Source organism: Mycobacterium sp. (genome assembly GCF_032159565.1).
GTDB lineage: Bacteria > Actinomycetota > Actinomycetes > Mycobacteriales > Mycobacteriaceae > Mycobacterium.
In genome coordinates, this window is sequence record NZ_JAVHWR010000211.1 from 1 (window position 1) to 54,462 (window position 54,462).

Genomic DNA, 54,462 nt, shown 5'->3' on the forward strand with positions numbered 1-54,462 from the left:
GTGCGGCTGGTGTGCGTACTCAGCCAGTAGCGCCGACCACCGAGCGAATGACGTCCCACCCGCCGACAACGCCACCGGCTGGCCGCTGTGGTGCTGCGCCCACGCAATGTTGAGGTCTTCCAACAAGATCCGCCACGAAACGCCGTCGACTGCCAAGTGGTGAATGACCAACGCCAACTGGTTCGTTTCGGTCGCCCATACCGCCGACAGCATCGCCCCTGCCGCAGGGTTCAATCGCGACCGCGCCTCCACCAACGCCGCATCGGACAACTCGTCGACCGCGCGCAGGCACTCGTCGGCAGTCACGGAACCCGGGTCGGGCACCCACAGTGACCAGCCGCCGGGACCGTCGTCGTCGACGCGCAGCCGCAAGGTGGCGTGTCGATCCAGCAAGGCCCGCAGGATGATCGCCACATCGGCCTCGGTAACTCCCGCGGGAGCCTGAACAACCACGGTTTGGTTGAACTGGTCAACCGCGCCGCTCATGCTTCGCAGCCATTCCATGATCGGGGTGGCCAGCACCCGTCCGAGCCCCTCGTCGATCGCGCCGGCCGCACCGTCGGCCACTGTGGCCACCCGGGCCAACCGGGCCACGGTCTGCTCGACGAAAACGTCGCGCGGCCGGCACCGCACGCCTGCGGCACGAGCCCGCGCCACCACCTGCATTGACAAGATGCTGTCGCCGCCGAGCTCGAAAAATGACTCGTCGACGCCGACCCGATCCAGCCCCAGCACCTGGCTGTAGATGCCGGCGAGAATCTTCTCCACTTCGCCGGCCGGGGCACGGTAGCGATCGGCGTCCTGAAATTCCGGCGCGGGCAGGGCGCGTTTGTCGAGTTTGCCGTTGACTGTCAGCGGCAGCGACTGCAGTACCACCACAGCGACCGGAACCATGTACGCCGGTAGCTTCTCCGCCATCGCCGCTCGTATTTCGGCCGGAACGGCACGCCCGGTGACATACCCCACCAGGCGTTTGTCGCCAGGGCGGTCCTCGCGGACGATGACCGCCGCCTGATCGACTCCATCGCAGCCGGCCAGCGCCGCCTGCACCTCGCCAAGCTCGATGCGATACCCACGGATCTTGACTTGATCATCGGAGCGACCCAGATAGATCAGTTGTCCGTCGGCGCCCCACCGCACCAGATCTCCGGTGCGGTACATCCGTGCGCCTGGCGGCCCGAAAGGGCAGGCCACAAACCGCGACGCCGTAAGACCGAACCGGCCGACATACCCGTATCCCGCCCCTGAACCGGCTACATACAATTCACCGACGACCCCGGGTGACACCGGGCGCAGCCACGCATCCAGCACGAAAAATGCCAGATGCGCCAACGGCACCCCGACTGGGCTGGCTGCGGACTCGGCATCACTTTCGTCGATCTCTCGGAACGAAGCGTGCACGGTCGTCTCGGTGGTGCCATACATATTGATCAAGCGCGGCGACCGTGGATGGTTCCTCAGCCATTTCGCCAGCCGCGAGGGTTCCAATGCTTCGCCGGCGAAAATCACGGTCTCGAGCTTCAGCTGCTGTGCGAGCTCGGACTGCAGCGCGTCGACGGATTGCAACGCATAAAACGCGGACGGAGTTTGGCTGAGCACCGTCACTTGTTCGACGATCAGCAGTTCGTGGAATTCTTCGGGTGAACGCGCCATCGATTCGGGCACGACCACCAGCCGCCCACCGTATAGCAGCGCACCCCAGATTTCGCAGACCGAGACGTCGAAGGCCAGCGAGTGCCACTGTGACCAAACCTGCTGTGCTATGGCTAATCTGGCGTCGAGCGAGCGCATCAGCTCGGTGACGTTGTGATGAGTGATTGCCACGCCTTTGGGCACTCCGGTGGTACCCGAGGTGTAGATGAGGTAGGCGACATCGTCTGGTGCAGGCCCCGGCATACTCGTGCTCGGGTGGTCGCCGATGCGCGCGTCGGCGATATCGATGACCGGCAAGTCGCAACCGTTCAACCGGTCGGCCAAACCCGACGTGGTCACGGCGGCCATCGGCGCGGCGTCCCCGATCATGAACTCCATGCGCGACGCGGGCACTGCCGGGTCGATCGGCAGATAAGCTGCCCCGGTCTTGAGCACCGCCAAGATCGCCACGATCGCGTCGGCCGACCGCGAGAACAACAGCGCGACCCGCTGGCCGGGGCCCGCCCCCTGACGAACCAACATGTGCGCCAGGCGGTTAGCGGCCTCATCGAGCTCGCGGTACGTCATCGAGCGGCCGTCGAAGGTCAGCGCCAGCGCTTCGGGGGCGAGCGCAACCTGCTCGGCGAACAACGCGGGAATCGACTTCGACACTCTCGTCGGCCGAGTCAGAACAGCGCGGTTGCCCCACTCATCCAGCTGGGCGTGCTCGCCGCCATCCAGCAGGTCGATCGACAGCAACCGCCGCGCCGCGCCTGCGGTCACGACCTCGGCTCCACGTCGGCGGTCATGACATCCAGCACCCGCTGCAGCCGTGCGATGAGCGCTTCGATTCTGGCCGCGTCGAAGACATCGGTGTCGTATTCGACACGCAGGCTCAGCTCGGTGCCGGGCGTGGCCTGTACCGCGAGGGTGTAGTGGTTGTACTCGCGATTGCTGAACTGAGTCATCGCCAAGCCGTCGTCTCCCAAAGGCGCGCCGGTGTCGACCGGGTAGTTCTCGTAAACGAAGAGGGTGTCGAACAACTGCTCGTGGCCGGCGGCGCGGTGGATGTCGCGCAGCGCCAGGTGCTGGTGTTCGAGGGTGTGATTGTGGGCGCTCTGCAACTGGTCCAGCAGATCGGCGATGGTGGTTGTCGGCGTGATGTTCGCTCGCACCGGAACGGTGTTGATCAGAAGACCCACCATCGATTCCGCGCCGGGGACGTCCGTTGGCCGACCCGAGACCGTCGTGCCGAAAGCGACATCGTGCTGGGCGGTCAACCATGTCAACATCAGCGCCCAGGCACCCTGCAGCACGGTGCTGACCGTGGTCTGACATGAGCGCGCCAGCTCGCTCAGCGCCTCCGTGGTCTCTTGCTGCACCCGGAACGATTCAGCGCTTCGCTTTCCCACCTCTAACCTGTCCGGTGGGCCCACCAAAGTGGGTGCGGCGAACCCGGCAAAGGCCTGGCGCCACGCCGCACTCGCGGCATCGCGGTCTCGATCGGCCAGCCACGTGACGAACCTGCGATACGGCACGGCCGCAGGCAGCCGGTGCCCATAGTAGCCGGCGAAGATCTCCTGCAGCAGGATCGGCAGCGACCAGCCATCGACCACGATGTGGTGGAACGTGAATACGCACCGGTGCCGGTCATCCGCGGTGCGGATCAACGCCACCCGGAAAGCCGGCTGATTGTCGAGGTCGCACACCGCGGCACGTTCGGCGGCAGACAGTTGCGCCATTTGCTCCTCGACCTCGGCGACCTTTGCTCCCTGCAACTCGACATACCGCCACCCGACCACCGGATCGGCCGAAATGACCTGCACCGGCTCGTCGAACTCTGAACAGAATCGAGCCGCCAGGTTCGGATGGCGGTTGACCACGGTCTGCACCGCCTGGCGCAGCCGGAGCCGATCGAGGGCGCCGCTCAACTCGATATCCAGTTGCACCGCATACAGGTTGCTGAGATCGCCCGCGTCCCGTGCGGTGCTCGAGTGGAAGAGCAGACCCTGCTGAAGAGGTGTCAACGGAAGTACATCGACGATCTGTTGACCGCGTGAGAGCTCGTCGATCTGCTGCTGACTCAGTCGCGCGGGCGCAATATCCGACGGAGTCAACCCGCCGCCGCCTTTTCGGACGTGCGAGCAGATACCGGCCAACGCCTCGAACCACAACCGACTCAGCAGGTCGACCTGTTCCTCGTTCATCGCCGAGCGCGCCCACATCCAGTTGGCTTGCAGCCGCAAGCCCAGATCCGTCTCGACGGTTCCCGCGTTGAGTTCCACGGTGTGGGGCAACTGCAGAGGTATGGCCGCCGCGGTGGCGCCCCTTGATAACAAGCCCTCTTGGCTGATTCGCCACAGGTCATCAGAGAGCTCGGAAGCGGCACCCAAACGCCCCAGGTAGTTGAATCCGATTTGTGGGTCGAGTTTTCCGAGGTCCACGTCGGAGTTCAGATAGCGCAGGACGCCGTAGGTCAGGCCGTCGGGCAGCGCCCGCAACTGCTCCTTGGCGTCCTTGATCATCGCGCCCAGCGCCGTGTCGCCGGCAACCACCTGCTGCCACGAGACGCCACCCATTTGTAGCGCCACCGGGTATTTCGCAGTGAACCAGCCCACGGTGCGCGAGAGGTCGACATTACCGGCGAAATCCTCTGCGCGCCCGTGGCTTTCCACATCAACGCCAATCGGCGCAGCCCCCGTGCCCAAGAATTCGGCGAACGCCAATCCGAACGCAATCAACAGGATGTCCTGCGGTCCGGTGTGGAACGCCGTGGGAACCTCACCGAGCAGCATGTGCGTCGTGTCGGTATCGAGCTCCAGCGACAGATGCCCGGCGTTCGCGAATGTGTCTACCACAGGTTGCACCGCCGGCAATACCGGCGGGGTCGCAGCCACCTGCCGCCACTTATCGGCCTGAGCCACCACATCCGGATCGTGTGCATGCTCCGCAAGCAGAGTTGCCCACCGACCGAACGACGTACCGCTCGCCTGTAACGCCACCGGCTGCCCGTTGTGATGCTGTGCCCAAGCGATGTTCAAGTCTTCCAACAGGATTCGCCACGAGACACCGTCAACAGCCAGGTGGTGAACGATCAGCAGCAGCTGATGCGTATCGGTCGCCCATACCGCGCTTACCATGGCGCCTGCGGCCGGGTTCAACCGTGAACGAGCTTCCACCATCGCCGCATCAGTGAGCACTTCCACTGCGCGCAGGCAGTCTCTGACTTGTACCGCACCTGATTCGGGCACGGACAACGACCATCGGTCGCTGCTCTTGTCGTCGACGCGCGCGCGCAACATGGCATGCCGGTTCAGCAAGGCCTGCAAGACGACCACCACATCGGGCTCGGTCACCGCCACCGGAGCCTGAATCACCACCGTGTGGTTGAACTCGTCGACCGCGCCTTCCATGCCTTGCAGCCATCGCATGATCGGCGTGGCCACTACCGAACCGACACCCTCGTCGACGACGCCGACCGTCCCATCAGACACGCCGACAACTTCGGCCAGGCGAGCCACGGTCTGCTCGACGAAGATGTCGCGGGGTTTGCACAGCACCCCCGCTGCCCGCGCCCGCGCCACCACCTGCATCGACATGATGCTGTCGCCGCCGAGTTCAAAGAAGGAGTCATCGACACCGACGCGGTCGAGGCCGAGGACTTGCGCGAAGATGCCGGCCAGGATTTCCTCGACCGCATCACCGGGAGCCCGATAGCCATCGACGTCCTGGTATTCCGGTGCCGGCAGGGCACGGGTGTCGAGTTTTCCGTTGACAGTCAACGGCAACGCCTCGAGCGCCACCACAGCGGCCGGGACCATGTAGGCCGGAAGTTTCTGGCCCAAGGCTGATCGGATGACAGCCGGCTCAGCAGATCCGGTGACGTACCCCACCAGCCGTTTGTCGCCGGGACGGTCCTCGCGGGCGATCACCACCGCCTGATTCACCCCGTCGATCGCATTGAGCGCTGCTTGGATCTCCCCCAACTCGATGCGATACCCGCGGATCTTGACCTGATCGTCGGCCCGTCCGAAGTAGCGCAGCTGTCCATCGGCACCCCACGACGCAAGGTCGCCCGTGCGATACATCCGGGCCCCGGGCCCACCGAACGGGCACGCCACAAACCGCGTCGACGTCAATCCCGACCGGCCCACATATCCACACGCCAGCCCCGCGCCGGCCACATACAACTCACCGATCACCCCGGCGGGCACCTGGCGCAAAGACCCATCGAGAACAAAGAAGGCGAGATGGGCCAGCGGGACCCCGATCGGGCTGGCCGCGCTGTCGAGATCGGCCTCGACGATCTCGCGGAATGAGGCATGCACCGTGGTCTCGGTGATGCCATACATGTTGATCATGCGCGGTGATCCCGGATGACGATCGAACCACGCGCGAAGACGTTGCGGCTCGAGTGCTTCCCCGCCGAACACGACCGTCTGAAGCGTCAGCCGGCCAGCAGACTCCGGCGACAGCGCATCAGCGCTCTGCAACGCATAGAACGCCGACGGGGTCTGACTCAACACGCTGACCTGTTCAGCGATCAGCAAGGCACGCAGTTCTTCTGGCGAGCGGACCACCGCATCAGGCACGACCACCACACGCGCACCGTGCAGCAGCGCACCCCAGATCTCCCACACCGAGAAATCGAACGCCAACGAATGACACTGCGACCACACCTGCCCCGCCGAGAATTCCAGGTCCGCGTCGAGTGTCTCCAGCAGCCGCGTCACATTCCGGTGAGTGACCGCCACACCCTTGGGGGTTCCCGTGGTGCCCGATGTATAGATCAGATAAGCGACATCATCGGTCGCCGACGCCACCAACCCCGTGGACGGCTGAGCATCGATCGCAGGATCAGCCACATCAACGACCGGCACACCGCACCCCGCGAACCGTCCCGCCAACTCCTTGGTGCTCACCGCAGCAACCGGCGCAGCATCGGCGAGCAGGAACTCCATCCGTGCGGCCGGATGCGCCGGATCCATGGGCACATACGCTGCACCCGTCTTGAGCACAGCCAAGATGGCCACGATCGCCTCAGCAGAACGAGGCACCAACACCGCCACCCGGTGACCCGGACCGGCACCCCGGCCGACCAACAAGTGCGCCAACCGATTCGAGGCCTCATCGAGCTGGCGATACGTCAGCGAGCGACCCTCGAACGTCACTGCCGCAGCTTCCGGGGTGCGTGCCGCCTGGCCGGCGAACAAATCGGTAATCGACGACAAGGAGCCTAGCGGCGCAGCCAGCGCCGCCCGGTTACCCCACCCATCTAGACGGGCGTGCTCGTCCACATCCAGCACATCAATCGACGACAACTGTCGACCCGGATCAGCGATCATCGCTACCAGTACCCGGCGCAACCGCTCGACCAACAGCCCAACATCGGCCGTATCGAACACATCGGTGTCGAACTCGACACGAAGTCTGAGATCGGTGCCCGGCAAGACCTGCACCGCAAGGGGATAGTGGTTGTACTCGCGATTGCGGAACTCGGCGATCGCCAAGCCGTCGTCTCCCAACGGCGCCCCGATGTCGACAGGATAGTTCTCGTACACGAAGAGCGTGTCGAACAACTGGTCCTGACCGGTGACGCGGTGGATCTCGCTCAGGGCCAGGTGCTGATGCTCCATTGTGTCGTTGTGCGCGCTTTGCAGTTGCTCGAGCAGATCGGCGACGGTGGCCGTCGGCGTGACACTCGCGCGCACCGGCACCGTGTTGATCAGCAAGCCCACCATTGACTCCGAGCCGGCCACCTCCGTCGGCCGGCCCGAAACCGTGGCGCCGAAGGCGACATCATGCTGGCCGGTCAACCCGGACAGCAGTTGCGACCAAGCGGCCTGCAATACGGTGCTTACCGTGGTGTGGCGGGAGCGCGCCAGCTGATCGAGGGCCCGCGTCGTCTCCTCTTGCACCGCAAAGGTTTCGACGCCTCGGCGGCCGACCTCTAAGCGGCCCGCCGGGCCCACCAAAGTCGGCGTATCAAACCCCGCCAGCACTTCACGCCAAGCTGCGATCGCGGCCTCGCGGTCTCGATCGGCCAGCCAGGTGACGAACCTGCGGTATGGCACCGCCGCGGGCAGTCGGTGCCCGTAATAGCCGGCAAAAATTTCTTGCAGCATGATGGGAAGCGACCAACCATCCGCCACGATGTGGTGGATGGTCAACAGGATTCGGTGCGTATCGTCCGCGGTGCGGATCAGCGCCGCTCGGAACGCCGGCTGATCGGCCAAATCGCATACCGCAGCGCGCTCCGCCGCGCAAAACTGTTGTAACTGCTCATCGGTGGCACCGTCGTCGGCGTCCAATTCGACGTAGCGCCACCCGATTACCGGATCGACCGGGATGACCTGCACCGGTTCATCGAATTGCTCGCAAAAGCGAGCCGCCAGGTTCGGGTGCCGGTTGACAACCGCAAGCACCGCCTCACGCAGCCGGCGCCCGTCGATGGCACCGATCACGGTGAGATCCAGCTGCATGGCGTAAAGGCCGTCGCCTGAGTCTTGCGTTGTGCTGGTGTGGAACAGCAGACCCCGCTGCAGTGGAGTCAGCGGCAGCACATCGGCGACCCGATACCGCTGCTGCAGCTCATCGATCTGCTGCTGACTCACCCGTGCGGGCACCACATCGGACGGCGTCAATCCGCCCCCACCGGCTCGCACATGCGCGCAGATACCCGCCAAGGCGTCGAACCACAGCCCGCTCACCCGGTCGACCTGTTGCTCGTCGAGCGCCGAGGTCGCCCATGTCCACGTCGCGTGCAATTGCGGTCCGGTGTCGCCATCCAAGATGCCGGTATTCAGTTCCACAGTGTGCGGCAACGGCATTGGTCCCGCGCTGGCCTCCGCCGTAAGGGCTATGCCAGCTTGGTCTAGACGCCATAGATGATCGGACGAGGGGCCAGCTGCGCCGACGCGGCCGAGGTAGTTGAAGACGATGACGGAGCTGGACCCAGGCAGTTCGACATCGGAGTTCAGGTAGCGCAGCAGCCCGTATGTCACGCCATCGGGCAGCGCCCGCAGCTGTTCTTTCGCGTCCTTGATCACTACGCCAAGCGCCGCATCGCCGGCGACCACCTGCGACCAGGGCAATTCCGCTACGCTAAGCGCCACAGGGTATTTGGCAGTGAACCAGCCGACTGTGCGCGACAAATCGACATCAGCGGCCAACTCCTCGGCGCGCCCATGGCCCTCCACGTCGATACCAATCGGCGCGCCCCCAGTGTCCAAGAACTCGGCCCACGCCAATGCGAACCCGATCAACAAGATGTCCTGCAGCCCAATGTGGAACGCCGCGGGCACCTCGCCGAGCAACTCCTGGATGAGGTCGCCTTCCAGTGCCACCGACAGCTGCCCAGCTGTGGAATAGGTGTCGAGTTCAGGGCGCGGGGCGGCCAACACCGCCGGAGCCGCCGCTGCTTGCCGCCAGATATCGGCAAGGGCGACAACCTCCGGATGACGTGCGTGCTCTGCCAGCAACTTTGACCACCGGGCGAACGACGTGCCTCCCGCCGGCAGCACAATCTGCTGCCCGCTGAGATACTGCGCCCACGCGATATTGATGTCTTCCAACAGAATTCGCCACGACACCCCGTCGACCGCCAGGTGGTGGACGACCATCGCCAACTGGTTTGTCTCGGTCGCCCACACCGCCGAGACCATCACGCCCGCCGCCGGGTTCAACCGCGACCGCGCCGCGACCAACTCGACATCGGATATCGCGTCGACCGTCTGCAGGAACTTGCCCGCATCGACTGAGCCGGGCTCGGGCACCTGCAGCGCCCAGCCTCCGGCGCCGTCGTCATCAGCGCGCAACCGCAGCATTGCATGCCGATCCAGTAGCGTCTGCAACAGCAATGCCACATCGGCCTGTGTCACGTCTGCGGGCGCTTGTAGCAGCATGGTCTGGTTGAACTGATCGACGGGACCGCTGCTTTGGCGCAGCCAGGCCATGATCGGAGAGGCCATAACCGGCCCGACTCCCTCCTCGATCACGTCGACGACAGCGTCGGCCACTGCGGCCACCCGGGCTACCCCGGCCACCGTGTGCTCCACGAAAATGTCGCGCGGCCTGCACACCACTCCGGCCGCCCGCGCCCGCGCCGCCACCTGCATCGACAAGATGCTGTCGCCGCCCAGCTCGAAGAACGAGTCGTCTACTCCCACCCGTTCCACTCCGAGCACCTCGGCGTAGATCCCGGCCAGAAGTTCCTCGACTGCGGTCGCCGGAGCGCGGTAGCCGTCGGCACCCTGATACTGCGGTGCGGGCAGAGCCCGTTTGTCGAGTTTGCCGTTGACCGTCAACGGCAACGCCTCGAGCACCACCACGGCACTCGGAACCATGTACTCGGGCAGCCGCGCCGCCATTGCGCTGCGCGCTGCGGCTGGATCGACCACCCCGGCCATCGACTCGGTGATGTAACCGACCAGGCGCTTGTCTCCGGGGCGATCCTCACGCGCAATCACTGCCGCTTGATCCACTCCCTCGATGCCGGCGAGCACTGCCTGCACCTCACCCAACTCGATGCGATACCCGCGGATCTTGACCTGCTCGTCAGCACGACCCATATAGGTCAGCTCGCCGTCCGCGCTCCACCACGCCAGGTCGCCGGTGCGATACATCCGCGCCCCTGGGCGGCCGAACGCACACGCGACAAACCGCGAGGACGTCAGCCCTGAGCGGCCCATGTAGCCATAGCCCACGCCGGCACCGGCCACATACAACTCGCCGACCACTCCAGCAGGTACCGGATGCAGCCATTCATCCAGCACGAAGAAAGCGAGATGTGGCAGTGGCACGCCGATCGGGCTGGCAGCGCTGTGGATATCGGCCTCGACGATCTCCCGAAACGACGCGTGCACTGTGGTCTCTGTGGTGCCATACATATTGATCATCCGAGGCAACCCCGGATGTACGTCCAGCCAGGTTCGAAGCCGTTGCGGCTCAAGAGCTTCGCCCGCGAACACGACCATCTGCAGCTTCAGTTGATGAGCCAGCTCGGGCTGCAGCGCATCAACGGATTGCAGCGCATAGAACGCCGAAGGTGTCTGGCTCAACACGGTGACTTGTTCACTGACCAGCAGAGAATGGAATTCTTCTGGCGAACGCGCCACCGATTCAGGCACCACCACCAGCCGGCCGCCGCGAAGCAGCGCTCCCCACATCTCCCAAACCGAGACGTCGAAGGCCAGCGAATGCCACTGCGACCACGTCTGGCCCGCCAACTCCATATCGGCGTCCACAGACTCGAGCAGCTGAATGACGTTGTCGTGGGTGATGGCCACACCTTTGGGCGCACCGGTAGTGCCCGAGGTGTAGATCAGATACGCGATGTCGTCTGCCGCGGGCGCCGGCAGGCCTATGGGCGGGTAGCTCTCGGCGCCGGGATCGTCGATGTCGATGACCGTAATCTCGTGGCCATCGAGACGCGACCGCAGCCCCGCGATGCAGAGCGCCGCAATCGGTGCGGCGTCGGCGAGCATGAATTCGATGCGCGCGTCCGGGTGCGCCGGGTCAATAGGTACATAGGCCGCCCCAGCCTTGAGCACTGCCAGAATTGACACGATCGCTTCGATTGACCGGTTGGTAAGCAACGCGACCCGCTGCCCTGGCCCCGCTCCCTTGGCGACCAACAGATTTCCCAACCTGTTCGCGGCGTCATCAAGTTCGCGATAGGTCCATGAACGGTCCCCGCAAGTAATCGCCACCGACTCCGGTGCGCGAGCCACCTGCGCGGCGAACAGCACCGGAATCGACGCAGGCATCGTGGGCTGGGTCAGTACCGTCCGGTTCCCCCAGCCGTACAAGCCGGCGTATTCGTTTCGATCCAAGAGATCGATCGATGACAATGCCCGACGAGGATCTGCGGTCATCGCCGCCAACACGCGCCGCAGACGTTCCGCGATTTCGGAAGCACTGAGGTGTGATAGCGAATGCCCGGCCCCGACTGTGTTGATGAAGAGTTGGTCACCGACGCCGGAGAAGATCAGCCCGAAGCCGCCCACCACGCCGGAGTTGGTCATCGTCGCCGTTGCTGTGACACCACCGAAGTCCAATGAGAATTCAGCCGGGACGAAATCAATTGTCACCCTGTTGGCGGGCTGCACCCCCTCGCGGGAGCGGATTGAGCGCTCAAGGGCTTGAACAGGAAACCTCTGATGCTGCAGCGCTTCTCGGATCCGTGTGTCGACGTCCCGGCAAAACCCGGTGACGGTGGATGCGGGCGACACCGTCAGAACCAGCGGCACGACTCCGGCCACCATCGCCGGAAGCGTTTTGGACTCCGGTCGTACTCGCCTGCCAACAGGGAAGTCCAGCGCGACCTCTGCGCCCTCGGCGCTCCATGCGCGGACCAACAGCGCGCACGCCGCCGTGATGACGGATACCCGAGGCACGTCCCACGCATGGCACAGATCTTCAACACGGCGCAACACCGCGGGATCCAGTCGAACTGGCGTAGAGAACTGATAGGTGTCATGTTCGGTGTCTGAATCGGGCAACGGCTGATGCGAAGCGCCCTCGGACGGAAGGTTATTCGCCCAGAAAGTCCGGTCTTCAAGATATTCGCTCGACGCTTCGTATTCCGATTCGCAGTCGACCAAGTCCTGCAACGAGCCGAAGAAGGCAGGCGGAACCGGTTCACCAGCAACGATAGCGGAGTAGACGGATGCAATGCGGTTGCCGACCAACGCAATGCCCGATGCGTCGGCCACTATGTGGTGCACGCAAGCAAATAAGTAGGATTCATCGAGACTGGTCTCGAACAAAGCGAACTTGAAGAGCGGCCCACCGAACGGCAGCGCTGTGCGCTGGATCGAGCCCGCGATGGCGTGCACTTCTTGTAGAGGATCCTGCGAGTTCGTCAGATCATAAAAGTCGAGATTTACATCCGGGTAGTCGACTGCGCTCTGGAAAACATGACCTTCCGACTCGAGGCAGGCGACCCTCAGTGGTTCAGCCTCCCGCACTACTCGGTTAATCGTCCATTTGAGGGCGTCTCGTTCAACCGGGCCCGGGACCCTTACAAGCAGACCAATTTGCCATTCAGTGGTCGAGTGACCCGTTTCGTTCGCAAGCCATATATCCAGTTGCGCGCGCGTGAGCGGAAGTGCACGGTCGCCGAATTCCACCATCTACCCCAAAACTCCCCGACTCCAGGCTGGCTATTTGCCGAGCGCGCCGTCCGCTTCTAGCCTCTCACGCAGCGACTTCGGCCGAATATCAGCCCAGTTCTCTTCGATGTAATCCAGGCATGTTGGGCGGTCGCCTTCTCCGTAAACCACTCGCCAACCCGGCGGAACATCCGCGAAGCTCGGCCACAAGCTGTGTTGCTCCTCGTCGTTGACCAAAACGAAAAACGTGCCGTTATCGTCGTCGAACGGATTGATGCTCACGGTGCTCCAAACTACTGGTCGAAATTGTTGAACCGTTCCAAACATACTGGAGCCGACAGAGTCAGTCCGGGGTTTCGGCAAACTGCTTGTGTGCGCCTGAGTGGTCGAGCGTAGTGCAATATCGATATGCAACGCAAACTATAGCGGTAGTGGCTTATGCACTCTGACCAGCAGTGATGCGTCAAGACCCGCGTTGTCTCGCCCATGAACTGGCAAGACTCGATTCCGAGTGGTGAAATCTTCGTTAATTAGCGAGCCAACAGAGATGGTCCATTAGTGCTTCGTAGTCGCAGGTGCTTATTAGCTTGCCGTAACGCGTATTATTCAGCATTTCAGCAGCCTAATGGCCAATCGCGACGCCGCCTTGAAGTTGCCATGCTATCTCGCTCCCTGAATATCTTCATTAGGGCGACACGGTGCGACTGGTGCACCATCACTCGAACGAAGTTCCGCGCCCGTAACGCGGTGTTGTTGTTGCCCTCGAGCCGTTTCATTGCATGCGCGTGAACAGCGTCTTTGCAGATCATGCTTGCCCGTCTTATTGACTCTGAACGACGTCAGAACTTCCAGACCGCGCCTACTGGTTGCTTGCAACAAATATAGGACCAGCAGCGCAGCTGCATCTCAAAGTGGCAGGCGGTGTCAGAATACCGGTACGACTGCAGCCAGAGTCACCCCGCTATTAAATCAGACGCCGACAACACGTCGCGCAACGGCGCGGACTCCCGCATCCCTACTGGAAAACTTGCCCTGCCGACAACATTCGTTGGCTTCGAGCCAACTAAGGATAGTTAGTACCGGAAAGCAATAAATACTCGACGTGAGCGGATCACGTCACGACCGCCAAGAAGTCGCCACTGAGAAACTGGCGCGGCCGAGATGCATATTGCATGTCGCGAGTCCCATCGCGGATTGCTTAAGCATGGTGAGCAACCAGCTATGAGGAACGATGACCGCTTTTCTGCGCCCTAAGCAGCCAATATAAGAAGGCTCAGCAAATTCCTTCAAAATTACCAAGTCTGCAATTCTGGGCATCACTGGAGTGAATCCGGCGTCTGACTCTGGGTGATCCGGCCGGTGCACCATTCAGACTTGGCGTCGAGATCCGCTCGACGTCAACCGAATTCACTTGGGCGATGTACGCGGCTCTGCTGCGAGGAACTCCTCCAGGTATGTCGGCGGCTGCAGATTAAGCAAGCGCTGGCGGTTCGCCGCGAGATCGGCATAGTCAAGTGCGGCGATCTCCGTGGCCGAATAGGGTAACTGCGAGTCGGGCGATCCCTTCCGGACGACTCCAACGCCGAAGTCGCACTTCAGCACCGCCACTCGGAGATCATCCCGCGTGCTGCGCAGATAGACGATCGCCTTCCAGACATCGCCGCTCCAAAGAAGTTGCCACCATCGGTGCCGCGCAACGTAGTCTGCCGCCGAAAAGCCGATAGAGGCAGTGGCCGGGTTGCAGTCGTGCAAGACGATCACTCCGTCGTCGCGTAGGTAGCGAAGCGTGTTCTCGATGTCGCGCAGGACCTGGTCGTAGGTGTGGAGTCCGTCGATGAGAGCGACATCGATGCCGCACTCTTCGAGAAATGCCGCCTCACTCGCGAAGAAGTCGTCGCTGGTCGCCTCGAAGTAGTGTGTTGCGCGGGCCTTCGCCTCGGCCGACTGGCGCGTGCGCGCCGAGAGGCGAAACGCCGGATCAACGGCAATCTTCTCGTCGGCTGCGATCTTGCGGAACGCGGCGCCGCGCTTGACGCCGATCTCCAGATAGACCGGTTTTGTCCGCCCTTCAAGCGCCTGCTTTACGGCCTTGATCCGGTTCACGCGACAATCCTCCCCACGGTAGGGGCCTCTTGGAATGAGTACACCCGCACGTTTCTCCCGAAATTACAGAATAGGTCATTGGCGCCGGCGCCGACCGCGTCGTGAAATCCGAGCACTCCCTATTTCGTTCGCATTGCGAATGAATGCCGGGAAGCCTGGCCACCCAGCTCACCTGTGCTGCAACATAACCCAAACTTCCGCGCTCTCGGCTCGGAACGCACTCAGTTCGCGTACGAATCGCCGATTCGCCTCTATCGAAGATCCAAACGTTACGATCAACGCAACCGTAATCGAGGCAACGGGGTGCGGTTCGCCCATTTGCTCCGCAGATAAATCGGAGGCATCTGCTCTTGTCGACATCCGTGCTTGTCACTGGTGGAGCGGGATTCATCGGGTGCGCGCTCGCACACCGGCTGGTCAAAGCCGATTACGAGGTCGCTGTGATGGACGTCCTGCATCCGCAAGTGCACGGGGGACGTCAGCCGATCAATCTGCCGTCATCCGTGCGGTTCTTCACCGGCGATGTCACCCATGCCCCTGACTGGGACGCTGTGCTTCGGTTGTTCCGCCCTTCGCAGATCGTCCATCTGGCGGCCGAAACCGGAACAGGCCAATCGCTCTCCCAAGCGACGCGCCACGGCTCGGTGAACGTCGTCGGCACGACTCAACTTCTCGACGCGATGAGCCGCTCGTCGCTCGTGCCCGATCAGCTCGTCCTCGCGTCGTCTCGGGCCGTCTACGGCGAAGGCGCGTGGCAATGTGGGACACACACTTTCTATCCACCGCCCCGCAGCCATGCGCAGCTGCTGGCAGGTGTCTGGGATCCTCAGGGGCCCGAGAACGAATCCGCGCTACCGCTTCCGAGCCGCGCAGGCCGCACGGAGCCCCGCCCCACCAATATCTACGCCGCGACCAAACTCGCGCAGGAGAACATGTTCTCGGCCTGGGCGGCCGCTCACGACACCAGCCTGAGCATCTTGCGCCTGCAGAATGTCTATGGACCAGGCCAATCCCTGATCAACTCATATACAGGGATCGTCACTCTCTTTGCACGGTTGGCGCGTGAGCGAGCTCAGTTGGAGGTCTACGAAGACGGCCGAATCGTACGGGATTTCGTCTTCATCGACGATGTCGTCGACGCGGTGTTCGCCGCCGTCCGCACGCCCGCTAGTGAGCCGCGCTGCCTCGACATCGGGTCGGGTGCGGCGACCACGATTCATGAATTGGCTCGCACCCTCGCCGCGGCGTGCAATGCCCCGGAACCGATCGTCGTGCCCAAATTCCGCGACGGCGATGTACGCGCTGCGAGTTGCGATATCGATCCGGCGACCGACAAACTCGACTGGCTTCCGAAGTGGAAGTTACAGGACGGTTTGCATGAACTTCTTGAGTGGATCGACGAGCAGCCCCAAAGTCCTGATAGTTAAGCGATCAGCCGACGCGCTGCACACGAGCTTTGGCTTCCAGCAGATCAGCGGCGGCCGCAACGCTCTCGGCGGGCGCGGTCATCAGGTGAGCGAATTCGCGAGCCCGAGCGACGTAGTGCTGGGACAGTATCGTGCGGAGATCCTCCACCAACGTTTCCTGAGATGTACTCGAGAACCGCCGGGTGGTACCCACCTTCAGCCGTTTGACGGCGGCTCCCCATACCGTCTGGTTGACATCCATCGACAGGATCAACGACGGGACCCCGGCGCGCAGCCCGATGGCCGTGGTGCCCGCACCGCCGTGATGGACGACCGCGCGGCAGCGCGGGAAGACGGCTGCGAAATTGACCGCGCTCACGACCTTGACGTGATCCATCTGCGAGACGTCGCCGAAATCACTCCAGCCGGCGCAGATCAGTGCACGCTCCCCCAACTGCGCACACGTTGCGCTGATCATGGCAAGCGTGTCAGCCGGTGCCTCGACCGGCATGCTGCCGAACCCGAAGAAAATCGGCGGTTCTCCCGCGGCAATCCACGAGGCGACCTCCTCGTCGAAAGGCGTTGACAGCTCCATCGTCAGCGCACCGACGAAAGGCCGTTGGCCTTTCGTTCGCGCCCATTCAGCGGCCAGCCCGGGAAAACACGCGTCGTCGTAGGCCTGAATCTCCAGCGATCCACGTTCGGCAATGCGCTTCGAGGCCGGCGCTGTCGACTTCGGCAAGCCCAATTCGCGACGCTGCGCGTCCTCGAGCTTTCTGTCCATCCACCAACCCACCCAGTCGTATGCCGACATCGCGGCTCGGCCAAGAAGCCCGGGCGGAAACGGCAGCACGTGACTGTTGGCGCGCACCGGAAGGTAATGCAGCGTGGCCAACGGGAGATCGAAAGATTCGGCAACATTGGCCGCCGGCTGTTCGAAGCTGAGACCCGTGAACAACAGGTCGGCGCCATCGGCGAGTGACGTCAGCGTCGAGTTGATCTCCTGCCGGCACTGGCTGAGCGGCTGCCACAGTTCCGGCCACAACCTGCGAAGCTCCTGAATCCGCCAGACGTTCTTGAAGACAGTCGTCCAAAATTCGCGGTACGCGTCCAACCAAGCTTTTGTCTCCAGCCCATAGGCGACAGCCGCAAGCCCAGCGGCCTCGACGAAGCCGATCAGATCGGGCGGGACGGCCATCTGCACGTCGTGCCCCCGACGCTGCAATTCACAGCCGATGGCGACCGACGGCTCGATATCACCGCGCGTTCCGTAGCTGGCCAGCACAAACTTCATTGCCGAGTACCTTCGCTCTCTCAATGCGGTTGCCGTCGTGGGCGCCCGCCATTATCCCCGGGTTATCCAGAGCCGACTAAGCGTTCGGCCATTAGCTTCGGCTTTGCCGTTCGTTATGGCATGCGCGGTACTTCTCCACGCGAGCTGAGTAAGTGAAGCGGGTGGTAATTTCGTGATTCGCGAACCAGGCGAAGCGTTTACCGTCATCCACTTAGGAGCTCGATTTTGGCTATCGGCGAGCTAAGCGCACGCGAAGCGGAACGCGTTGTCTGGGACGTCATTGTAGTGGGTACCGGAATGGGCGGCGGAACGCTGGGCTACTCGCTCGCCCGTTCAGGCCGTAGGGTGCTGTTCGTCGAGAAGGGGCGCTCGACCTTACCCGGCGCGCCTGGCACGATTCGCTCGGTGCTGCCAGAAGTGGCCGAACCGATTGCGGCCCGTTCGACTGAGCACTACTACGACGTCCTGGCTAGGGCCGGCCGCTCAACTGATGAGATCGAAGACATCAGTGGGCGCTTCTCACGACGGTTCGTGCCGTTCATCGGCAGCGGTACCGGGGGATCATCGGCCATCTACGGCATGGTCTGCGAGCGGTTCTTCGTTCGCGATTTCACTCCGCGGCAGGATTTCCGCAACCCCGGTGAGTCCACCGTCCCGGAGGCCTGGCCGATCACGTACGACCAGATGCATCCGTGGTACACGGAGGCCGAGAAACTGCTCTGTGTCCACGGCCAGCCTGATCCACTGCGAAGCGAGGCGGTTCACGTCAATCTGCCTCCGGCACCCGCCTTTTCGGCGGACAACCAGCCGCTGGTCGACTACCTGACAGGGCGCGGCCTGCACCCCTATCACTTACCCATGGCCTGCGAATATCTCGATGGTTGCGCCTCCTGTCACAGCTATCTGTGTGAGCGGTCGTGCAAGGGCGACGCGGGCCGCAATTGTGTGCTGCCCGCCGTCACCGAGCACGGGGCCCAGCTTTTGCCGGAATGTCGTGCGGTGCGCCTAGAGGCGGACCGCACTGGGGTCCGGCGGGTTATTTGCGAGGACCGTTCAGGCGCGCTGGCCCTAACGGCCAAGGTGGTCGTGCTGGCGGCCGGCGCGCTGGTCACACCGATCTTGCTGCTCAACTCTCGCTCGGGCGACTGGCCAAACGGATTGGCCAACGGCTCGGACCTGGTGGGACGCAACTTGATGCGTCATCTGATCGACCTGATCGAAATCTGGCCGGACTCCGACGGCAACGCCACGACCCCGAACAAGGAGATCGGACTCAACGATTTCTACTTCTGGGACGGGCAGAAGTATGGCACGGTGCAGTCGTTCGGCTCGATGCCGCCGATGGAGATGCTGACGAATCAACCCGGCTTGCGGCCGAAGGCGCTGCGCCTGGCCAGCCCGTTGGCGCGCCGCGTCTACGAGCGGTTCTTCAATGGCGGGCTGGTGCTGGCGCCGCTGATGGAAGATCTGCCCTATCTGGACAACCGCGTTCTGCCGGGCGATCCGGTCGGGCCGGATGGCCGTCAGCGACTGCAGATTCGATACCGTCTTCACGCCAGCGAGATCGAGCGCCGCGCAGTGTTCCTGCGGCAATTGAAAGAAGTGTTCAAGCCGTTTCGCAAGGTCACACTTCGAGGTGCCGAGGACAACGCGGCAATCGCCCATGTTTGTGGTACGTGCCGCTTCGGCGTCGATCCGAGATCCAGTGTGCTCGACCAACACAATCGGGCGCACGAAGTGGACAACCTCTACGTGGTGGACAGCTCGTTCTTTCCCTCCAGCACCGGTTTGAACCCAAGTCTGACGGTTGCCGCCAACGCATTACGGGTTGCCGATCACATCGGCAACGCACATTTCGCGAGCTGAAATCGATGTTCAGGCCGGCTTACGGAGCGGCAGACCGGCGGCGCGATAGATCGAATCGATGACTGTCATGTTCGCAACCGCGTCTTGCGGCGTCGTCTTCACCGGCTCGCCACGAAGTATCGCCGCGGCGAACGCGTCGAGCTGATAGGCGTACGAGGCGCGCCGCGGAAAGTGCTCTAAACGTTTACCTTCGGCGGATCTAATGGACAGTCGGCGAAAAGGTGCCCCGGGATTGAGCACACGCAGACGCGCTTCCCCGCGATCGCCGACCACCTTGGCGCTCAACTCGAACAATTTCGACGACCACATCGAACAGTGAATGCGCCCGGTGTGTCCGGCCGCGAAGCGCAACTCGGCGACCATAGCCCGGTCGACATCAGGATTACGCAATTTCGCCTGTGCCCATACAACTTCCGGCGTCGACCCACCGAAGGTACGAACCATGTGGACTGCGTAACATCCAACATCCATCGTCGCGCCGCCGGCAAGGGCATAGTCGTAGCGGATGTCGGAGAACTTCGGTAGCGGGAAGCAGAAGGCCGACTCCACCCGCTCCAACGTGCCCAGCTCCCCCGACGCGATGATCTGCTCAATCCGCAGGGCCAGCGGATGGTAGCGGTAGTGGAATGCCTCCATCACTATCCGGTCCGACTTCGCTGACAGGTCGGCGATCTCGCCGGCCTCGGTGGCGTTTGCGGTGAACGGCTTCTCGCACAACACATGCTTTTTCTCGGCAAGCGCTGCGCGAGTCCATCTGCCGTGCAGGCCGTTTGGCAGCGGGTTGTAGACCGCGTCCACATTCGGATCGGCGATCAGCGCCTCATAGCTGTCGTGCACGCGGGCAATGCAGTGTTTGGCGGCGAAACCCTGCGCGCGAGAGACATCGCGCGCCGCCACTGCGACCACCTCTACTTCGGCACTCTCCCTAGCCGGGTTGACGAGTGCCAAGGGTGCGATGCGCGCTGCCCCCAGGATGCCGACTCGAATAGGGCCTCCCCGCTGCTCGCTCAAGACAGGAGTCCGGTCAGCCGGCACGACGTGAGCGGGCGAAGTTTTCCACGTGGTCCGCAGCGGCCACAATGCTCTCTGCGGGCTTTGTCATCCGTGGGGCGAATTCACGCGCCCGGGTGACATAGTCGGGGGCGAGAATGGTGCGCAAGTCCGCCACGAGCGATTCCTGCGTCGTGCTCGAAAAAGGCCGGCTGGTACCAACTTTCAGCCTTCTGACCTGATCTCCCCAGAGGATCTGGTCCAGCCATGTCGAAAGGATCAACGTAGGAACGCCTGCGCGCAAGCCTGCCGCGGTGGTTCCCGTGCCACCGTGGTGCACCACCGCGCGGCAAGTCGGGAAGATCGCCGCGAAATTGACAGTGTCTACCACCTTGACATTGTTCAGGTGCTCAATCTGACCAAAATCTGTTCCAGCCGCGCACACCAAGGCACGCTCACCCAACTCTGCGCACACCGCACCGATCGTGGCGAGCGTATCGGCCGGCGTCTTCACTGGCATGCTGCCGAACCCGAAGAAGATCGGCGGTGTGCCTGCCGCGATCCACGACGCTGCCTCTTCGTCGGCGTCGGTTGGCATTTCCATTGTCAGCGCGCCGACCATGGGACGCCGGCCATCCCATTTCGCCATCTCATCGGCTAACCCCGGGAAGCAGACTTCGTCGTAGGCCTGGATTTCCAGCGGCTTGCGCTCGGCGATTCGCCGCGCCGGCGGAATTACTGCGTCCGGCAGACCGAGTTCCCTGCGCTGCGCCTCGTCCAGCCTCTTCTCCAGGCGCGAAACCAGCTGCCTGAAAATCTTCTCTGCGAGGCGAACCAGCGGCGATCGTATCGGTGCATACCGGTCGCTCGCTTGCAACGGGGACGTGTGGAGAGTCGCCAAAGGAATGTCGAAGTACTCGCCGATGTTGAAGATGGGCTGCTCGAACCCGGCGTCGGTGAACAGGAGATCGGCCTCGTGCGCAAGCGACTTCACCGTCGTGTTGGCCTCTCTCCAGAATTGACCGAACATTCGCCAATCTTCGCGCCCCAACTTGACCAGATCCCTGACCTTCCAGAAGTAGCGGAATATATGCGTCAGGAAGTCGCGGTGCAACGCGTGCCAAACCTGTGCATCCGGTCCGTATGGCACCGCCGCTAATCCCACCGATTCCGCGAAATCCACCAAGTTAGGCGAGACGGCCATACGCACGTCGTGCCCGCGCCGGAGTAACTCAGCACCCACCGCTACACAGGGTTCGATGTCGCCGCGACTCCCGTAAAACGCCAGCACAAATTTCATCGCGAAAATACTAACCTCTGATTACTTGTCGGCATCCGCCGAAGTGGCACTGTAGCCCCGTTCCCGTGTCTAATTCGCGGCTGAAGGGCCATCAGACTGGCCTATGAATGAGACGACTGATGGTACATAAGCAACGCCAGCCCTCCCTCTGTGGCAGCAAGGACAACAAAACCGACGAGCGGTTGCAGCTGCGAATAGCGCTGGCATGTCAGCGATCGGTGGCAGCAACTGTCAGCCGCGTGAATATTATCCGCGGCAAACCTTTGCAATTCGACTGCAGGGTTGCCGAACTCATTCCATAATGTGCGATGGCCCGGCCGTAGCTACCTGAAGGAAAGATGGAATGACCTCTCTCGACTCCGTCAAGGAACGTGGGCGCGGCGCCCTTGTCCGATCGATGCGAGCTTGCGTGGACCAGGACCACGTCCCGTGGATGGCCAAGGCTCTATACGTGAGCGGATGTCAGCTGCTGCTGCCGAGGCTCGGTATCGAGGAGGACGAGACTCCGGTCGAGTCGCGATACGGGACGAAGTTCGTTGCCGGGCCCGGGGGCGCCTGGCTCAACTCGATCTTGCGCTACCGCGGCGTATTCGAGCCAGTGCTTTCCGAGTTCATCTTGGAACATGTGCGCGAGGGGGATGTATGTGTCGACGCCGGCGCCAACTGTGGCTACTACTCCCTGTTGCTCGCTCAGCGGGTGGGTGCGTCAGGAAAAGTCATTGCGATCGAGGCGGCACCGGACAATGCACAGCGGTTGCGCGCCAATCTTGAACTCAACGGCGCCACCGACAACGTCGAGGTTGTCGTCGCGGCATGCGCGGGGCAGAAGGGCGAGCTCACCTTGTACCTCCATCCGCACAATGACGCGTTGTGCCGGCTGAACCCACCTGCCAAGGGAGAGCGGGACCGCAGGCAATTCGGGTCGACATGGATTCCCGTGCAGGTCCCCGCAGACACGTTGAGCTCGATCGTAGGCAGCGAGGCAGGAAACGTCTCGTTCATCAAGCTCCACATCGAGGGCGCAGAGGCGGAGGTAGCGCCGGAAATCCCCGACAAGTTCACACATCCGCAACTTGTCGTGGCCTTGCTGGCGAAAGAGCCGAATATCGAAGCCACGCTGAAGACGTTCGAGGACAGGGGTTTTCATATCTACAACCCACACGAGGACTACCGCTGGCTCTTTGAACGCAGCAAACCGACGATCAGCGCGGCGGCATACAGCGATTTCGGTAATCGCGGCACGATCTGGGTGATTGTCAGCCGCCAGCCGCTCACCCTGTCGTAGCGACGATTCTTCGATGAAATTCGTGCTGGCGTTCTATGGGAGCCGCGGCGATGTCGAGCCCGGGGTCGCTGTCGGCCGCGAGTTGCTGCGCCGCGGCCACGACGTACGCGTGGCGGTCCCGCCCGACCTGCTGGACTTCGCGGAGTCGGCGGGGCTTACGGCCCAGGCTTACGGTCTCGATACTCGGGCATGGATGGAGGTGCACCGCGACTTCTCGACGCGCTTGTTCCACAACTTCTGGAAGATCAACGAGTTGCGCAAGTTGTGGGAGGAGGTGTGGGCGCCGGTTTCCCGATGCTGGGAGGAGATCGGCACGACACTGATGTCGCTGTCGAACGACGCCGACCTGATATTCACCGGCCTGGTTTTCGAGCAGCCCGCTGCAAATGTCGCGGAATATTACGAGATTCCTTTGGCCACTTATCATTACACTCCAGCGCGAGTCAACGGCCACCTCGTGCCGTTCATACCCGCGCCGCTGATCCGTCTCGGAATATCGATGGACCACTGGCTGGGCTGGCGCAGGACGAAGAAGGTCGAGGACGCCCAGCGCCGTGAGTTGCGACTCCCCGAGGCAACCGGCCCGGCGTCGCGACGGATCACAGATCGCGGATCGCTGGAAATCCAGGCCTATGACGCGATTTGCTTTCCCGGGCTGGCCGCCGATTGGGCGAGATGGAAGAACCAACGGCCCTTCGTCGGCGCTTTGACGATGGAATTGCCGACTGACGCCGATGAGGAGGTCGCCTCCTGGGTTGCCGCCGGGTCGCCGCCGATCTTCTTCGGATTCGGCAGCATCGCAGTCGGATCGCCGGCCGACACATTGGCCATGATCACCGGGGCGTGCTCGCAACTGGGCGAGCGGGCGGTGGTCTGCGCCGGCTGGAGTGATTTCACCGATCTCCCCCATGCCGAGCACGTCAAGATAGTGAGCGCGGTGAATTATGCGGCGATCTTTCCGTCCTGTCGCGCGGTCGTGCACCACGGCGGCACAGGGAGCACGGCAGCGGGTCTGCGCGCCGGAGTGCCCACGCTGATCCTCAGGACGCTGCTCGATGACGTCGTCTGGGGAGCGGCGATTAAACGATTGAAGGTCGGTACCGCCCGGCGTTTTTCAGCCACCACCGAGCAGTCGCTGGTCGAGGATCTGCGCACCATTCTGGCCCGGGACTACGTCGACCGGGCCCGCCAAGTCGGCAGCAGGATGACCAAATCGGCCGACAGCGTTGTGGCAACGGCTGATCTCGTCGAGGAGTTCGCTCGCTTGCAGCACGTGGGCTAACTGACGGCGGGCCGTCGACAGAAACAGTTCGAATCAATCCTGCCGGCGTGCTGGGAGAACGGCGGCCCTCTCCTGCGCTCCAACCGTCGTACCACCAGCGGCCCCGCACACGTGGTCGCAGATAGTTGCGATGTCAAATTTTGCATACCCAAAGGTTGCGGTACCAACTATCCGACGCGACTATATGACCGTGCTATCGCCTGCTCTCAGAGACAGCAACCTTTCTTCCGGTCGCGCATTGACGTGCTCGTTGATTTTTGCGCAAACACCAATGACGCAAGCAGCTGCTGTAATTGCTATGAATTGGCCGCCCAAAAATTGACGAGAGACGCGAACGAAACGTAAGTCGAATTATGGCAAACATTTAAGGCGAACGGGAGGTAAGGTGAGCAAATCGCGGGACTTGTTTGCTGTACCGCCATGACGCTGAGGGAACATTATGGCTGACCTCGACTCCGTCAACGAGAATGAACACCGCGTTTTGGCCACTGCAGCATCGGTGCCGAGCGCTCAGGACGGGTGGTCTTATGCCGCCTGAGATTCCCTTTATCCGCCCGCGTTTTCCTTCAGGTAGGGAGCTTGCCGGCGAGTTCGACGAGATCGTCAACAACAATTGGTTCACGAACTTCGGCCCCAAGGAGCGAAATTTCGCCAGAGCCGCCGGTGAATACCTCGGGCCTGACATCCAAGTGGCCACGTTCGGAAATGCCACCCAGGCGCTCATTGCCGCAATTCACGCCGCCGTCGGTCCAGGAGGTCGTGACCGTTATCTGTTGATGCCGTCATTCACCTTCGTCGCCGTGGCGCACGCCGCGCTGTGGGCCGGCTATCGGCCCTGGTTCATCGACATCGACGCCGACACGTGGCAACCCAGTATCCGATCGGCGGGCGCCGTGCTGGAGCGCGCCCGCGATCAAATTGCCGGTATGTTGCACGCCAACGTATTTGGCGTGGGCAACCCCCAGATCGGTGCTTGGGAAGACCTCGCCGCCAAGTGGGACCTTCCATTGGTGATCGACTCAGCGGCCGGCTTCGGTTCGGCCTACGTGGACGGTCAGCGCCTCGGCGGACGCGGCGCCTGCGAGATCTTCTCCTTCCATGCGACCAAGCCGTTCGCCATCGGCGAGGGTGGTGCACTGGCCTCGCGTGACGCACGGTTGGTCGAGCAGGCGCGAAGATTCTCGGACTTCGGTTTTGTCGGGCGCGGGTGCACGCACCTCGGCCTCAACGGAAAGATGCAGGAACTCTGCGCCGCCATCGGCCTTCGCCAGCTCGTCGGGCTGGATCAGCGCCTGGCAAGCCGCCGCACCGTCTTCGACAACTATCGCGCCGAGCTCACGGGCATCGGTCTGCAGTTCCAGCCCAACGCTGACGCGTCTTCGATGTGCTTCGCCAGCGCGTGCTGCGAGTCCGCCGACCAGAAGGCCGCAGTGCTCGCCAGCCTGCGCCTGAACGCGATCCGGGCCCACGACTACTACAACCCGCCGCAACACCGGCAGCCCTTCTTTCTCGCCAACCCCGAGCTCGTGAGGTCGGCCGACCTCACCGATACTGACGAAATCTGCTCGCGAATCGTTTCCCTGCCGGTGCACGACCACATGGCGCCGGAGAACGTCGCACGTGTTATTGCCGCTGTGCAGGGCAACGCACGAGACGAGAAACCGCAGACCGTCGTCGCATCCTGGTCAAGGTCGCTTCGACGCCGATCCTTGATGCCGAAGCTCAGGTCCTGAGCGATCTGACCAAATCGTGCTCATCTTCGCCAGAGTGCACCAGTGCCGTCGATGTCAACGATCTCTGCCGATATCCCTTGTTTCTCACGGTAATCTGCGACAGCTTCCCGACATGCAGGGATCGCATAGTCGTCGATGATGCAGAACCCCCCGGGTGACAGTCGCGGGTAAAGCGCCTCGAGCGCTTGGATCGTTGATTCGTAGAGGTCACCGTCCAGCCGCAACACCGCGATGCTGCCGATCGGCGCATCGTGCAGGGTGTCCTTGAACCAACCCGGAAGGAAGCGGACCTGCTCGTCAAGCAACCCGTAGCGCTCGAAATTCGCTCGGACTTCCGTTTCCGGCACTCCGAGAATGCCCGAAAACAGATCCAGCCTCAGGCCTTTGTCGGCCTCGTAGTTTTCAGTGTCCGGGCGAGGCAGGCCCGCGAACGAATCGGCGAGCCACACGGAGCGAGTCTCATCGCCGTAAGCCGCCAAGACCGCACGCATCAGGATGCAAGCCCCTCCGCGCCACACCCCGCATTCGACCAGATCGCCGGGGACATCGTCCTCCAGGACCGTCTCGACGCAACGCTGCAGACTGGTCAGCCTCTGCATTCCGATCATCGTCTCTGCAGCCGCCGGCCAGTCCAAGCCCAGATCGCGCTTGCTCTGGCCGAACGGGCTCGCGCGATTGAGCATCGGCATAACAGCGTTGACGGTTTTAAGAAGGAGTCGGCGCCTCATTGGCCACTGCGCGGGCGTTCGCTCGTGCATTCCATATCTGGTCAAGTTGCGTCGGATGAGGTCGAGGTAGAGAGATCGCACATCGCGATCGGTCACCGTCAAAACTGCCCCTATCTCAGATGCCAATGCTACCGGCAATGATTCTAGACTTTCCAATACGCCGTGTCCCCCAGCTCAGCAAAATCACCCGGCACTCTCCCAACCGACCTCGAATCCAGAAGTCGGCAGGTAGCGCCCTGCACCGCTAGAATCCAAGACCGCGGTTATACGCGGGCAGATAATATTGCAAACAGGGCGAGTGTCGATCAGTTTCCTGACAGGTCGGCCGCTAAGAAACCGAACCGCCGATACTGCCTAGCGATCGATCATTCTGACACACCCCGCTGCGGGGACGGGCCTTGGCCCTGGCGCTTCCCTGACGACAACTTTCTCGTCCACCGATTGCATCCCGAAACCAAATGGCTAGATACAGAAGCGGGTTGAGCGCAACAGGCATGTACGTTCTCGATTTTTTAGCTCGCCCCGCCGGAGTGACATAAGCTGACGCTTTCGCTTCGTCACACACGACCGTCAGCCGCGCGCCATGCTGCCGGCCCGCTTGATGCTTCCGTCGGAGCATTGCGATCGGAGAGCGAAAACAATGCCGTTCGTTGGGCTTGAAGCGACGACCTGCACATCCCACAGAATGACGGGCGCACTGGACTAACCCGATGAGCGGGAATATTGGTCCGCAATGTACGCGGCTAACAATTTAAGATTGCGGTAGGGTTGCCCGCCATGGCGCCTGTCAACGATGGAGAGCAGACAATACCGCCACTGCCTCGCTGGACACAGGACGTTGAACAAGCGACCCGCGTGCATGAGGAATCGCAACTGAAAAGCGGGAAGGTTTCGAGTCGGCCGCCGCGCTGGTTCGTCGCCGCGGTTACGGCGATCGGCGGAATACAATTGCTGTCCTTGATGGACGGCACCATCGCAGTGATCGCGCTCCCGAAGATCCAAAATGAACTCGGCTTGTCGGACGCCGGGCGGAGTTGGGTGATCACGGCCTACGTGCTGACCTTCGGCGGTCTGATGCTGCTCGGCGGTCGATTGGGAGACACCATCGGGCGGAAGCGCATCTTCCTGATCGGCGTCACGCTTTTCATCATCGCCTCCGCGCTGTGCGGCATCGCCTGGGACGGTGTGGCCCTCGTGGCCGCCCGGCTTCTCCAAGGGGTAGCCGCCGCGATCATTGCACCGACCAGCATCGCGCTGATGGCGACGACGTTCCCGAAAGGCCCGTTGCGCAACGCCGCGATGGCGGTTTTCGGCGCCATGACCGGCATCGGATCGGTGATGGGTCTCGTGTTGGGTGGAGCGCTCACCGAAGTGTCTTGGCGCCTGGCATTTTTCGTGAATCTGCCACTCGGCCTGCTCGTGCTCTATCTGGCGAGCATCGGCCTGCGCGAATCCCAGCGGGAGCGGATGAAGCTCGACGCTGCAGGAGCTGTGCTGGCGACATTCATCTGTACCACTGCGGTTTTCGGCTTCACGATGGCACCGGAGAAGGGCTGGTCGTCGGCCGTGGCGATCGGTTCCGGCGTGGCGGTCCTGGCAGCGTGTGTCGCATTCGTGCTCGTGGAGCGCCGGACCGAGAATCCCATCGTGCCGTTCAGTCTGTTCTGTGACCGCAACCGACTGGCGGTTTTCGCTGCGATCTTCCTGTGCGGTGGAGTGCTCTTCGCCCTGATCGTGTTACTCGCGATCTATGTCCAGGACATCATGGGCTACAGCGCGCTGCGTGCGGGCATTGCCTTCATTCCATTCGCCATCGCGGTAGCCATCGGGACGGCCGCGTCGTCGCAACTGGTGAGGTGGTTCTCACCACGCGTGGTGATGATCGGCGGAGGCAGCCTGGTACTTGCGGCAATGTTGTACGGCTCGACCCTGACCCGTGGCGTGCTGTACTTCCCGAACTTGGTGCTGCCGCTCATCGTCGCCGCCATCGGTATCGGCATCGCCAACGTTCCGTTGTCCCTGTGCGTCATCGCCAGCGTGGGTCCCGACCGGATCGGACCGACTTCTGCGATCGCGCTGATGCTGCAGAACCTCGGCGGCCCGATTGTTCTGGCGGTCATCCAGGTCGCGATCACTTGGCGCACGCTGTCCCTTGGCGGCACCACCGGCCCAGCGAAGAATATGACCGCCACACAGTTGAACGCGCTGGATCAAGGCATCACCTACGGCCTGCTGTGGTTGGCGGGCGTCATCGTCCTGGTGGGCGGAGTGGTGTTGTTCATCGGTTACACCTCGCAACAGGTGGCGCACGCACAGCAAGTCAAGAACGCCATGGACGCCGACCAACTCTAGCCAGGAGTCAACGGCCGCAACGCTTTATGCTTTGGCGAAGCAGTACATGCGATAGGAGAACTCCCCGCTCTTCAGGTCGCGGTAAACCTTCGAACCCTGTACGAATTGACAGGTTGCGCGCATCAACTTCGAATTGTGGCGATCAAGCACCTCTTGCCAACGCTGAGAATTTCGATCCATCCCGCGCACGATGTTCGCGCTGATGTCCCTGTGCGAAAGCATCTGCAAAGGCGCATCTGCCAGCGCCGCCTCCCAGTCCGGGATGTGCGGAGCGAACCGGCCATCGGCGTAGAGCAAGTGTCCGCCGGGACGGAGGACGCGCGCCACTTCGGCGAGGAAACGGCGGAAGTCGGGATAGTGAATCGAGGATTCGACGTTGATCACCGCGTCGAACGACTGGTCGGGAAAAGGAAGATTCTGGGCGTCGCCCTCGACGAACTCCAAGGCCGACAGCTGGTGGCGTTGGCGACAGAACTCGATTCCGGTTGCGTTCAGGTCCAGTCCCGTGTACCCCGCCGGGCGCAACGTGCGCGAGAGGTAGGCGGCGCCGCCGCCATGGCCACACCCGACCTCGAGCACTCGCAAGCCGGTCAGATCACCCGACTGGGTCGCTGTGCAGTGATAAAGCTGGATGGGGAAACGGTCAAGTTCGTCGGAGGCATCCAGACGAATCGCCATTGGCGGATCCTCCTCGTAGCCGTAATTGAGGAACACCACGTCGTCGGCGCCGAATCGGCGAGTAATAGTGCGATAACTACGTTTCTGGGTCTTGTAGCCGAGGTTCCAAATGATCGGGTGGTAATTCAGGCGGTCTATAAGTCCCACGAGCTTCGCCTTTCGCCGAGAGTGCGCAATTGCGTCAGTTTAAGCCAACTTCTGCAGCGTCAGGACGACCTTTTGGCAAATTGGTTCGGCAAACGACCCTCAAGAGCGCACCGCCGACACTGGGGACGCAAATCGCTGATCAGACGGCGGTTTCAGACGTTCGCGTCAGTTCTGACATCACCGGTCACCGGGCGAGTTGACGTCCGCGCAAATCTCGGCAGGTGCAGTCTCCGCCATAGTCGGATGTCGGCCGCATGGCCGCCGAGTTTGCGTGCCGAGTCGGCTACTCTCATGTGGTGAATTGGCTCGACGTTACGAGGCCCGCGTTCTTAACGTCAGGGGCGAATCGATCCGACTTATTGGAGGCTGACCAATGGCAGTTCGGCTGCGTTCTGCACGTACATCCTCCAGCAGCGGCTCGTCGAATGGCGATGCGCAGCCCGATAATCGGCTCGCGATGCTCGACCACGCGTTTTTCAGGGGACAACGCGCCATCGAGCAAAAGCAAGTCGTGCAGGTTGTATGGGTATATGAGCACGCGGTCGATTTCGAGGGGCTCAAACGATTCAACCACAATCTCGGTCATGGGTTACTAGGACGGCGCATTGAGTGTTCGCCGCTCCCGTTCGCTCGCCACCGGTGGGTCTCGTACCGCGAGCCTGCGGACATCGATGTCGCTACGTGCGCACGTCCACGCGCTGACGTCAGTGATTGGGCCGATGAACGCTCACAGCTGCCGACTGATCCGGAATCGAGTTCGGGCTGGCATCTCGGCGTCCTTCCCCTCAGTGACGGCTCGACAGCGGTGAGCCTTGTCATCTCCCACTGCCTTCTCGACGGTCTTGGGGTCATCGCCGTGCTCATCGATGCGGTTATGGGAAACACACGCAACCTCGGTCTCCCGCCGCCGAGCTCACGCTCGCGCCTGCGCGCGGCGGCTCAGGACGTCCGCCTGACAGCGTTAGATGTGCCCGAGGCCACCCGCGCGCTTGTTGCGCTGGCCAAACTGGCCGGTCGTCACCGACACGAGCTCAGGGCGGCGGCCAAAACGGCACGTCGCCACCGTAACCAGATCGCCGAACAACCAGTACCGCGGCCCGTCGCGCTATCCGACGGTGATGGCGATGAGAGCGTCATCGTGCCGACTATCACCATGCACATCGACATCGACGAATGGAACAGCCGTGCGAAAGTCCTTGGCGGAACGAGTAACGCATTGATGGCCGCGTTGGCGGTGAAGCTTGGAGAGCATCTCGGACGCCGCCGTGCGAGTGACGGCGCGGTTACCCTGCAACTTCCGATGAGTGACCGTACGGAGGGTGATAATCGCGCGAACGCGATGTCGTTCGCACGCGTCACCGTTGACCCGGAACGCGTCACGGATTACCTGGGCGACGTTCGCGCCGCCATCAAGAAGGCGCTGATCGATATGCGGGAAATGCCAGACGGATCGACTGATCTTCTTTGGCTCACCCAGTTCGCACCGAGGCGGGCGTTGAATCGACTGTCGAGTGTAATGGTGGTCGGCGATCCGGATCTTCCCGTGTTCTGTTCGAATCTGGGCGATCTCGGGTCGGTAGTGTGCCGACTCGATGGCACCGACGCCGAGTACGCCACCGCCCGAGCGATCGGACAAAACGAAACGCGACGATCGCTAGAACAGGCTGGGGGCATGACGAGAATGCAGTGCTGGCGCCTCCGCGACAGAGTCTTCATCACCGTCGTCGCCTACCAACCAGGCGCCGAGAACACAAAGCCCGCGTTGCGCGAGGTCGCCGCGCGCACATTAGCCGACTTCGATCTCACGGGTGAGATCGAATAACGCGCCCCCTAGCCGTCGGCATCATCGACCGATGCCGCGCGATTTGATGCCACACGCCGAGAGCAGATCGACATCGAGAAGATTTCTGGTGTCCACAATGGTCTGTCCGGCCATCAAGTCGGCTACCCGCGCCCAGTCGAGTGCTCGGAAGGTCGGCCACTCGGTAAGTACGACAACGACATCCGTGCCGTGCACGGCCTGGTAGGCATCCGGCACGACGGTGATGCCGTCGGTGACTCCGGGTATATCCCGAGGCACAGCGGGATCGAATGCCATCAATTCACTTCCCTGACGGACGAGCTGATCAGCAACGCGAAGTGCCGGCGAATGCCGGAGATCGTTTGTGCCGGCCTTGAACGTCAGGCCCAGTAGCCCGATTCGCTTGCCGTCCAGAGACCCGCCGGCGGCTTCCCGGATTCGTTCGACTACGCGTAAATGCTGCTTGTCGTTGCTGTCGATGATGGCTTGCAGAAGCGGAAGCTCGAGTCCCACCTGTCTAGAGATATGCAGAACGCCCGCGGTGTCTTTCGGCAGGCACGAGCCGCCCCAACCGGGTCCCGGCCGGAGATACGAATCGCCAATCCGAGGGTCGTATCCCATCCCCTTGGTCACCGCGGCGACGTCAGCGCCGAGCTGTTCGCACAATTCGGCGATTTCGTTGACGAATGACAACTTAGCCGCGAGGAACCCATTCGCCGCATACTTGACCAGTTCCGCGCTGGCGGTGTCCATGAAAATGGTCGGAGCGGATAATGATTCGTATAGTGCGGCTACTTTCTGGGCGGGACCTGGGATGTCCGAACCGATCACTATGCGGTCCGGCTTGAGAAAATCATCGACGCAATAACCCTCGCGCAAGAATTCCGGGTTCGAGACCACGCTGATGTTCGATCGTCCCACCAGCGCAGCGACCCTCGCCGCCGTCCCGACCGGAACCGTCGACTTGTTGACGATCACGCAGCCGTCGGAAAGGGCGTCGCGCACGTCGACGACCGCCCTGTCGAACCATGTCATGTCGACGTCGCCGGCCAGGCCCATCGGGGTCGGCAGACAAAAGAACACGAATTGTGCATCGGCCACGGCCTCCGCCACTGCCCTGGTATGCACGAAATCAAGGTGTCCGGAACCAAGGCCTTCCGCGACAATCTCGGCGAGCCCGGGTTCGACGATATCCACCTCGCCACGGCTCAGACGTTGAACCTTGGGTTCGTCCAACTCAGCGCAAGTGACGCGATGTCCAAGCATCGCAAGGCATGCCGCCGACGTCAGCCCGACATAACCGGCTCCCACCACAGCGATTCGGGCGGCGTCACCACGCCTCTGCCCGTCATCATTCAGGCTGTCGGTACGCAAATGTCAACCCCCTCGCGGCGATACAGCGCGTCGCTTCTTCAATCCCCTCTGCGAACCGCGATCATATTAAGTCGCGGAACCAGCTGATCGTCGCTTTAAGTCCATCGTCCATACTTGTGGTTGGCGCCCAACCAAGAACCTCACCTGCCCTTGAGATATCAGGACAGCGCATCTTCGGATCGTCAGTCGGCAGTGGCACCAACTCGATTTGTGAACTCGAGCCAACAGCGGCTCTTATGCGTTTGGCCAATTCCATCATCGAGATTTCCTCGGGATTCCCGATATTTATCGGGCCGGGCGCATCAGATTCGATGAGGCACACCAGACCCGCCACCAGGTCGTCGACGTAGCAGACAGACCTCGTCTGCCTGCCGTCGCCGGCTACGGTCAGCGGTTCGTCATGCAGCGCCTGCCAAATAAACGTTGGAATAGCACGGCCATCGTTGGGCCGCATTCGCGGCCCATAACAATTAAAGATCCGCGCGATGCCGGTGTTTGTCCCGTGCCGACTGCGGTAGCTTGTCGTGAGGGCCTCGGCAAACCGTTTCGCCTCGTCATACATGCTGCGAGGACCGATGGGGTTTACATTGCCCCAATAGCTTTCCGGTTGGGGGTGGACGTGCGGATCGCCGTACACCTCTGAAGTTGACGCCAATACGAAACGAGCCTGCTTTTCGCGCGCAAGTTCTAGACAATTGAGCGTGCCTAAAGAACCGACCTTGAGCGTCTCGATTGATAGCCGGGCGTAATCCCGCGGAGACGCCGGGCTGGCCAAGTGCGCTACGACATCGACTGGCCCGGGTATAACGAACGGGTCCGTGACATCCACGTCGCGGTGTGTGAACGGACCAAGCCGCGACAATCGATCGATATTGCGGAGGCTACCGGTGCTGTAGTCATCCAGGCAAATAACTTCATGGCCGTCCAGAAGTAGGCGCTCACAGAGTGTCGACCCGATGAAGCCTGCTCCGCCCGCCACAACTGCTCGGCTCATGGTTGAGAAAACCTACTTCCCGATCCCCAGGTTCGTATCGCTGGCAAACTTCGCCCGGTTTACCAGTTTTTCTATATCGTTCGTTTGCCATGGCGTAGTGCGGAAACCAAAGCACCAGCTTACGGCCCTCGAATCGCCGGTAGCATAACTCGACTGCGAGGCTGTCGACCTAGAATCCGAGATTTACCAGAGGTGTCGGGCAACACCGGTTCGGCGGCGGCGTGCAAGTCACGCGAAGGTTGCGACGACCACACCGGTCAGATCGCTGCGACCGCGTGTGGCGCTTCCCTGGTTTCTGGCAGAGGACCGCCGGCAAAGTCTGGTTAACTCTTGCAGGGCCAATCGTCCGCGTCTTTCACTCGCGGCCGTATTCCGGCGCGGTCCCGTGGATTCCAGTTTAGGATGTGCGCATTATGCGATTCGGAGAACGTAGGACCAGGCCCAAAGATGCTCATGTCCAGAATCAGAAAGAAGGGTCGACCTCGTCTCCGAACCCGCTTTCGCTCGAGGACATTAAACGCTTACAGCGTGAGCTCATGCGATACCTTCTGCTCCGAGGACGCCCACCGATAGAGGGGTCGAGCACGCCGGCACAGCTGCTGTATCTCGCTTCCACCGTTCATCGCACAGGTGCCCGCCTTATCGGGGAGATAGGGTTCAATGCAGGGTTCTCCAGTTACGCATTTCTCAGTGCACACCCCGAAACCAAAGTCGTATCGTTCGATTTAGGGAAGCGCGCTTGCACGAAAGTTGCGAAGAAGCTCATCGATTTAAACTTCCCGAATCGGCATGAACTGATCTATGGCGATTCGCGCGAAACGGTCCCGGAATTCACAATCAAAAATCCAGATGTGCATTTTGACCTCGTGTTCATAGACGGCGGCCATGAATACGACGTGGCGAAGGCAGACATTGCGAATATGATGCCGCTCTGCACAGACAAGACCTTCGTCATCATGGATGACCTCATGCCTTGGCGGCATTTCGGCACGGGGCCTACTCAAGCTTGGACAGAGGCAACCCAGGTGGGCATCATCCGGCAGGACGAATTAATCAAGGATGGCAAGCCCGCCGATGTGATCGCGCCTCCCGGGAAAAGAAGCTGGGCGCTCGGACAATACATCTTCGCGTAGTCCTCGAATGAAGAATACCGATAGCAGTCGGCTCGCGGGAATGGCAGAGAAAGGCTGGGGTTCTCTGCCATGAAAATTGTGCTGGCAAGCTATGGAAGTCGCGGTGATGTCGAACCCGGCGCCGCCGTCGGCCGCGAGTTGGTGCGCCGTGGACACGACGTATGCATGGCTGTCCCACCCGACCTGGTGGACTTCGTCAAATCAGCTGGGCTTCCGGTGGTGGCTTACGGGCTGGATACGCGGGAGTGGCTGCAGGCACACCGGGAATTCTGGACCCGCTTGTCCAGCAGCTTCTGGAAGGTTCGAGACCTCGTTGAGTCGGCGCGCGAAGTGAGTTCTCCCATCGCCAAGTGTTGGGAGGAGATCAGCACGACGCTGATGTCGCTGACGGACGGCGCCGACCTACTGTTCACCGGCCAGAGTTTCGAGCAGCCCGCCGCCAATGTCGCGGAGTTCTACAACATTCCGCTGGCGACTTATCAGTACGTCCCGGCGCGGGTCAACGGACACCTCGTGCCGTTCCTGCCGGCGCCGCTGGTCCGTCTCGGGGTATCGATGGATCTCTGGCTGGGTTGGCGAATGTCGAAAAAGGTCGAGGACGCACAGCGCCGAAAGTTGGGGTTGCCGCGGGCAACCGGCCCCGCGTCGCAGCGGATCACCGAACGCGGATCGCTGGAAATCCAGGCCTACGACGCAATCTGTTTTCCCGGCCTGGCCGCCGAATGGACGAAATGGAAGGACCAACGGCCCTTTGTCGGCGCGTTGACAATGGAATTGTCCACCGACGCCGATGAGGATGTTGCGTCATGGATCGCCGCGGGAACACCGCCGATCTTCTTCGGATTCGGCAGCATCGCGATCGGATCACCGGCCGATACGTTCGAAATCATCAGCGCGGCCTGCGCGCAGCTGGGTGAGCGAGCGCTGGTTTGTGCCGGCTGGAGTGACTTCGACAACCTGCCCCATTCCGAGCACGTCAAGGTGGTGAAGGCGGTGAATCATGCGGCGATCTTTCCGACCTGCCGCGCAGTCGTGCACCACGGGGGCGCAGGCACCACGGCCGCAGGATTGCGCGCCGGCGTCCCCGCGCTGATCCTCTGGTTATTGGCCGATCAGCCGTACTGGGGGGCGGCGCTCAAACAGTTGAAGGTGGGTACCGTGCGGCGCTTTGCGGCCACTACCCAGAAGTCGCTGGTCGCAGACTTGCGCACCATTCTGGCCCCGGATTACGTCGAGCGCGCATGCCAAACCGCTGCCCAGATGACCAAACCCGCCGAAAGCGTTGCGGCTGCGGCTAATTTTCTTGAGGAATTCGCCCGCCAATGATCGACCGTTGATGGCCGTCCAGGTGCTTCACCCGATTTGCGTTAGTCCGGGAGCAAAACAGCCGTTGCCGAAAAGATTGCAGATACCCACTTCCTCTTATCTAGAATGCGCACTTCATCGTGCGCCGAGACATTAGGCGCGTCGTCTCGCACCATACTTACGCCGCGGCGGTCTCGTAATCACCCTCTGCTGCAACGTTTTCCTCCGTGTGCGTGGAAGTGCGTCCTACGTGACCACTGATGCCCGGCCGTCGAAACGCGGCTTGAGCGCCGAAGATTCATCAAAAACAGTATCTGGCAGAGAACGCTTTCAGGTGTAGATACTTGCGTTTCGCAAAAGCGCGCTCGACTGCGGCGCGCGACGCATTGCGCGCCAGCCACCTGCGCCGGTAAACTTCGGCCCTTGGCAAAGGGGGAAGTATGGAAAAATCCCAAGGGTTCTTCGCGCGAACACTTACGCGTGTCGCCACGGTAATCTTCGGTGCGCTTTACCGCCTGTACACCCGAAATTCAACGCTTGGCGACCATGAGTTCTTCGACAACAAGGACTTCCCCTGGATCGATGCGATCGAAGCCGACTGGCGCAAGGTCCGTGCCGAACTCGACGCACTCATGCCTTATGCGGCGGACATGCCGAACTTTCAGGACATTCAGAAGGACCAGGCGGCACTCTCCCAAGACGACGGCTGGAAGACCTTCTTCTTCTACGCCTACGGTATGAAGGCCTCGGCGAACTGCCGCCGTTGTCCAGAGACAACCAAGGTCCTCAAGAAGATGCCGGGCATGAAGACCGCGTTCTTCTCAATCCTCGCGCCAGGCAAGCACCTGCCGCCGCACTACGGTCTCTACAAGGGCGTGCTCCGCCTTCACCTCCCGTTGCTCGTTCCCGAGCCTGCCGAGATGTGCGCCATCCGCGTCGGTTCGGAAACCCGTCACTGGCAGGAGGGCAGGGTGATGATCTTCGACGACACCTTCGAGCATGAGGCGTGGAACCGGACGGACAACCAGCGGGTGGTTTTGTTTGTCGACATCATGCGGCCGATGAGCTTCCCGGCGAATCTGTTGAACACCGTGGCGACATGGGCGATCGCCCTCTCCCCCTTCGTGCTTGGTAGCTATGGGAGCTACGCCCGCTGGGAGAAGCGCTTCGAGGCAGCCGTCAACCAGGGCGCGGCGGCGAGCTAGCTGCGGCTAAGCGTCTTGACGGACGAACTGGCCGTGCAGATACTGCTCAACACACGCCGCCCGCCTGATTTTCCCGCTAGTAGTGATCGGAATCGAACCGGGCGCCACGAGCACCAGATCTGCGACGCCGAGCCCGTGCGAGTTCGAGATAGCGGAGGTGACATCGCGCCTGACGGCAGCGAACTTCTGCTTCACTGCCTCGTCTGAATCGCCTCGCTTCTTGGATTCGATGATGACGACGAGCTGCTCGATGCCCTCGTCCGGAACCGCCACCGCCGCGACCCGACTCCCGGTTATCTCCTGGATCGTCGCCTCGATGTCATCGGGAGAATGGTTGCGGCCGTAAACGATCAGAAGATCCTTGATACGGCCGACGATGAACAGCGCTCCTTGGGAGATGAAGCCCCTGTCCCCTGTCCTCAGCCACGGCCCCTCAGGGGCGCCGGCCGAAGGCGCGAAAAGCGTGCCGCCGAATGTGCGTTCGGTCTCTTCTGGTTTCTGCCAGTAACCGATAGCGACGTTGTCACCGTGCACCCAAATCTCGCCGGCCACACCCTCCGCGCACTCGGTCCGGGTGTCAGGATCGACGATCCGCACGATGGGCGAATCTTGAAGGGGGTAACTGATCAACGGTGTGCCGCTTCCGCTTGCACACCGCTGCGCCTCGCCGGCGGCAAGTTTGTCGGCATCGAAATCGACGATCTCCGGCGACTGACCCGCCCTGCTGGTCGCCACCCACACCGTTGCTTCGGCAAGCCCATAGGACGGCCGGACCACGGTCTCACGAAGGTTGAAACGGGCGAACCGCTCAGCAAAGCGGGTGAGCGTTGCGGGGTGTACCCGTTCGCTACCGCTCAATATGGTCTGCACGCCGCCGAGATCACGTCCGGCCATGTCGTCGTCTGACGTTTTACGTGTCGCGAGTTCGAACGCGAAGTTCGGCGCCGCCGAGAATGCGGATGAATTGGTTGCCAACAACTCCATCCACCGCGCTGGGCGCTGGAGGAACGACACGGGGCTGGTCAGCACAGCGCTGAACCCTCCCAGAATGGGAGCACAAACTCCCAGCACCAAACCCATATCGTGATAGAGCGGTAGCCACGACACGAGGGTGCTGTCCAAAGGCGCAATGCCTCCAGTGTGTGGAAAATAGCCGGACATCAATTGCTCGAAATTAGCCTGGAGGTTCGCGTAAGAAATCATTACGCCGGCCGGCTGGCGGGTCGATCCAGACGTGTATTGCAAATACGCGAAGAATCCGCAATCATCAGTGTCGACGTCGGATCTTATCGCCGCGTCCTGATCCAGCAAATCAAGCTCGATGATTGACGGAGCAGCCTTTCCCGGTTCCTGCGCGATATGCGACGCGACTGCGTTCACCGCCCCGGATGTGGTGATGACAGCCGCTGGCGACGCATCCCGCAGCACCGAAGCGACACGCTCATCACTGACGCCACCCAGGGGCACCGAAAGCGGGACCGCGACGAGCCCGGCATGTAGTACGCCCAGATAGGCAACGACATAGTCCAAGCCCTGCGGTGCCAATATCACAGCTCGGTCGCCGTTGGATGCAGTCGACCTGAGTTCTCGAGCAACGTTGAGCGCTCGGCGATTCAACTGAAACCAGTTCAGGCTTTCGGGAACGCCCGCCCAGTCCTGCTCGTAGTCGATGAACGTGAAGGCGATGTCGTCGGGCTGGAGGCTGGCGCGCTCGCGCAGCAGGTTTGGAAGTGATGTTTCGACCACCGGGTGAGGTTACCTTCATCGGCTCGAGGCATACCGGCGATCCGGCTCCATCGACACAGGAGCAAAGTAACGATTCGATAACAGACCACCGATTAGCATATGGTTTCGCCGTTGAAATCGAATTCCGCTGTCGCCCCGTAACCCAGATCACGGCGCAGGAAAGCCCTGATACGGTGGGCATCGAATAGCAGCGACGTGAATGCCTCGGGGCGGGGCAAGGCGCCATGGCGTGAGTTAGCAACGGATAAGCCAATCCGGCCGTTGCTGTGAGGAGACGGAATGGGTTCATTCGGGCCAACCGATGCTGGTATTGATCGCTCAGCCTCGACGAAGTCTTCGCCCATTATGAACACCGAATCCGTCACTCCGGTTGCTGTAATCGGCATGGCCTGTCGACTTCCCGGCGGAATCAACTCCTCAGCACAGCTCTGGGACGCGTTACTTCGCGGTGACGACTTGGTCACCGAAGTGCCGTCGGATCGTTGGGACGCCGACGAATATTACGATCCGCAGCCGGGGGTGCCCGGACGGTCGGTGTCGAAGTGGGGTGCGTTCCTCGATGACGTTTCCGGTTTCGACGCCGAATTCTTCGGACTAAGCGACCCCGAGGCAGCCGCCCTTGATCCGCAGCACCGTTTGTTGTTGGAGAACTCGTGGGAAGCGATGGAGCACGCGGGTCTGACCCCTGAACAGCTGCGCGACTCGCTCACCGGTGTGTTCGTGGGCCTCACACAATCCGACTATCAATTGAAGACGGTCGACTCGCCTGCAATGGAAGGCCCGTACGGGTTTCAGGGAAACGCATTCAGCATGGCGTCTGGGCGGATCGCTCATCTTCTGGGGCTCCGCGGTCCTGCGCTGACGCTGGACACGTCAGGTTCCTCGGGGCTGCTCGCCGTTCATCTGGCCTGTCGCAGCCTGAACGACGGCGAAAGCGATCTGGCGTTCGCAGGCGGCGCCTTCGTGATGCTGGAGCCACGAAAGTTCCTCGCAGGGACGGCGATGGGGGATCTTTCTCCCACCGGCCGCTGTCGCGCCTTTGACATAGCGGCAGACGGTTATGTGTATGGCGAGGGTAGTGCGGTGGTGTTGCTCAAGCGCTTGCCCGATGCGCTGAACGATGGTGACAGGATCTTGGCTGTTGTCCGGAGCACGGCGGCCAACCACGACGGCGGCACCCCCGACCTCTCGACGCCGTCGCTGACGTCCCGGACGGCGGTCTATCAGGCAGCGTTGGATATCGCAGCGGTCGACGCCCACAGCGTCGGGATGATCGAGACGCACGGCACGGGCACCCCCGAAGGTGACTTCGTCGAATATGCCAGCCTGGCAGAGGTTTACGGCGTCGACAGCCCTTGCGCCCTAGCCTCGATGAAGACAAATTTCGGCCATACCCAGTCGGCCTCCGGAACCCTCGGGCTGATGAAAGCGGTGCTCGCTCTGCAGCATGGCCTTATCCCTCCGAACCTGTTCTTCACCCGGCTCCCCGAAGCGCTCGCCCGCACTGACACCAAACTGTCTGTGCCACAGGAGATCACAAAGTGGCCGACGAACGGCCGGCATCCGCGCCGAGCAGCCGTGTCGTCATTCGGGCTATCGGGAACCAATGCACACGCAATCTTGGAACAAGCTCCGGACAGCCCCTCCACCGAAGGCCGTCACGACAGCGGAACGGAGGCGACGGCGCTGCTGTTCCCGCTGTCGTCCACCTCGGGGAGAGAACTGCGACGCACTGCAGGTATGTTGGCCGACTGGTTGCAGTCACATGATGAAGTGGCGTTGCCCGATCTCGCGTACACCTTGGCGCGTCGACGCGCGCACCGCCCGGTACGCACTGCCGTCGTCGCCGATGGCCGAGCGGATCTCGCTGCAGCTCTACGCACGGTCGCCGGCGGCGACTTCGCATATCGGCCGGCTATCGGGCAAGATGACCGAGGACCGGTGTGGGTCTTCTCCGACAGAGGCTCGCAGTGGGCGGCAACGGGTGCGTTGCTTCTTACGACCGAACCGGAGTTCGCCGCCACTGTCGCCCGAATCGAGCCGACGATCGCCCGCGAGTGCGGATTCTCGGTGACCGACGCCATATCGGCAGCGCAAATGATCACCGGTGTTGACCGGATTCAACCGATGCTGTTCACCGTGCAGGTCGCGCTGGCCGCGACCCTCGCCGCATACGGTGTCCACCCAGGCGCGGTCGTCGGCCATTCGCTGGGCGAGACCGCCGCGGCGGTGGTTTCTAAAGCGCTGTCGCTGGAAGACGGCTTGCGCGTCGTCTGCAGCCGCTCGCAGCTGATGTCCCGCGTCAGCGGCGACGGCGCAATGGCATCGGTGAAACTACCTGCAAAGCAGGTTCTTTCGGAATTGACGATGCGCCGCGAAAAGGACGTCGCGGTGGCAATTGTGGCCGCCCCGCAGACCACGGTTATCAGTGGCGCCGTTCAGAAAGTACACGAGCTACTCACGGCCTGGCAGCAGCGTGATGTGATGGCCGACGACATCGCCGGCGACGTCGCGGTGCATTCGCCGCAAGTTGATCCGATTCTCGAGGAGTTCGGCGAAGCTCTCGCAGGGCTCACCCCAAAGCCGCCAGAGATCCCCTTCTACTCGGCAACTCAGTTCGACCCGCGCGAAGAACCGGTTTGCGACAGCAGATATTGGGTGGACAACCTGCGCCGCACGTCGCGATTCACCGCAGCGGTCCGAGCTGCTCTGGAGGACGGCTACCAAGTTTTCGCAGAACTCGCCTCTGAGCCGCTGTTGACCGATGCTCTCGAGCAGACCGCGCATAGTCTGGACTTGTCGCTGGCGGCCCTTGCCGGCCCACTGGAAGACCAACAGGTGCACGGCTTTGTGGCAGATCTGTACAGTGCCGGCGCCGCAGTGGACTTTTCCGCGCTTTACCCGAGAGGGCGACTGGTGGACGCCCCGCTACCGACCTGGACGCATCGGCGGCTGTGGTTGAACAGCGAGGGTGAAGTAGCGCCGGCGAGCGGGGGGAGCACCGTTTCGGTGCACCCATTGTTGGGCCAGCACGTGCGATTACACGAAGTACCCGAACGCCACGTTTGGCAAGCCGAGATCGGCGCCGGCACCCAACCATGGCTGGCCGACCACCGGACCGGCGAAGCGGCAGCGCTCCCCGTCGCGGCCTACTGCGAGATGGCATTGGCTGCCGCATTTGCCGTGCTGGGCGAGGGGGCCGAGGTCCGTGACATCCGCTTCCCGCGAGCACTGTCGTTGGACGAGCAGACGACGGTCAGCACCTCGGCGACGGTAACATCGCCTCGCGTCGTCGATTTCGTCGTCGAATCAATCGACGGAGACCAGCAAGTGTGTCACGCCTCCGCGATCCTCTGTGCGCCAGTGGATGAACAGCCACCCGCCAAGGACATATCTTCGCTGCTTGCCGAGCACCCGAATCGCAAAAACGACGCCATGCGCAGCGGCGAGGGTGAGACGCTGCTCGCCGAGATAGCACTTCCGCGCCAAATGCGTTCGCAACAAGCTGCTTACGGTGTGCATCCAGCTCTGCTGGATGCCTGTTTCCAGTCGGTGATGGCGCATCACGACGCTCAACCACCGAGCGGGCCCGTACTGGCACTCCCCGTGGGTATCAGTCGCGTTCGCGCCTACGGCGATCTTCGCAGCGCGCGCTACTGCTATACGCGGGTGACCAAAGCCGACATCGCGGGGGTTGAGGCCAACCTGGAGGTACTCGACGAGGACGGAACGATCCTGCTTGCCGTGGAGTGTCTGCAATTGGGCAGCGGTGAATCTGAAGAGGAACGCAAAGAACGGGTGATGGGCGAGCGACTGCTGACCATCGAGTGGTCCGAAGACCAATTACCTGAACTGCCGCTCGCCGTCGGCGGGAACTGGCTGCTGATCACCACTGAAGCCGCCGATATGATGGCCGCCGAGTTGACCGACGGGTTGAAAACGCTCGGCGCGCGGACCACCACGATGTGCTGGCCGCCGCACGCCGAGGTCACCGCATGCGCAGCAGAGCTTGGCGGTCATCTGCGTGCGGGCGGATTCGACGGGGTCGTGGTCTTGGCAGGACCGAGAAGCGGGCATGCCGGCGGCCAGTTCACGCCGCTGGGACGCGACTACGTACAGAATCTGGTACTCATCACCCGCGCACTGTCGGACATTCCCGCTGGGACGCCCCACCTGTACGTGGTGACGCGCAACGCCCAGACCGTGGTGGCGGGTGACGTGACCAATTTGGAACACGCAGGGCTGCGCGGGCTACTCCGGGCCTTCGGCACCGAGCATCCGCACCTGCGTCCGGTCCAGATCGATGTGGACGACGCGACCGATGTCGCGAAACTCGCGTCGCAATTACTCAGTGGGTCTGAGGAAGACGAAACTGCGTGGCGAAACAACCAGTGGTACACCGCACGACTGTCCGCCGCGCCATTGCGCGCGGATGAGCGCAGAGCCACCGTCGCCGATCACCAGCGCGATGGAATGCGTCTGCAGATACGCACTCCTGGGGATTTAGATTCTCTGGAACTCGTAGCGTGCGAACGGATTTCCCCTGGGCAGGGACAGATCGAAGTCGCCGTCACGGCGTCCAGCATCAACTTCCCGGATGTAGTCCTCGCAATGGGGCGATCGCCTGCCGTGGACGGATATTTGCCACAGCTGGGCACAGATTTTGCGGGCGTGGTGACAGCTGTCGGTCCCGGAGTGGTCGATCACCGCGTCGGCGATTATGTGGGCGGCGTCGCAAACGGTTGTTGGCGGACATTCGTCACCTGCGATGCAGACCTTGCCGTCCCACTGCCCGACGGACTATCCGCTGGTCAGGCGGCCGCAGTCACGACGGCGCACGCCACCGCCCTATACGGCCTCCACTACCTGGCCAACGTATCGTCCGGCGACAAGGTGCTGATCCACTCCGGGACGGGAGGCGTGGGGCAGGCGGCGGTCGCCGTCGCGTGTGCCGCGGGCGCCGAGGTTTTCGCTACCGCGGACAGCCCGCAGCATCGACAGATGTTGCACGACACGGGCGCAGAGCACGTATACGACTCGCACGATGTCGGTTTCGCCGAGGCAATCCGCCCCGACACCTCCGGCCGCGGCGTCGACGTCGTGCTCAACTCGATGAGCGGTGCAACCCGACGTGCCGGCATCGAGTTGTTGGCCATCGGTGGACGCTTCGTCGAAATCGGTAGACATGACATCTACGACGACGCGCGACTGGAGCCGGCATCGCTCCGTCGCAATCGCAGTTTCCACGGACTCGACCTGGCTCTGATGTCTGAGACTCACCCGCGTCGCCTTCGCGATGTTCTGCAGACGATTTACCGATCGGTGGCACAAGGCGAATTGCCAACACCAGAAATTACGCCCTATCCGATCGCCGACGCGACATCCGCAATCCGGCTGATGAGCGACGCCCAGCACACCGGCAAATTGGTGCTCGACATCGCGCGCGACGGACAAAGCAACGTGGTGCTGCCACCGGCACAGGTTCAAGTTTTTCGTCGTGACGGCGCCTATATCGTCACCAACGGAGTGAACGGCCTCGGTCTTTTACTGGCCGAGAAGATGGCGAGTGCCGGCTGCGGTCGAATTGTGTTGTGCGCGCAGTCACGGCCGACGCCGAACGCGTTGCAGGCCCTCGAACGCGTCCGCGCTATGGGCGCTGACGTGGAAGTGGAGTACGGCGAAATCGCCGAGGCCGATACGGCACGGCGGTTGGTCGCAACGGCGACTGCTACCGGACTTCCGGTCCGAGGCGCGCTGCATCTGCCGGCGACGACCGCGGCAACCCGCGGACTGGACACGAGCGACACCTTCGATGAAACGGAGTGGGCAGCGAGGGTCCATGGCGCCTGGAACGTGCACACCGCTACCACCGGTCAGCCGTTGGACTGGTTCTGCACCTTCACCTCGGCGGCCGAATTGGTCGGTTCCCCTGGGCAAAGTGCGTATGGCGCGGCAGCCGACAGCTGGCTAAATGCATTCTGTTCGTGGCGCCGGAGCCAGAACCAACCGGCTATCGCGATCGCCTGGGGCAGTTGGAATATCGGGCGCGCGGCAAGCGCGGACGCCGCTGTCGACCCTGACGAGGGTCTTTATGCGCTGGAAATGCTGTTGCGGTACGACCGCGGCTTCACCGGCTATGCACCGCTGGCGGGCACACCATGGATGGCGAGCTTGGCGCGACGCACCCCCTTCGCCTCGGCGTTCCGCTCCAGGGAACAAGCCACAGCGCGCGGCCGCAACCTGCGGGCCGAGCTTCGCAACCTGCCGCCTGCTGAGTGGCCCACGAAGTTGAGACGTCTTATCTCAGAACAAGTAAGCCTCGTTCTACGTCGCACGATTGATCCCGACCGACCGCTGGCCGAGTACGGCGTCGACTCGTTGGCCGCCCTGGAACTCCTCACGCGCGTCGAGAGCGAAACGGGAGTACGCCTCACTCCAAGCGACATCGCGTCGACGTCCATCCGCGACCTGGCGGTGTTGCTGTGCGGGAGGCTGGAGCCAGTCGAAGCCCGCACGGAGCGGGCTTCGACTTAGCTCATGTCAGCCGGACCGGTCAGTACTGGTTGCAGGTCACGAAGGCCTGCTCAATCGACGGAAGGTACGGGTCGATACCCGGCGTGCTCACCAGTTGTTGAGCCATCTGGCGTCGCGCAGTAGGCCCCGACACGACGAACTGCTGCAAACCGAGTTGCAGCGCCGGATTGTCGTTGAAGACCGCGGCGGCCTCCGGACCCTGCTCGTTGAGCGCCGAGACCAATTGCGGGTAACTGCATGTCGAATTGACGGCCGGTCCTAAATCCGGACTCGCGGACGCCAATCCTGCTCCGGCAACCAAAGACACTGCGAGACCACTTAGCGTAACGGCCAATTTTGCGGGCGACAGCTTAACCATGAATGGATTCCTCCCCAATTCGTTGCACCACTTTAGACGTCCAACTGGAAGCTCGTATCGAGAATTCCTAACAAAGCCTGAGCTACCTCCATCCCGCCAGTCTTAAACTTTGACGTGATGTATCCCCTCTATCGGCGGGCCTTTCGGCAATGTTACGCCGCGCCTATCGATAATGGATTCGGCTCGAAAACCCAGCACTCCGACTAGACGGAAGACTTCGGAATCGGAGCTGTCACGGGGTCGTCATCATTGCGCCGCTCTTCGCCCAGCAGGTAATGCCGCGCCGCCCAACGGGGGCCCAGCGGCTCGAGAAGGGCGCTGGCCGGGCGCGGGCGGACTCGTTGCGGCCACCAGAACCAGCGGCCGAGCAACGCCGCGATCGACGGCGTCATGAAGGATCGCACGACCAAAGTATCGAATAAGAGGCCAAGCCCGATAGTTGTTCCGATCTGGCCGATGATCAACAAATCGCTGACAGCCATGGAGGCCATGGTCAGCGCGAACACCAAGCCTGCCGTTGTGACGACCTTGCCAGTGCCACCCATTGCTCGGATAATGCCGGTATTGATACCGGCGCCGATTTCCTCTTTCATCCTCGAGACGAGCAACAGGTTGTAATCGGATCCAACCGCCAAGAGGATGATCACCGACATTGCGAGGACCATCCAGTGCAGATTAATCCCGAGAATGTACTGCCAGAGCAGCACCGAGACGCCGAACGATGCCCCCAATGACAGTGCAACAGTCCCCACGATCACCAACGAGGCAATGAAGCTGCGAGTGATGATGAGCATGATGATGAAGACCAGGCAGAGTGCGGCAACTCCTGCGATCCACAAATCGTAGATGGAGCCGTCATGCCAATCCTTCGCCGTAGACGCCGCTCCGGCCATTGAAACCGTCGCGCCTACCAGGGGTGTCCCTTTAAGTGCCTCCTGGGCCGCCGTCTTTATTTGATCGATGCGCGCGATACCTTCGGGGGTGGCGGGCGCTCCGCGATGAGAAATGATGAACCGGGCCGCCTTGCCGTCGGGCGACAGGAAAGAATCCATCGCCCGCTTGAAATCCTCATTTTGGAAAGTTTCCGGCGGCAAAAAGAAGGAGTCGTCATTTCGGCTGTCGTCGAACGCTTGACCCATCGCGGAGACGTTCTGGCTCGTTTCGTTCATCGTGTCGATGAAGCCCGACATGGTGCTGTGCATGGTCAGAATCATTGTTCGCAAATTCTGCAGGCTGTTGATCAGCGGCGGGAACTGTGCGGTCAGCTGCGGCATGATCACGTCGATCTGATCGAGGTTGACGAGAAGTGTTTGGAACTTGTCGCTGATCAGGTCAACACCGTCGAGCGCATCGAAGATGGCTCTGAGCGAATGACATAACGGGATACCGTAGCAATGCGGTTCCCAATAGAAGTAATTGCGAATGGGCCGGAACCAGTCATCGAAGTCGGCGACTTCGTCTCGCAACTCATCAATAGTTGTTTTCAGATCATGCGTCTGCTCGACCATACGATGAGTTAGGTCATTCATCGTCTGCAGGATGCGATATTGGTCCTGCATGATCCCGATCATTTTCGACATATTGTCGGCCTGCTTGAGCAGATCGGCCATCCGCGCTTCTTGAAACTTCATCGTCTGTACCTGGTTGGCGCTCTGCAGGCTGAGGAGAAACGGAATGGAGGTATGACCGATCGGCGTTCCCTCAGGTCTCGTGATGCCCTGCACCCGAGAGATTCCTTTAACTTGGAATACCGCTTTCGCCAGCTTGTTGAGCACCAGGAAATCGGCTGGGTTACGCATGTCGCGGTCAGCTTCGACCAGGAGAATGTCCGGCATCAGCCGCGCCTGAGAGAAGTGCCGCTCGGCCGCCGAATAACCCAAATTCGCTGGAATGTCATCGGGTATGTACAGGCGATCGTTATAGCTGGTGGTGTAACCCGGCAATGTCGCTAGGCCAACCAAGGCGAGCACGAGCGAGGCAACCAGAATCGGTGCGGGCCAACGGACGATCGCCGTGCCGATCCCGCGCCACCTGTGAGCCCGCATACTACGTTTGGGTTCTAGAAGCCCAAATCGACTCGCTAAGTGGACTCCTGCCGGAACCAGCGTGACTGCGACCGCAACCGACACAAGCATGCCGATCGAGCACGGGAGCGCCATGCTGTGGAAGTACGGGAGGCGCGCAAAGCTCAGACAGAAGATCGCGCCGGCGATGGTCAAGCCGGACGCCAACACGACCGGAGCGACCCCTCGATACATGTTGTAGTAGGCCGTTTCCCGATCCTGCCCCGCCTGGCGAGCCTCTTGATAACGACCGAAGAAGAAAATGCCGTAATCGGTTCCGGCCGCAATGCTGAGGAAAACCAGCATGTTGACAGCAAATGTCGACAGCACCAGGACATCGGTGTGCCCGAGAAAGGCCACCACGCCTCGGGCGGCTGCTAATTCGACGCCCACCATCACCAGCAGGACGATCACTGTCATGATCGATCGGTATACGAGGAGCAATACCGTGAAGATGATGACAACGGTCACCGCCGTAATCTTCAGGACCGACTTATTTCCGCTGTGTTGCATGTCCGACGCAAGGGGTGCGGCGCCGGTGACATAAGCCTTGACGCCGGCCGGCGGCGGCGTTCGATCGACGATGTTCCGGACAGCCGCGACTGATTGGTCCCCTGCGGCAGTACCTTGATCGCCGACCAGATTCACTTGAACATATGTGGCCTTGCCGTCCGGGCTTTGCACGCTCGACGACGTGAGGCGATCCCCCCACATGTCCTGCACATGCTCTACGTGCTGGGAATCGTTGCGGAGGTCACGAACCAAACCGGCGTAGTACTTCTGCGCGTCCTCGCCGAGCGGCTGCTGCCCCTCCAGCACTATCATCGCGGAACTGTCCGAGTTGGATTCCTTGAACACCTGACCGAGGCGGCTCATCGCCTGTACTGACGGGGCGTCCTTGGGCATCAGGGAAACGGAGTGTTTCTCTGCGACGTGCTCCAGCGAGGGTATTGCCGAAGCCCAACTCCAGTTGACCGATGACAGCGTGGAAACAACGATCAACACCAGCCAGGCGAGAATTATCAGCAGCGATAAACTGCGTATTGTCCGCGCCACGAAAGGGTGTCGAGGGTGATCTGAGCTCATGCGGCCTGCTAGTCCCTCAGCAACAAGGAACGCACGAGCGGACGCGGCCCTGTCGACCGCAGCAGAGAGCTGGCTGGGCGTGGGCGCACGTGCTGCGGCCACCAGAACCAACGGCCCAACAATGCAGCGATCGCGGGTGTCATCAGGGCGCGCACGATCAAGGTGTCGAAAAGCAGGCCCAAACCGATGGTGGCGCCGAGTTGACCAAGACTGAGCAGGTCGCTGACCAACATCGAGGCCATCGTCGCCGCGAATACCAGACCCGCGGTGGTGACGACCCTACCGGTGCCGCCCATTGCTCGAATGATGCCCGTCTTGATACCGGCGCCTATTTCCTCTTTCATCCGCGAGACCAGGAGCAGGTTGTAGTCCGACCCGACCGCCAGCAGGATCATGACCGACATCGCCAGCACCATCCAGTGGATTTGTATGCCCAGAAGGTGTTGCCACACGAGAACCGACAGCCCGAATGACGCCCCGAGCGATAGCGCCACGGTGCCGACGATAACTAGGGCGGCGATGAAGCTTCGTGTCATGATCAGCATGACGATGAAGATGAGACACAGCGCGGAGATGCCCGCGATGAGAAGGTCGTAGGTCGATCCGTCTATCAAGTCTTTCACCGTCGCTGCACTGCCCGCGACGTAGATTCTGCTGTTTTCCAGCGGAGTGCCCTTGAGCGCTTCCTCGGTCGCATCTTTTATTGGATCGACCCGCGAGACGCCCTCAGGCGACACCGGATCGCCCCTCTGCGAGATCAACATGCGCGCGGCTTTGCCGTCCGGTGAAAGGAAGATTTTCAGGACGCGCTTGAAGTCTTCGTTGTCGAAGATCTCCGGTGGCAGGTAGAAGGATTCGTCATTGTTGGAAGCGTCGAACGCCTTCCCCATGGCCATCGCGTTATCGCTGGAATCCTCCATCGCGTTGATGGTTCCGGACATGGTGCTGTGCATCGTCAGCATCATCGTGCGGGTGCTCTCCATGGTCGCGATCATCTGCGGGAACTGCACGAGGATCTGCGGCAGGAGCGCATCCAGTTGATCGAGGTTTTTGATGAGCTCGGCCATTTTCGCGGTGAGTTCATCAACGCCGTCAAGCGCGTCGAGTAGCGCCCTGATCGAATGGCAGATGGGGATGTCGTAGCAGTGCGGCTCCCAGTAGAGGTAGTTGATGAGCGGACGCCAGAAGTCCTGGAAGTCCGCGAGATTATCTCTCAGCTGGTTGGTGACGTCCTGTAACTCGTGGGTGCTCAGCACCATGCGATGAGTCGTGTCGACCATCTGTTGCATCAAGCCGTACATGCGCTGCATGATGCCGATCGTTGTCGTCAGCTCATCGGCCTGCTTGAGCATGTCCTCCATTCGATCCTTCTGGAACGGCAGACCCAAAAGCTGTCCGGCGTTCTGTGAACTGATCATGAATGGGATCGTCGTATGTGCGATCTGGGTTCCCTGCGGACGAGTGATCGATTGCACGCTGGCGATGCCGGGAACAGCGAAGATCGCCTTGGCAAGTTTGTTCAACACCAAGAGATCGGCAGAATTGCGCATGTCGTGGTCGGACTCGATCATCAGCAGATCGGGCGCGGCCATTCGCGATTCTGGGAAATGCCGCGCCGCCGCCGTATAGCCCATATTGGCGGGGATATCTTGAGGAAGCGTCTTCTGGTCGTTGTAACTGGGGTTGTATCCCGGAAGCGTCAACAGTCCGATCAAGGAAAGGGCGATCGTGGCGATGAGTATCGGCGCGGGCCACCGGACAATCGCCGTGCCCAGGCGTCGCCACCCACGAGTGTGGATCTGACGTTTGGGGTCGAACAGGCCGAAACGGCTGCCGATAGCCACGATGGCCGGTAGCAGCGTCAGGGCCACCGCGACTGCAACCAGAATGCCCAATGCGCCTGGGACACCCAAGGGCTGGAAGAAGGGCAATCGCGTGAAAGTCATGCAGAAGATGGCGCCGGCGATGGTGACACCGGAGGCCAACACCACTTTCGCCACTCCGCGAAAGGTGGTGTAGTAAGCCGTTTCGCGGTCCTCGCCGGCCGCCCTCGCCTCTTTGTACCGCCCGAAGAAGAACACGCCGTAATCTGTTCCGGCCGCGATCCCGATTGAGACCAAGAGGTTCACAACGAAGGTAGTCAGGCCAACGACGCCGTGGAGGCCCAAGAATGCAATGATCCCCCGGGCCACTTGCAGTTCTATTCCGACCGTCAGCAAGATGACGATCGTGGTCACGACCGAACGAAAGGCCAGTAGCAGCATCACGAAAATCACCGTGAGGCTGACAACCGTGATCAAGATGACTGTTCGGTTGCCGCTTTCCCCCATGTCGGCGACGATGGGCGCAGGGCCGGTGACGTAGGCCTTGACCCCTGCAGGCGCAGGAGTGCGACCAATGACATCCTGTACGGCTTTTACTGATTCATTTCCCAACGCCTGGCCGGCTTCACCGACTAGGTCTACTTGAACATAAGTTGCTTTTCCGTCGGCGCTCTCCGCGGCGCCGGCGGTCAGTGGATCTCCCCAGAAATCCTGGATGTGTTGCACGTGCGCTGTATCTGCCCGTAGCTGGCGGATCACGTCGTCGTAGTACCTGTGAGCATCGTCTCCAAGCGGCTGCTCTCCCTCCAACACAATGACCGCCATTGCGCTGGAGGAGGTTTCATTGAAGGCTTTCCCGATTTGCTGGGCCGCCCTGAACGATGGGGCATCCGGGGCCGACAGCGCTACCGCTTTCTCTCGTTCGACCTGCTCCAAGGGCGGAACGGCGATGGTCAATACGACCGTGATCGCCACCCAACCCAGAATGATGAGGATCGAGAGACGATGGACCGCTCGAGCTATCCTCGGTCGCTCAACGCGCTGTTCGAGCATGGCCTGATCGGTCATGCGGCCTTCAGCAGACAGGACGTGAACGCGTTCGTCTGATTCGAAATCTTCTCGGCTTTGACCTCGTCGTCCACCAAGATGCGGCACCCGATGCTGTCGCTATCGCCTTGAGCCAAGATGCTTCCCGCTCCCGAGGCCTCAGAAAGTTCGAACCTCACTGTCCAAGGCAGGCTCGCGCCCTTGACGAATGTCGGTTCGGAATTTTCGTCGAAGTAGCTGATGTTGGCGACCGTGCCTGTCGGCCCGAACACTTCGTATGTCAGGTGCTTGGGATTGAAGGGCTTCGAGTCATTGACCTTGGTGTCGGCATAGGAGGGACGCTTGTCAGAGCCGAAGATGCCATGCAACCGCGACACAGTGAATGCCCCGGCGGCAACGACGACGAGCACCAGGAGCGGAATCCACAACCGTCTCAGAAGACTGAAAATTGTAGATCTCCTCCCCCTGCGTCCACGCCCGGCGACATGCTATCCGCTCGAACAAGCCCACCGCACACCGACCATTACATGCCGAACTGCGAGTGACTTCGACGTGGCGGAGCCTCGACGAGTGCAACCTGAGCCTCGAGTAAACCATGGCATCGGTCTCCATTCTCGGGTCGTTCCCAACGTGATACGTGAATGCAATGCATATCGCTTGCTGAGAGTGGCTTGTAGGCATTTTCTATTACTTAGAAAACCGACGAGTTGTGCGGCTACGCGTGGCGATAGAGCACCTCGTAGTGGCTAGAGGACGGCTGATAAAGCTGCCCTGAGCAGGGTCGATACGTGTACATTAGGCATAAGGCGTCAGAAATTCTTAACGTTCGGATTCGATGAACGCACTTTCCTTCGACCGGCCCTCAGGCCATAGTCTCCTTTGCCATGAGTAATTACCAAAGGTAATTAAATTGTCCGACGGAGTCGGCTAGAACTCGCCGCTTTGCTGGGAGGTGACCTACGTGCTCAAATTCCAAGTCAGGCGCGATTTCGGCTCCACCGAGACGGTCGCTCAAACTCAGAAACTGTGCGCAAAGAAGTCAAGGAGCGTCGAATTAACAACGTCGGGCCGTTCAAGAAATCCAAGATGGCCGGCGTCGGCAATCTCCACATACCGACCGTTTGGAAGCGCATCTGCCACCTCCGCTCCGAGGTGCGGAGGCGTCACGACGTCATCGGCGAATCCGATCACCAACACGGGTGAGGTGATCGCCCGGTAGAACGGCAGTCGGTCGTGCTGCGGCGAGACGTCGAACTGGGCGCGGATTCCAGGAGTCGACGTCGTCGGCCACATCGTGAAGGTGTCGATCCAGTCCCCAACGGCGGCATCGTCATTCAACGTCTTCGGCGAAAATGCCTCGAGCAGGCGAAGTTTGGCGTCATAGCTGGCAGGCAGCCGAACACCAGCGTTGGCAAAATCCCTCTCGGCCGTCTGAAAGAAAGCGCGTGTGCGGTCGTGGCGTCCGCGTGTGGCCATCAACGCTGCGTGGCTGACCATCTCGGGACGAGCCAGCATCAACTCTTGCGCGATGTATGAACCCATCGAGGTGGCAACGAGTCGAACAGGTGCGATATCGAGTTTCTCGATGAGGCTCTCGGTGTCAGCCACCAACGTTGCCGTCGTGAAACCGTCCTCGTGGGCCGTTGCGCCGACTCCGCGATTGTCGAACGTGACGGCGCGGTAGCCGGCCGCAAGGAACGCAGGGACCTGATGCAGCTGCCAGGTGCGTCCGACGACGCCATGGCCGGCGATGAACAGCACGGGCGGACCGTGGCCGCGGTCATCGAAGGCCAATTGCCCCACGTGGGAACCGTACTACGGCGCTGCGGGGAGACACGAAGGCTTCCAGTCCAGACCTACAGCCGCGGAAGGAGGCGTCCGCTTCAAGTTCGCTGGTCCGTCATGCACCGGCGCTGGAGTCACTCGACTGATTCAGCTTCGCCTCGATCGCGTGCTCGACACGGATACAGTGCCCTTCGTGGGCTTGGTCATTCCGGAGAACGAGTAGCTGTCGCCATCGGGATCTGAGGCGCTCACCCAGCCCTTGATGGGCCCGTTGCTCGCCGCGGGCGCACCGACCTCG

General features: G+C 61.7%; 28 protein-coding genes. 11 read left to right on the forward strand and 17 right to left on the reverse strand.

All coding sequences use genetic code 11. The features are described from left to right. The 4 genes from QOC76_RS28655 to QOC76_RS28670 all read right to left on the reverse strand — a co-directional run. The coding region (locus QOC76_RS28655; protein WP_526362925.1) for a non-ribosomal peptide synthetase at nucleotides 1–2,415 on the reverse strand (2,415 nt) is incomplete at its 3' end. Continuing rightward, complete coding sequence (locus tag QOC76_RS28660; protein WP_526362927.1) at nucleotides 2,412–12,767, reverse strand: amino acid adenylation domain-containing protein; 10,356 nt, start codon at nucleotides 12,765–12,767, stop codon at nucleotides 2,412–2,414. The genes QOC76_RS28655 and QOC76_RS28660, both read right to left, overlap by 4 nt. A gap of 30 nt (nucleotides 12,768–12,797) precedes the next feature. Then, nucleotides 12,798–13,028, reverse strand: a complete 231-nt coding sequence (locus QOC76_RS28665) for an MbtH family protein (protein WP_526362929.1) — start codon at nucleotides 13,026–13,028, stop codon at nucleotides 12,798–12,800. 1,125 nt (nucleotides 13,029–14,153) lie between these two features. Beyond that, on the reverse strand, nucleotides 14,154–14,849 hold the full coding sequence (locus tag QOC76_RS28670) for a class I SAM-dependent methyltransferase (protein WP_526362931.1): 696 nt from the start codon (nucleotides 14,847–14,849) through the stop codon (nucleotides 14,154–14,156). A 362-nt stretch (nucleotides 14,850–15,211) separates the two neighbouring features. Here QOC76_RS28670 and QOC76_RS28675 point away from each other — a divergent pair, with 362 nt between their 5' ends. Next, a complete protein-coding gene (locus QOC76_RS28675) occupies nucleotides 15,212–16,276 on the forward strand; it encodes an NAD-dependent epimerase/dehydratase family protein (protein ID WP_526362971.1) in 1,065 nt (354 codons plus the stop codon). 4 nt (nucleotides 16,277–16,280) lie between these two features. Here the strand turns inward: QOC76_RS28675 and QOC76_RS28680 are convergent, their stop codons facing one another. Continuing rightward, nucleotides 16,281–17,549, reverse strand: a complete 1,269-nt coding sequence (locus QOC76_RS28680; protein ID WP_526362933.1) for a glycosyltransferase — start codon at nucleotides 17,547–17,549, stop codon at nucleotides 16,281–16,283. A 225-nt stretch (nucleotides 17,550–17,774) separates the two neighbouring features. Between QOC76_RS28680 and QOC76_RS28685 the strand changes: the two genes are divergently transcribed. Then, the gene (locus QOC76_RS28685) at nucleotides 17,775–19,415 is read left to right on the forward strand and encodes a GMC oxidoreductase (protein ID WP_526362935.1); all 1,641 of its coding nucleotides are present in this window, start codon (nucleotides 17,775–17,777) and stop codon (nucleotides 19,413–19,415) included. A gap of 9 nt (nucleotides 19,416–19,424) precedes the next feature. Here the strand turns inward: QOC76_RS28685 and QOC76_RS28690 are convergent, their stop codons facing one another. Both QOC76_RS28690 and QOC76_RS28695 read right to left on the reverse strand, forming a co-directional pair. After that, complete coding sequence (locus tag QOC76_RS28690; RefSeq protein ID WP_526362937.1) at nucleotides 19,425–20,426, reverse strand: Gfo/Idh/MocA family protein; 1,002 nt, start codon at nucleotides 20,424–20,426, stop codon at nucleotides 19,425–19,427. 13 nt (nucleotides 20,427–20,439) lie between these two features. Further along, nucleotides 20,440–21,705, reverse strand: coding sequence for a glycosyltransferase (locus QOC76_RS28695; protein ID WP_526362939.1), 1,266 nt, complete (start codon nucleotides 21,703–21,705; stop codon nucleotides 20,440–20,442). 343 nt (nucleotides 21,706–22,048) lie between these two features. Here QOC76_RS28695 and QOC76_RS28700 point away from each other — a divergent pair, with 343 nt between their 5' ends. From QOC76_RS28700 to QOC76_RS28710, 3 genes are all read left to right on the forward strand, one after another. Beyond that, on the forward strand, nucleotides 22,049–22,990 hold the full coding sequence (locus tag QOC76_RS28700; protein ID WP_526362941.1) for an FkbM family methyltransferase: 942 nt from the start codon (nucleotides 22,049–22,051) through the stop codon (nucleotides 22,988–22,990). A 13-nt stretch (nucleotides 22,991–23,003) separates the two neighbouring features. Continuing rightward, complete coding sequence (locus QOC76_RS28705; RefSeq protein ID WP_526362943.1) at nucleotides 23,004–24,272, forward strand: glycosyltransferase; 1,269 nt, start codon at nucleotides 23,004–23,006, stop codon at nucleotides 24,270–24,272. A gap of 527 nt (nucleotides 24,273–24,799) precedes the next feature. Continuing rightward, the gene (locus QOC76_RS28710; protein WP_526362945.1) at nucleotides 24,800–26,005 is read left to right on the forward strand and encodes a DegT/DnrJ/EryC1/StrS family aminotransferase; all 1,206 of its coding nucleotides are present in this window, start codon (nucleotides 24,800–24,802) and stop codon (nucleotides 26,003–26,005) included. A 20-nt stretch (nucleotides 26,006–26,025) separates the two neighbouring features. On the opposite strand, the gene QOC76_RS28715 is transcribed toward QOC76_RS28710, so the two are convergent. Further along, nucleotides 26,026–26,829, reverse strand: a complete 804-nt coding sequence (locus QOC76_RS28715; protein WP_526362947.1) for a TylF/MycF/NovP-related O-methyltransferase — start codon at nucleotides 26,827–26,829, stop codon at nucleotides 26,026–26,028. 681 nt (nucleotides 26,830–27,510) lie between these two features. Between QOC76_RS28715 and QOC76_RS28720 the strand changes: the two genes are divergently transcribed. After that, complete coding sequence (locus QOC76_RS28720) at nucleotides 27,511–29,085, forward strand: MFS transporter (RefSeq protein WP_526362949.1); 1,575 nt, start codon at nucleotides 27,511–27,513, stop codon at nucleotides 29,083–29,085. Nucleotides 29,086–29,109: 24 nt separating this feature from the next. On the opposite strand, the gene QOC76_RS28725 is transcribed toward QOC76_RS28720, so the two are convergent. Continuing rightward, entirely contained in the window at nucleotides 29,110–29,901 is a 792-nt protein-coding gene (locus QOC76_RS28725; RefSeq protein ID WP_526362973.1) for a phthiotriol/phenolphthiotriol dimycocerosates methyltransferase, read from the reverse strand. A gap of 382 nt (nucleotides 29,902–30,283) precedes the next feature. Between QOC76_RS28725 and QOC76_RS28730 the strand changes: the two genes are divergently transcribed. After that, a complete protein-coding gene (locus QOC76_RS28730; RefSeq protein ID WP_526362951.1) occupies nucleotides 30,284–31,732 on the forward strand; it encodes a hypothetical protein in 1,449 nt (482 codons plus the stop codon). Nucleotides 31,733–31,753: 21 nt separating this feature from the next. Here QOC76_RS28730 and QOC76_RS28735 read toward each other — a convergent pair whose 3' ends face one another. Continuing rightward, the gene (locus QOC76_RS28735; protein ID WP_526362975.1) at nucleotides 31,754–33,025 is read right to left on the reverse strand and encodes a UDP-glucose dehydrogenase family protein; all 1,272 of its coding nucleotides are present in this window, start codon (nucleotides 33,023–33,025) and stop codon (nucleotides 31,754–31,756) included. Nucleotides 33,026–33,146: 121 nt separating this feature from the next. Next, on the reverse strand, nucleotides 33,147–34,079 hold the full coding sequence (locus QOC76_RS28740; protein ID WP_526362953.1) for a UDP-glucuronic acid decarboxylase family protein: 933 nt from the start codon (nucleotides 34,077–34,079) through the stop codon (nucleotides 33,147–33,149). A gap of 536 nt (nucleotides 34,080–34,615) precedes the next feature. Between QOC76_RS28740 and QOC76_RS28745 the strand changes: the two genes are divergently transcribed. The 3 genes from QOC76_RS28745 (at nucleotide 34,616) to QOC76_RS28755 (ending at nucleotide 37,722) form a co-directional block, all read left to right on the forward strand. Continuing rightward, nucleotides 34,616–35,212, forward strand: coding sequence for a class I SAM-dependent methyltransferase (locus tag QOC76_RS28745; protein WP_526362955.1), 597 nt, complete (start codon nucleotides 34,616–34,618; stop codon nucleotides 35,210–35,212). Between the two features lie 69 nt (nucleotides 35,213–35,281). After that, nucleotides 35,282–36,538, forward strand: coding sequence for a glycosyltransferase (locus QOC76_RS28750; protein ID WP_526362957.1), 1,257 nt, complete (start codon nucleotides 35,282–35,284; stop codon nucleotides 36,536–36,538). Between the two features lie 419 nt (nucleotides 36,539–36,957). Next, entirely contained in the window at nucleotides 36,958–37,722 is a 765-nt protein-coding gene (locus QOC76_RS28755; protein ID WP_526362959.1) for an aspartyl/asparaginyl beta-hydroxylase domain-containing protein, read from the forward strand. A 6-nt stretch (nucleotides 37,723–37,728) separates the two neighbouring features. On the opposite strand, the gene QOC76_RS28760 is transcribed toward QOC76_RS28755, so the two are convergent. Then, a complete protein-coding gene (locus QOC76_RS28760; RefSeq protein WP_526362961.1) occupies nucleotides 37,729–39,468 on the reverse strand; it encodes a fatty-acid--AMP ligase in 1,740 nt (579 codons plus the stop codon). 279 nt (nucleotides 39,469–39,747) lie between these two features. Between QOC76_RS28760 and pks2 the strand changes: the two genes are divergently transcribed. Further along, complete coding sequence (gene pks2 / locus QOC76_RS28765; RefSeq protein WP_526362963.1) at nucleotides 39,748–46,002, forward strand: sulfolipid-1 biosynthesis phthioceranic/hydroxyphthioceranic acid synthase; 6,255 nt, start codon at nucleotides 39,748–39,750, stop codon at nucleotides 46,000–46,002. Between the two features lie 19 nt (nucleotides 46,003–46,021). Here pks2 and QOC76_RS28770 read toward each other — a convergent pair whose 3' ends face one another. The 5 genes from QOC76_RS28770 to QOC76_RS28790 all read right to left on the reverse strand — a co-directional run bounded on the left by QOC76_RS28770 (nucleotide 46,022) and on the right by QOC76_RS28790 (nucleotide 54,182). Continuing rightward, nucleotides 46,022–46,309, reverse strand: coding sequence for a hemophore-related protein (locus QOC76_RS28770; protein WP_526362965.1), 288 nt, complete (start codon nucleotides 46,307–46,309; stop codon nucleotides 46,022–46,024). 254 nt (nucleotides 46,310–46,563) lie between these two features. After that, entirely contained in the window at nucleotides 46,564–49,509 is a 2,946-nt protein-coding gene (locus tag QOC76_RS28775) for an MMPL/RND family transporter (RefSeq protein ID WP_526362967.1), read from the reverse strand. Between the two features lie 8 nt (nucleotides 49,510–49,517). Next, the gene (locus QOC76_RS28780) at nucleotides 49,518–52,385 is read right to left on the reverse strand and encodes an MMPL/RND family transporter (RefSeq protein WP_526362977.1); all 2,868 of its coding nucleotides are present in this window, start codon (nucleotides 52,383–52,385) and stop codon (nucleotides 49,518–49,520) included. Nucleotides 52,386–52,396: 11 nt separating this feature from the next. After that, nucleotides 52,397–52,816 (reverse strand): MmpS family transport accessory protein, encoded by a 420-nt coding sequence (locus QOC76_RS28785; protein WP_526362979.1) that lies wholly within the window; start codon nucleotides 52,814–52,816, stop codon nucleotides 52,397–52,399. Between the two features lie 580 nt (nucleotides 52,817–53,396). Continuing rightward, nucleotides 53,397–54,182 carry an alpha/beta fold hydrolase gene (locus QOC76_RS28790; RefSeq protein ID WP_526362969.1) on the reverse strand — a complete coding sequence of 262 codons (786 nt, stop codon included), beginning with the start codon at nucleotides 54,180–54,182 and terminating at the stop codon, nucleotides 53,397–53,399. Nucleotides 54,183–54,462: the final 280 nt, after the last annotated feature.

Coding starts and splice junctions, on each gene's coding strand:
- QOC76_RS28660 (WP_526362927.1), bottom strand. CDS start 12,767: ATGGTGGAATTCGGCGACCGTGCACTTCCGCTCACGCGCGCGCAACTG.
- QOC76_RS28680 (WP_526362933.1), bottom strand. CDS start 17,549: ATGAAGTTTGTGCTGGCCAGCTACGGAACGCGCGGTGATATCGAGCCG.
- QOC76_RS28695 (WP_526362939.1), bottom strand. CDS start 21,705: ATGAAATTTGTGCTGGCGTTTTACGGGAGTCGCGGCGACATCGAACCC.
- QOC76_RS28700 (WP_526362941.1), top strand. CDS start 22,049: ATGACCTCTCTCGACTCCGTCAAGGAACGTGGGCGCGGCGCCCTTGTC.
- QOC76_RS28705 (WP_526362943.1), top strand. CDS start 23,004: ATGAAATTCGTGCTGGCGTTCTATGGGAGCCGCGGCGATGTCGAGCCC.
- QOC76_RS28710 (WP_526362945.1), top strand. CDS start 24,800: ATGCCGCCTGAGATTCCCTTTATCCGCCCGCGTTTTCCTTCAGGTAGG.
- QOC76_RS28720 (WP_526362949.1), top strand. CDS start 27,511: ATGGCGCCTGTCAACGATGGAGAGCAGACAATACCGCCACTGCCTCGC.
- QOC76_RS28730 (WP_526362951.1), top strand. CDS start 30,284: ATGGCAGTTCGGCTGCGTTCTGCACGTACATCCTCCAGCAGCGGCTCG.
- QOC76_RS28740 (WP_526362953.1), bottom strand. CDS start 34,079: ATGAGCCGAGCAGTTGTGGCGGGCGGAGCAGGCTTCATCGGGTCGACA.
- QOC76_RS28745 (WP_526362955.1), top strand. CDS start 34,616: ATGCGATACCTTCTGCTCCGAGGACGCCCACCGATAGAGGGGTCGAGC.
- QOC76_RS28750 (WP_526362957.1), top strand. CDS start 35,282: ATGAAAATTGTGCTGGCAAGCTATGGAAGTCGCGGTGATGTCGAACCC.
- QOC76_RS28755 (WP_526362959.1), top strand. CDS start 36,958: ATGGAAAAATCCCAAGGGTTCTTCGCGCGAACACTTACGCGTGTCGCC.
- pks2 (WP_526362963.1), top strand. CDS start 39,748: ATGGGTTCATTCGGGCCAACCGATGCTGGTATTGATCGCTCAGCCTCG.
- QOC76_RS28775 (WP_526362967.1), bottom strand. CDS start 49,509: ATGAGCTCAGATCACCCTCGACACCCTTTCGTGGCGCGGACAATACGC.
- QOC76_RS28780 (WP_526362977.1), bottom strand. CDS start 52,385: ATGCTCGAACAGCGCGTTGAGCGACCGAGGATAGCTCGAGCGGTCCAT.